Genomic DNA, 57,671 nt, shown 5'->3' with positions numbered 1-57,671 from the left:
CGTGATCATGGCGGGTCACGCCTCGCTCGCGATCCCCGGCCAGGCGATGTTCTTCGTCGGCCTGATCCTGGTCGCGGTCGGCTCCGGTCTCCTCAAGGCCAACATCTCCACGATGGTCGGCCACCTGTACGACGGCCCCGAGGACCCGCGCCGCGACGGCGGCTTCACGCTGTTCTACGTCGGCATCAACCTCGGCGCCTTCGTGGCCCCGTTCGTGGTCGGCACGATCGGCAAGGAGCACAACTGGCACCTGGGCTTCGCGCTCGCCGCGGTCGGCATGGGCCTGGGTCTGACCCAGTTCCTCGTCGGCACGCGCAACCTGAGCGAGAAGAGCAGCGTCGTTCCGAACCCGCTGAGCGCGCAGGAGCGCAAGGGCATCCTCGTCAAGGTCGTCCTCGCCACCCTGGCCGTGGCGGTCTTCTACGGCGCCGTCGTGGCCCTCGGCGCGTACACGCTGAACTGGGCGCTGGTCCCGCTGACGCTGGCCGGTCTGCTCATCCCGGTCGCCGTCCTGACGCGCATCAAGCGCGACAAGGAGCTGTCGGCCACCGAGCAGACGAAGATGAGCGCCTACATCTGGTTCTTCATCGCTGCCGCCGTCTTCTGGATGATCTACGACCAGGGCGGCTCCACGCTGTCGCTGTTCGCGGACGACAAGACCGCCGACTCCGTGTTCGGCCTCGGCTTCTCGGCCACCTGGTACCAGTCGCTGAACCCGCTGTTCGTGATGGCGCTCGCGCCGGTCTTCGCGTGGCTGTGGCTCTGGCTGGCCCGCAAGAACCAGGAGCCCAACACCATCGTGAAGTTCGCGATGGGCCTGGTCCTGGTCGGTGCGTCGTTCTTCGTCTTCATCGTCCCGATGAACATGGCGGGCGACGGCACCAAGGTCAGCCCGATGTGGCTGGTGTCGATCTACATGATCCAGACGATCGGCGAGCTGTGCCTGTCCCCGGTCGGCCTCTCGGTCACCACGAAGATGGCGCCGCAGAAGTACGCCTCGCAGATGATGGGCATCTGGTTCCTCGCGGTCACCGCGGGTGACTGTGTCACGGGCCTGCTGTCCCTGGGCGGTGTCAGCCTGAACGGCGTCGGGGTCATCGGCCTCGAAGCGGCCGCGGCCGTCGTCGCGGGTCTGGCGGTCTACATGTACCGCAGCAAGGTCAAGGTGATGATGGGCAGCGTCCACTGACGCAACCCCCGCACCGCAAGGGCCGCCGCACCGGGAGGTGCGGCGGCCCCTTCGCTTTCCGGGGCGGGTCTCAGCGCGTGCCGCGCAACCGCCGCCACGGGGTGAACGTGAAGACCGCGCCGCCGAGCAGCAGCACCGTGCCCGCGACCAGGCCGAGGGCGCGCAGGGCGCCGTTGTCGCTCGCACCGGTCTGGGCGAGGCCGCCCGAGGACGAGGTGCCCGCCGAGCCGGACGTGCCCGCGGAACCGGACGTGCCCGCCGTGCCGGTGCCGCCCGCGGCGCCGCCCGGCTGGGCCGCGGTGTCCAGTTCCAGGGAGACCGGGGCCGCACCCGAGACCTTGCACGGGATGTGGATCGGGGAGCCGCCCAGGGTGACGTCGATGGACAGGTCGCCCGGACTGAGCGTGGACTTGCCGGAGGCGCCCGGCTTGTAGGTGCCCGTCATGTCGGTCAGGCTGACCGGCGCCCCCGACTTGATCGGGTCGGGGTTGGCCGGGCCCGTGACGGTCACCGAGCCCTTGTCCGCACCGCCGACGACGACCTGCATGGACGGCTTGAGCGCGCCCGCCGGGAGGTCGGCCGGGCTGTTCATGACGCCCTTGGCCATGGTGACGGTGAGGGCGTAACTCCCGCCGCTCTTCTTGGCGTTGATGGTCGCCTTGCCCTGGATGTTCGCCGGACCGGGCGGGGTGCAGGCGAAGGTGACGGCGACCTCCTTGCCGGGGAAGTCGCTCTGGCCGCCGCTGCCGCCGGTGGTGGCGCCGGAGCTGCCGCCGGAGGTGGTGGCCCCCGTCGTACCGCCCGAGGCCGTCGTGCCGCCGGAGGTGGTCGCGCCGGTGGTGCCGCCGGACGTGGTCGCCCCCGTCGTGCCGGACGTCGTCGCGCCGGTGGTGCCGGAGGTCGTGGCGCCCGTCGTGCCGCCCGACGTGGTACCGCCCGACGTCGTGCCTCCGCTCGTCGTTCCGCCGGAGGCACCCCCCGCGTCCGTCACCTTGATCGTCGCGCCGGCCCCGACCGCCTCCTTCGGCGAGCACTTGGTGTCGGTCGACATGATCTGGTTGACGTTGATGTTGTACGCGCCGGGCGTCAGGGTGACGTCGCCCGCTTTGGTGAGCTTCAGCTTGGCCGTCATGTCCGAGAGGACCATCGGGCTGTTCTTGGGGATCGGCGGGTTCGTGCGCGGCCCCTTCATCGCGAGGTCGGCGCTCTGCGCGCCCGCCGCCTTGAGGGTGCCCGTGGGCTGGACGACGTCCTTGTTGAGGTCGAGGACGTTCGGGTTGTTCGACGCGGCCTGGGTGAACTTCCAGACGACGTCCACCTCGTCGCCGACCTTGGCCGTGGCGGGCGCGGTGATCTGCACCTTCGTCGTGCCCTCGACCGGCGGCAGACCGGAGATGGACGGCGGTATGCACTCGGTGGCGTACGAGACTTCGGCTGCCTGTGCGGGACCTGCGGCCAGCATGATCCCCGCGCCGCCGAGCATCAGCGCGAGACCGGCCGCGCTCATCCTCCGTTGCGTGGTCACGTAGTTCCCTTCGTCGTGAACGTCATGGACGGTTGGGGTGGTTCTCGGACGGTGCGGAGTCGGGGGTGAACCACGGCAGCGCGGCCGTGGTCGGGTGCGCGGCGCCGGGCTCGTGCCGGGCCGGTTCGGCGGGCGCCGCCGCCGTGGGGTCCGGAGCGCGCCCGGTCCTCGGCAGCCGGGCGGTCACGTCGGACAGCCGCACGCCGCGGTGGCGGGGCGCTCGGGGCCGGCCCGGGATCCGCGGGCGCACCCGGTCGACGACGGCCATGCCGATGCGGAAGAGCGCGGCGGGCACCACCAGGCAGAGCAGGATCCAGAAGAGGGTGACGCCCCAGGGGCGGTCCACCCCCCACGGCTCGGTGGCGAGCAGCTTCTTGGCGTACTGGAGCGAGACCTGGTAGTCGCCGTGGGCGCCGGCCGACAGCTCGAAATCGAGCTTGACCTCGGCCTTCTGGCCGGGCGCGATGGTGCCCTTCCACTGCCGGTCCTCCCACTGCGGCGCGAACACGCCGTGGGCGGTGCCGAGTTGGAAGACGGGATCCTTGACGGGCGACGTGCCGAGGTTGCCGACGGTGAAGACCAGGGTGCGGGCGGGCGGCGCGCCGAACCAGGTCAGCAGGGAGCTGCTGCCGTCCAGACGCGGCTCGGTGAGCACCGCGAGCCGCCCCTCTCCGGAGACCGGCAGCGGCGCCACCGGGTGACCGGTGATCCTCAACTCGGTGTCCACGACGGCCTGTTCACCCTGCACGGTGGCCACATGGACCACGCAGGGGCAGGGTTTCGGCGGTGCGGCGGCCGGCAGCACCTTGCTGAAGGCTCCGCCGCCGTCCGTGGTGACGGCCTGGCCGTCGGCGTTGGCGCAGGAGTTGGTGCCGCCGGTGACGCCGAGCTCGGGCGTGGACTGCCCGCACACCAGGAGCATGAGCAGCGCCCCCGGCCGCCAGCCCTTGCCGGTGACCGTGAGATCGGCCCCCTTGGCGGCCTCCGCCCGGGACAGCGTGACGCCGGGCGCGGGCTTCTCGGGCGCCGCCCAGGAAGGCCCGGCGGCGGGCACGGCCAGCACGGCCAGCACCGCGGACAGCAGCAGGGCGAGGGCGGCGCCCCTGGGGCGTGGCTTCACTGAACGGCTCCTGTCTGCGCCAACTCGGGCTCTGGTACGGCCGGTTCGTCCGCTGCGGCAGCACGGCCGCGCCGGCGCCGCGCGGTCCACCCGGGCCCGGACCCCCGGCCGCGCCGGCGCCGGACGATGTGCAGGGCGCCCGCCGCCGCGCCGAGCAGCACCGGAGCGGCTGTGGCGACCGCGCCCCGGGAGACGAAGACGGCGTCGGCCCGGGCCGTCGCGCGGGCGCCGCCGCCGGCGGTCACATCGAGGCGGACGGCGACCCGGTCGAGGGCGGGCGGGTGCGCCCAGGGCTCGCTCAGCTCGACGCGCTGTCCGGGCAGCAGCTCGACGGGCAGCGCCTTGGCGGGCCGGTCCAGGGCGCGCCCGAACACCCCGTCGGCGTGCAGCGCCAGGCGCGGGGCCAGGGTGGTGCTGCCGCGGTTGACCAGGGCGTAGCGGATCAGACCGCGCGCGGTGTCGACGCGTACGGCCTCGACGGTCAGGGCGCTCAACGCGGGCCCGGAGACCCGGAGTTGGACGCGGGTCGCCTGCGTGCGGCCGGCCGCGGTGGCGACGAGGGCGGCCGGATGGTCGCCCGGCCCGGCGCCGGGAGGCACGGTGACGGCGAACGGCACGTCGGCGCGGGTGTGCGGCGGGATCCGCACCTCGGACGCGGCCAGGGCGATCCAGGGGTCGGGGCTGTCGTCCGCCGCGATGTTCCCGTCGGCGGCGTTGCGGGCGGCGGCGGCGCGCAGGGTCAGGGTGAGGGGGGCGTCGGAGGGGTTGCTCAGCGCCAGGGTGTCCTGGAGGACCGCGCCGGGTGCGCCCTCCAGATAGAAACAGGGCCGCGCGCCGGCGCTCCCGGAGCCGGATGCGGGCGCGGCGGTCCACTCCCCGCCCCGGGCCGGTGCGGCCTGCGCGGCGGGCGCCGGGAGCGCGCACAGCAGCAGGACCAGGGCCGGCAGGGCCAGGCGGATCGGACGCATCGGCGGCTCCTCGGGTGCGGGGCGGTGCCCCGCGGCGGGCGGTACGGGCGGGAGGGGTCAGGCCCGCCGACCGCGGCGGGTCAGCCAGAGCACTCCGGCCGCGCCGACCAGGACGACGGTGGCGCCGAGCGTGCCGAGGGCGACCGCGGAGTCGAGGGGCCCGGTCTTGGGCAGCGCCGCCGGGGCGCCGCCGCTCGTACTGCCCCCGCTCGTACTGCCGCCGCTCGTGGTGCCCCCGCCGCCCGCCGCGGTGACGTCCAGTTCGAGGGAGGGCCGGGGGCTGTTGCTCGCGGTGCAGGTGGTCACGGTGCCCAGCGCCTTGATGGTGAGGACGCCCGCGGTGAGCGTGACCTTGCCGCTGCCCTTCGGTACGTAGGTGCCCGACAAGTCACTGATCTTGATGGGGGAGTTGGCGGGGATCTCCGCGGTGTTGGCGGGGCCCTTGACCGCGATGGTGCCCTTGTCGGCGCCGCCGAGGTCGATCAGCGCGCTGGGGTTCATCGCGCCCGCGCCGAGCGCGACCGGGCTGGAGGAGACGCCCTTCTGGAAGGTCATCGTCACCTGGTACGAACTGCCGGTCTTGACCGCCTTGATGTCGATGGGCGAGACGGCGCTCTTCGCCCCGATCGGCGTCTTGCAGTCGTAGTTGACGTCCACGACGGACGCCTGGGCCGCGGGCGCGGTGATCAGCACCACCGAGCCCGCCACCGCCGTCGCCAGCGCGAGGGCTGTCCTCTTCCGGTACGACACCTCAAGTTCCCCTTATGGCCGGTCGGTCCGAGGCCCGCCGCATTACTGACGGCGCATCAGATTGGGCGCTCAAGGTACGCCGGGGACCTTGCGGAGGGAAGACAAGGGACGGGGCCGGATCAGGGTCCGGACATGCCGACGGACCGGCGGAGGAAACCGCCGGTCACCGTAAGGGGTGGTGCCGTCGCGTCGCGGGCCGGGGCCCGCCGATCACCGAACCGGAGTTACGCGGGTGCCGCGAGTTCCGCCCACACCGTCTTGCCGGGCGCCCCGGGCGTGCGCACCACGCCCCAGTCCAGACAGAGCCGCTGCACGATGAACATGCCGTGACCCCCGGGCCGTCCCGCGCGGTGCGGGGTGCGCGGCGCGGGCTGGCCCGAGCCCAGGTCGCTGACCTCGAGACGCAGCACCTTCGCGGTGCGCGAGACGCGCAGCCCTTCGGGGCCCTCGGCGTGCAGGCAGGCGTTGGTGACCAGCTCGGAGACGACGAGCAGCACGTCTTCGCAGGCGGCCCGGCCCTCCGCGGTGGCCGCCGGGAGCCAGCCCCAGTCGTAGAGGGCCTGCCGGGCGAAATCGCGGGCCATCGGGACGATGCCGCTCGCCCCGGTGAGCGCGAGAACGCGCGCGGACACGACGGCGTCCGCGCCGTCGTTTTCGGACGGCACGTCGCCCGGCCCGGCGCCTTGGGACTCGGGCCCGCGGTCGCCCGGAGCCTGCTCCCGGGTGGTGCTCATCAGCGCTTCACCTCACCGATTCGCCAATGTCTTCAGTCTGCTCTCCTGCCCGAACGAATCGGTGTCAGTCACACAGAGCCGTATCCAGCGAATCATGCACAGTGAAGACCGCCTCCGCCCCCGTGATCTCGAATACCCGCGCCACCACCGGCTGCATGGCCACCAGGTGCACCCCGCCGCCCAGCTCCTCCGCCTTGAGGCGGGCGCCGAGCAGCACGTTCAGTCCGGTGGAGTCGCAGAACTCCAGCTGTGAGCAGTCGACGACGAGCCGGGTGCGTCCCTGACCGAGGGCCTCTTCCAGGGGTTCCCTGAGCAGATCCGCCGTGTGGTGATCAAGCTCACCCGCCGGAGTCAGAACCTCGCTGGAGCCCACGGTGCGGACTCCGACCCGGAGCCGGCCCCGATTCGTGCTGCCGACCGTGCCGCGGTCCATGCCGTCCCTCTTCGCCGATTCGTCGTAACTTCCCAAGAACACTACGCCTTCCCTACGTCTTCTGGAAGCCGAACATCACGCCAAAGCGGACATGTACGGACAAAGAAGCCTTGCGAGAGCCTACTTAAAGCGGGTAGGGGTAGGAGAGACAGCTATTCAACACGACCGGCCACGGAGGCGCCGCACACCGCGGACAACACGTATGGGCATCGGCAGCCATATGCCGAGAACGATGGAGGAGACCCATGTCACCCCGGCTCGACGAATCGTATGCGGATACGTCGATCACGCAGGAACCGCAGGACATCCGCCCCCCACACGCACGATCGCAGGAAACCGAGGGACTTGAGGGACTTCCCGAGATCCCGCCCTTCGCCGAGGTCGGCCCGGTCGACGCACGCGCTCTGTCCAAGACGCTCTTCGCCCGTCTCGACGCGCTCGAAGAGGGCACGCACGAGCACGCCTACGTGCGCAACACCCTGGTCGAACTGAACCTCGCCCTGGTCAAGTTCGCCGCATCGCGCTTCCGCTCCCGCAGCGAGCCGATGGAGGACATCATCCAGGTCGGCACGATCGGCCTGATCAAGGCCATCGACCGCTTCGAGTACGACCGCGGGGTGGAGTTCCCCACCTTCGCGATGCCGACCATCGTCGGCGAGATCAAGCGCTTCTTCCGCGACACCTCCTGGTCGGTGCGGGTGCCGCGCAGACTCCAGGAACTCCGCCTGGACCTCGCCAAGGCGGGCGACGAACTCGCCCAGCAGCTGGACCGCTCGGCCACGGTGGGCGAGCTCGCCGAACGCCTCGGCATCACCAAGGAAGAAGTCGTCGAAGGGATGGCGGCGAGCAACGCGTACACCGCCAGCTCGCTCGACGCCCAGCCCGAGGAGGACGACTCCGAGGGCGCGCTCGGCGACCGCATCGGCTACGAGGACCACGACCTCGAAGGCGTCGAGTACATCGAGTCGCTGAAGCCCCTGATCGCCGGACTCCCCGCGCGCGACCGGAAGATCCTCTCGCTGCGCTTCGTCGCCAACATGACGCAGTCCGAGATCGGCGAGGAGCTCGGCATCTCCCAGATGCACGTCTCCCGGCTGCTCTCGCGCACCCTGCGCAAGCTCCGCAAGGGGCTGACGCTCGACGAGTGAACACCGCCGTCCGCCGGGGCCCGTACCGTCAAGGTGCGGGCCCCGGCGCGTTGTTGACGAAGCGGTGCGCACTGGGTCACATTGACTGCTGGGGATGCGGGGGGTCTGGGGGGACTTCATGGCGTACGGACGGCTCGAAGCGGCGATGCGCGAACGGCTGGGGCGTGAGTGCCTCTATGTGCCGTCCTGCCGCCTCGGTCTGTACGTCGCGCTCCGGCACTGGTGCCCGCCGGGCGGCCGGGTGCTGATGTCGCCGGTCAACGACGACGTGATCTTCTTCGTGGTGCTGGCGGCCGGGCTGAGGCCCGTCCAGGCGCCGCTCGACCCCCGCGACGGCTCGATCGACCCGGCCGCCGTCCCCGCGGCGCTCTGGCCCACGCTGTCCGCCGTGCTCACCACCAATCTGTACGGCAACCCCGACCCGGCGCCCGAACTGGCCTCCCGCTGCGCCCTGTTGGGCATCCCGCTCATCGAGGACGCGGCCCACGCGATCGGCAGCGAGGTGGGCGGGCGCAAGGTCGGCACCTTCGGGCAGGCCTCCGTCTTCAGCCTCTCCAAGCACACCGCCGCCAAGGCCGGCGGCTTCCTCACCGTCGCCGACCCGGGTCTGCGCGAGGCGCTCGCCAAGGCCCGCGACGCGCTCCTCGCCCCCCGCGCCCCGGGCGCCGAACTCGCCTACTGGGCACGGCCGTACGCCGAGGCGGCGGTCCGCGGACTGCGCCTGGCCCCCGCCGCCTGGGCGGTGCTCAGGATGCTCGGACAGCAGGAGCGCGAGGACATCCGCATGGCGCTGCGCCCCGAGGAGCTGGGCCACGCCGTCTCCGTCGCGCCGAACCTGGCGGCCTTCCACTCCTGGGCCCGGGTCGACATGCACGACTACCGGGCGACGCCCGGCCGGGGCCGACTCGCCCGGATCGGCCGAAGACTCGGCAGGCTCGACGGCGTCCTGGACGCGCACCGCGCGGGCACCGAGCGGCTGCTCGCCACCGAGTGGGCCCGCCCCGGGGCCGGCCCGGCGCAGCCCCTGTTCCGGGTACCGCTGCTGGTCGAGGACCGCGACGCCGCCCGCGCGGCGCTCGCCCGCGCGCGCATCACGGTGGGCTACCTGTACGACCCGCCGCTCGACGACTACGCGGGCGCGGCCTTCACCGACCCCTCCCCCGCGCCGGCGCCGGGCCGCTGGTTCGCCCGGCACGCCCTGCCCGTCGACCCGCTGAAGGCGGCCCGCACCGTCGAGGTGCTGCGCGCGGCGGGCGTACGGCCCGCGAGGGGCGGCCCCGCCGGTGGCTGACACGGCCGGATCCGAGATCGAGGACCGCACCGCGGTGCCGCCCGACCGGGCCGCCGACAACGCGCCGGGGCCCCCCGCCGACGGCGCCGACTCCATGTTCCGCAACGCCTACGCGCTGATGCTCTCCACGGCCGTCTCGGCCGCCCTCGGCCTCGGCTTCTGGCTGGTCGCGGCCCGCTACTACAGCGAGGAGGCCGTCGGCCAGGGCTCGGCGGCCATCGCCGCGATGAAGCTGCTCGCCTCCCTCACCGCCACCACCATGATCGGCGCGGTGGTGCGCTACGTGCCGCGGGCCGGGCGCTCCACCGGGCTCCTGGTGCGCCGCGCCTATACGGCCAGCACCGTGGTCGTGACGCTCGCCTGTGTCGTGTTCCTGTTCACGCTGCCGCTGTGGGGGCCCTCGTACGCCCCCCTCTCCGGGCTCACCGCCGGGGCGCTCTTCACGGTGTCCTCGGTGGCCTGGGCCGTCCTCACGCTCCAGGACGGCGTCCTGACCGGTCTGCGCAAGGCGATCTGGGTGCCGGTCGGCAACGCCGTGTTCTCGCTCGGCAAGCTGCTCCTGCTCGCCGTGTTCTCGGCGCTCGCGCTCGGCGTCTTCGTGTCGTGGGCCGCGGCGACCGCGCTGTCCGTCCTGCCGCTCGGCTGGCTGGTCTTCCGGCGTCTGATCCCCGCACAGGCCGCCGCCGACCGCGACCGGCCGGTCCCCGAACTGCGCGAGATCGGCCGCTTCCTGGCCGGCGACTCGGTCGGCGCGCTGTTCTCCCTCGCCATGATCAACCTGCTGCCCGTGATGGTCGCCGTCCGCTTCCCGGCCGCCCAGAACGGCTTCTTCTTCATCGCGTACACGGTCGGCGGGACCATGGAGTTCATGGCCATCAACATGGCCTCCTCGCTCACCGCGCACTCCTCGCACAGCCCCGACAGGCTCGCCGACGGGGTGCGCGGCGCGCTGCGCCGGATGGCGCTGCTGCTCATCCCGGTCGTCCTGTTCCTCGTCGTGTTCGCCCGCCGGATCCTCGGCCCGTTCGGCGACGACTACGCCCGGCACGGCACGCTGGTCCTGCAACTGCTGGCCGTGGCCGCGATCCCCCGGGTCGCCGTCGAGCTGTACATCGGGGTCCTGCGCGTGCAGGGCCGCACCGGGATGCTGGCGCTCCTCCAGGGCGCGATGTGCGCCCTGGTCCTCGGCAGCGCCGCGGTGCTGCTCGGCGGGTTCGGCATCTCCGGGGCGGGCTGGGCCCAGCTGTGCGCGATGAGCGTGATGGCGCTGTGCTGTGTGCCGGGACTGCGCGCCGCGCTCGCAGGACGCGCCGCACCGCACCCGCCACGCTCACCCAAGTCCGAGGAGTTCGGCACCAGTTGGGCCCGCCGGGCCCAGGCGGCCAGGACCGAGGAGGCCCAGGAGTACGGGACGCGCTGGGCCACGCAGACCGCGTATCTGCGCGGCGGCATGGACACCGCGACGCCCGCGCTCGGCATCCCCGTGTACGTCCCCGGTGCCCGCCCCGAACAGGGCTCGGCGACCACCCTGCACCTGCGTCTGCCGCCCGACCCTGCGGCCCGCGAGAGCGACGAGTCACGGCTCGCGACCGCCCTGTGGCTGCTGCTCGGCCTCGCCTCGGGGCTGTTCTGGGTGCCCCTGTCCCGCGCCGCGGACGTCGCCGACCCCCGGCTCAACGGCGCCGGGCTGCTGTCCGCGCTGCCGCCCGTCAGCCTGACCGCCGGGGTGCTGCTCATCGTGGTGTACAGCGCGGCCGTCTCCCTCTACCGGCCGCGTCCCGCGCTGCTCGCGGCGGGCCTGGGGGTGACGTTCGCCGGGCTGCACACCGCGCCGGTCATCCTCGGCGTACCGCCCGATCCGCTCTCCGGTCCCTGGCACGCCGAGCTGGCCCGCTTCCTCGCCGAAACGGCGGGGCTCGCCGGCCAGAGCGGCGTCGAACGCTGGCTCCCGCTGCCCCTGCACCTGCTGTGCCTGGGCCTGGCCGCGGTCGCCCTGCGGGCGCTCGGGGCGCACTGGCGGATCACGGCGGTGCTGGTGTGGGTCCTCACGGTCGTGGGCTGGGCTGCGCAGGGGGCGTTCGCGGGGGTGGGGCTTGTGGTGTTCGCGGGGTGGTGCGCGGTGGCGGCGGCGTCCGTGGTCCACCGCTGCTTCGCCCCGGGCCCGCCGGGCTAGGGCGCGCCCCTCACTTCACCCGCTTCCCCCGCTCGGCGGCGCCCCGGGTCGCGGCGGGCAGGGGGAGGCCCGGGAAGGCGCAGGCGACGGTCGAGAACGCGGCCAGTGAGAGGAGGAAGGCGGTCGCCGAGAAGCCGTGCACGAGGAAGAGGCACGTGGACACGAGCGCCCCGAACGACAGGCTGAGCGGGGCGGCCAGGGCGAGGGCCTCAAGCCGGGCGCCGGGACGCAGCGCGGTGGGCTGCGGGTACAGCAGGGCGAAGCCGGGGCCCAGCGTCACGAACAGCAGTACGGGGATCCAGCGGGGTGGGCCTGCCGCGGGCAGAGCCGTCGCCGCCAGCGCGATCCACCCCGACAGGGCGACCCCGCCCCTGATCCAGCCCTGCGACTGAGCGACCCCGCCCCTGATCCAGCCCTGCGCCCGTGCCATGCGCCCACCTCCCGTAAGTACCCCGGCCGAACCGCCGAGTCCCGCCTGTGCCCGGGGTACGCGCAGTTCCCCGCGCCCCTGGTGTGCTGGTGTGCTGGTGTGCTGGTGTGCCCGGGGTACGCGCAGTTCCCCGCGCCCCAAAACCGTCGGCCGTCTGCGGACCGCGGTCGCTTCTCGCGCAGTTCCCCGCGCCCCTGGCAGCACCGGTGTGCCCGGGGTACGCGCAGTTCCCCGCGCCCCTGGGGTGCTGGTGTGCCCGGAGTACGCGCAGTTCCCCGCGCCCCAAAACCGTCGGCCGTGTGCAGACCGTGCTCGCTCCTCGCGCAGTTCCCCGCGCCCCCAAACCGTCGGCCGTGTGCAGACCGCGGTCGCTCCTCGCGCAGTTCCCCGCGCCCCTGGCGGCACCGGTGCTGGCCCGCACCGGCAACCTCAGCCCGTCCGGCGATTGAGGACGAGCGCCGTTCAGGCGCGATCGGGGTCTGGGGCGGAGCCCCAGGGGGCCGGGCCTCTCGGTGCCCGTCACGGGCGGGTGGGTGGGCGAGCGCCTCCGGGGTCTGGGGCGGAGCCCCAGGAGCCTGAGCCCGGGGCGGAGGCCCGGCGGGGTCAGTGGGGGCGGGGGGCCACGTATTGCAGCACCGTGCCGTAGGCATTTTCGTCCACCACCCTGAACCTCGGCGAAGCCACAAGCTTGGACCGCAGCTCCGCAAACCCCCCGGCCGGCAACAACCCCTCCCCCGCCGTGTACACATCCTGCGTCCGCGTGAGGATGAAGTACACCGGCCTCCCGTCCTGCGGCAGCTGCGGCACCAGATACCCCACCGGATCCCGCAGCATGATCGCGTTCTGCGGCTCCTCCTGCTCGGCCACGTACCAGTGCTCCAGCTGGTCGTAGCGGTGCAGCGCCTGCGGGAAGGACCCGGTGACCGCGAGGATCATCGAACCCTTGGGCGCGTTGTCGAGGACCCGGGTCACCATCGCCGTCTCGGCCGGCGGCGTGTAGTACATCCGCTCCTTGCCGTAGTACGCCGGAACGAACCCGGCGACCAGCAGCACCAGCACCACCGGCAGCGCCACGGCGCCGATCCGCCGCCGCACCCCCGGCCGCACCCGCACCCGTATCCGCGCCCGCACCCGTGCCCATGTCCGCACCCCGGACCAGAACCGCGACCACGACCGGCCGCCCCGACCCTCCGCCGGCCCACCCTCGGCACCCGGTTGCCCCGCCGCCGGCCCGGCCGCTTCCGCCCCGGCCGGCGCCGGAACCACCGCCGCCGGAACCACCACCGCCGGCACCAGCGCCGCCGCCGCGAAGAACGCCGCCCCCGGCAGCCCGAACAGATAGACCCGGAAGAGCATTTCGCCGCCGTAGTCGTTGACCGCGAACAGCGGCACCGGGGCCACCGACACCAGGAGCAGCGGCAGCGCGCTGCGGGTCAGCCGGCGCCGCAGGACCACCGCGACGGCCGCGAGCCCGGCCACCGCGAGCACCATCACCACGTCCGCGCGCCCCTGCAACACCGGTCCGGTGCCGGTGAGTTCACCCGCGTACCCGGCCCGGGAGTTGTTGAGGAGGTTGCCCACGGACTCCTTGAGCGAGGAGAGCGTCTCCACGAAGAGCGGACGGCCCATCGTGACGTCCCAGATCAGCATGATCACGGCCGTCACGACGAGCAGACCGGGATTGCGGTAGCGCCGGGTCAGATTGAGCGCGACCAGGGCGACGCACAGCATCACCGGGGTCAGCTGGTGGGTGAAGTTGATGGCGGCGATCAGCGGGGCGAGGATCACGACGCAGACCGCGCGCTGGCGCCCCGTGGTGGGCGGCGGCACCGCGGCCGCCGCCGGGTCGAGGTGGGCCCGCGAGCGCAGTTCGCCCGCGGCCCCGGGGCGTACGAAGTGGCGGAAGACCACGGCGAGCACGGCCAGGTCGAGGATCAGGGCGAGGCCCTGGGGCGAGAAGTAGTCCTGGCCGACCCAGTTGGCCACCTCGAAGATCCACACCCCGGTCCACACCAGGCGCCAGTCCTCGGCGAAGGTGCGGTAGACGAGGACGAGGACCGGGATGAGCACGACCCCGTAGAACAGCGGGGCCCAGTTGAGGTAGGACGCCGCGGTGTCGACGCCGAACGCCCGCACCAGGCCCGCGTTGAGCGTGAAGAATCCGGGCCACTGGTCGTACGCCGCCATGTTGCCGGACAGTGGCACCCCGGGCCGCAGCTCCTGGTTGGCGAGGAGGTGGTTGACGACCGCGTCGTGCTTGGAGGCCCAGGGGTAGCGCACCGCGTCGTAGAGGATCGAGGTGGGTGCCTTGAGCGCGAAGAGCAGGGCCACGCTGTAGAGGCCGGGCCACCACGGCGCGGTGCCGGCCCGCCGCAGACTGACGACGAAGCCGGCGGTGAGCACGGCGAGCGAGAGGAAGAAGGCGGCGGGCAGCCGGTCGAGCAGGCCCCAGTCGTCCATGTGCCGGAAGTCGATGCGCGGCAGCGCGTACACCCATAGGGCGGTGGCGACGAGCAACGGGAGCCAGGTGAACAGGACTTGAAGACGTATCAGGTCCGAGGCGGACCGGCGCCGCGCGCCCTTCGCCGGGCCGTCCGCCGTCCGTTCGCCCTCCGCGTCCTCGGGGGGCCGCTGCGCGCTCCCCCGGGCCGGCGCGGGCACACGTTGCTGCACAGTGCGACTCCCCCCACGGATGTGGTCGCGGCCGTCAACGCCGCTGGTCCCTGGCTGTCCCCTTCAGCGCAGTATAGGAACACTCCCCGCTCCCGTGGGGTGGCCTCGCGAACGGGCCGGGCCTGCGGGCCGGCGCCGTGAACGCCCCCGGCCGAGGTCACCCCGCGAAGACCGGCCCCTTCACAACGGCCCTGGTCCGGCGGTAGAGCCGCCAGCCCACCGTCAGGGGCGAGTCGCGGTACGGGGCCGCCCGCGCCCCCTCGCCGCGCATCCACGCGGCGACATCGGCCGGGGTGTGGCCGCGGCGCACGATGAGCCGGGCGATGCGGTACGCCTCGTCGCGCTCGGAGCTGAGCGCGTGCCGCACCGCGACCGCCGTCGCGTACCCGGCCGCCCGGGCGGCCCTGCGCACGGCGGGGCTGTTGTAGCCGTGCGGATAGGCGAGGTGGTCGACGCAGTGGCCCAGCGCGTCCTCCAACACGGCTTTGGACGCGGTGAGTTCGTGCCGCAGAGCCGTCCGTCCCAGGGTGTCGAGCTGGGCGTGCGAGACGGTGTGCGCGCCGACCTCCAGGCCGTACGCCTCCAGGGACGCGGCCTGGTCGAGCGTCATCATCGGCGCGGGCGGCAGCAGGCTGCGGCGGCCGGGGGTGATCGCGCCGGTGGTGAGGTAGGCGGTCGCGGGCATGCCCCGCGCGGCGAGCGCCTCGGCGGTGCGGCCCGGCAGGTCGGCGAAGCCGTCGTCGAAGGTCAGCACGACGGGCCGGGGCGGCAGCGGGGCCCGCCCGGCGAGGTGGGCGGCGAGCGCGCCGATGGTGACGGGCGTGCGCCCGCTGTCGCGGATCACGTCGAGGTGGTCCTCCAACTGCCGTGGTGTGACGGTGAATTCGGCGATCCAGTTGGGCGGGTCCGCCATCACCGCGTGGTAGAGGAGCACCGGGATGCGGGAACCCGCGCCGCTCACCGCCCCCGCGCCGCTCACCGATTCCCCCTCCTTACCGCTCACCGCTCCCCCTCCCACGGCGGGCGCAGACCGCGCACCCGGCGCCTGGCCCGCAGATAGCCGAGCGGCCCGTACAGCATGCCCCGGCGCTCCAGCCGGGACAGCGAGCGCGGCCACGCGTATCCGCGCGCGCCGTGCTCGCCCGGCACCGCCTCCTCCCCGGCGCCGCGGTGGGCGCTGATGGCCAGGGCGTGGACGAGGCCGCGCGGCACCCGGGCGAGCATCGCGGGCAGCAGTGCCGGGCGGCGGGCGACGAGCGCGGTGAGGTACGCGGTGAGCCCGGCGCCGTATCCGTACGCCTGGTGCTCCAGGTCCTGCCAGGTCTCGCGGTGGTGGTGCCAGACCAGGGCGTCGGGGGTGTAGCCGAGGCGGTGGCCCGCGACGACGATCCGCGCGAAGGCGTACAGGTCGTCGCCGCCCCGGGCCGCGGTGCCGGTGCCGGTCGCCGGGTCGAAGCCGCCGATCGCGCGCAGGGCGCCGGCCCGGAACGCCATGTTGGCGCCGGAGCCGAACCGGCCGGCGGTGAACGGGAACAGCGGCTCGTCGGCGGGAGGCCTGCGCGGGTCGAAGCGGCGCGGCGCGAAGCCCTTGCTGAACCCGCCGTGGCTCTCCAGCAGGATCTGGGCGGACGTGGTGAGACGGGCGGGCAGGATCAGGCCCGTGACGCAGCCGAGCCGGGGGTCGGCCGCGAAGGGCGCGGTCAGCGAGGACAGCCAGCTCCGGTCGGCGATCACGTCGTCGTCGGTGAACGCGAGAACCTCGGCCCCCGCCACGGCGACGCCCCGGTTGTGCGCGGCGGCCAGACCCGGCACCGGCTCGACGGCGTAGCGCACGCCGCGCGGGGCGTAGTGGCGCTCCACGAGGAGACGGGTCCGCTCGGTCGCCGGGTTGTTGTCGACGACCACGATCTCGTGATCGGGATGGTCCTGGGCGAGCAACGAGTCGAGCGCGCGGGCGAGTTGAGCGGGTCGCTCCCGGGTACCGACGATCACCGAGGCCCGCGGGGGCGCGGCGACGGGCGCCGTCGGCGCTCCGGGCGCGGTCGGCACGGCCGGCGCGGCCCCGGCGAGCCGCGCGCGGGCCGCCGCCGCGAGGACCTCGGCCGCGTCCTCGCCCGCACCGACCCGCGCGAGCACCGTCCCGACCGGCCGCCCCCGCAGCCTGACCAGGACGTACACCTCACCGGGGCCGATCGGGGGGCCGCCGGGGGCCGGAGTCAGGGACAGGACGCTGCCGTCGGGCGAGTCGAGATCGAGCACCCCCACACCGATACCCGCACCGATATTCGCATCGAGACCCGCGCCGAGACCCGCACCGAGACCGACACCGGGCCCGACGCCCGGCCCGATGCCCAACCCGATGCCCGGCCCCGCCTCCCGCGGACCGCCGCCCGGCCCCGCCTCCCGCGCACCACTCTGCCCGCCCTGCCCGCCCTCTCCGCCCTGCCTGCTCAGCCCGCTGTCGCGCGGGCCCGCGGAACTCCCGCCCTCCGGCCGACGGGCGGAACCTCCGCCCTCCGGCCGCCGCGCCGCGGGTGACGATCTGTCCGACATCACTGTTCCCCCCGTGCTCCGGGTCGTTCCTCGTGGCCTCGGTGGCCGCGCCCCGTGGGGCTACTGTCCGGTGCCGCGCAGCCGGGCGGCCCGCTTGAGGCCGCGCTGCGCGAACTCGGCGAGACGTGGCCGCTCGCGTACGAAGCCGTGCGCCCGGCGCGCGGGCTCCCGGCCGATCCAGTGCAGCACCGCGCCCGTGCCCGGCCGGGTGGACGCCCCCTCGTACACCGGTATCTCCCCCGTCTTCAGCGCGTCCTTGTACTCGGCGGCCCCCCGGCCGAGGTCGAGCATCCCGATGCCCTCGGCCGCCGCGGCCTCGGCCATCCGCAGATGGAGCACCAGGCCCGGCGAGTACTTGGCGAACTCCGGGTCGTACGCCGGGAACCAGCAGGCCAGCACCGTGCGCGAGCGCAGCCCGAAGTGCGCGGCGACCGGCCGGCCGCCCGCGTACAGCACCGAGAGCACCCCCGAGCAGCCGGGTGCGCGGGTGTGGGCCAGCTGCCGCACCAGCGTCTGGATCCACTCCTGGGCGAAGCGGTCACGCCGCCCGGTGCGGCGGTACTGCGCGGACTTCCACTCCATGAGCCGGACCAGCGCCGCGGGATCCCGCTCGTCGAAGACGAACCTGACCTCCCCGGCCTGCCGCCCGAGCCTGCGCTCCTTGGCGGTGGTGGTCCGGAAGAACTTCGGCGACTGCTGCCGCAGGACCGACTCGTACGCCGCGTATCCGGCGCCCACGTCGATGACGAAGGAGGCGTAGCGGGCCGCCGCGTCCGGCGCGAAGAGCGACTGCCCCTCCTCCAGGTTGTCGAACGCCCAGGACGACACACCGCAGGCCCGCAACAACTCGCCCTGCTTCAACGCCAGTTGGGGAGCGGCTATGACGCCCTGACAGTCCGAGACACCGAATCCGATGGCCCGGCCCTGCCCCAACGCGCCCTTCTCATAAGGGAAGAAGGCCACGGGCTCATCGCCGTCACGGACCACGGCCACCCGCGCCGATGCCCTGACCCGCCCGACGGCCAGGGTGAACTCCGGCTCCATGAAAGGATTCTCCGGCGCCTGAGACTTGGCCCGCAGCTCGCGCCAGACCTCAAGATCCCCGGCGCTCAGATCACCCGGCCGCACCACCCGTATCCGCCCCCGGTCACGCTCGACGGCGCCCCGCGCGCGCTGACTGCTCACCTCTCGACCCCCCGGTCCTCCCCCGAGCCACGCTGAACCTGGACGGTACCGGCGGATTTCACCCGACGGTAGGGAGCCTCCGGTGCTTTGTGGCCGTGCGGGGAAACCCGGTACGCCGCCGTCACTGCGCGCGGGCGCCCCGGTCGCGCGCACCGGGTTCGGGTCATGAGCTAATGCACGGTATGAGCTACTTCATGACCGACCTGTCGGGCACCTCGGTCGAGGCGCCCGACGAGGCGACGATGCGCACGATCCTCGACGGCCTCGCCGACGCCGACGACGAGCACCCCGATGTCTCCCTGACCCACGAGAACGGCTGGTCGCTCAGCGCCTTCCCCAGCGGCGAACTGCTCTGGCTCCTGTGGGAGAACCTGGACGACCCGGACGCGCCCCCGCGCCAGCTCGCCGGGGTGACCCGCGAGGAGGTGCTGCGGCTCTTCGGGCTGCTCGCGCAGGGCGAGACCGCGGAGATCGACCGGCTCGCCGGTTCCTGATCCCGCGTCCGCCGGGGCCCGGCGGACGTCGCCGCGCCCCCAGGGACGGACCTCCGGGGCCGGACCTCCGGGCCGGGCCCATGGGGACCGGCTCAGACCACCTTGCGGCCCGCCCGCCAGACCTCGCTGACCAGCGGGACACCGGGACGGTAGGCGAGGTGGACGTACGAGGGCGCGTCCAGGAACGCCAGGTCGGCGCGGGAGCCCGGGGCCAGACGGCCGATGTCGGTGCGCCGCAGGGCCGCGGCGCCGCCCGCGGTCGCCGCCCAGATCGCCTCGTCGGGGGTCATCCCCATGTCGCGCACGGCGAGTGCGATGCAGAACGGCATCGAGGACGTGAACGAGGAACCCGGGTTGCAGTCGGTGGACAGCGCCACGGTCGCCCCGGCGTCCAACAGCCGCCTGGCGTCCGGCCATGGGGCGCGCGTGGAGAACTCGGCGCCGGGCAGCAGGGTCGCCACCGTGTCGCCGCTCGCGAGGGCGTCGACGTCCGCGTCGGTGAGGTGGGTGCAGTGGTCGGCGGAGGCGGCCCCCAGCTCCACGGCGAGCCGCACACCCGGCCCGTACGTCAGCTGGTTGGCGTGGACGCGCGCGAGCAGCCCCTTGGCCTGGCCGGCGGTGAGGATCGCCCGCGCCTGGTCCCCGTCGAAGGCGCCCTTCTCGCAGAACACGTCCACCCACCGGGCGTACGGGGCGCAGGCGTCCAGCATCGCGCCGGTGACCAGATCGACGTAGCCGGCCGGGTCGTCGGCGTACTCGGGGGCCACGATGTGGGCGCCGAGGTAGGTGACCTCGTCGGTGTACTGGGCCGCGATGCGCAGCGCGCGGGCCTCGTCCTCGACCGTGAGGCCGTACCCGGACTTGGTCTCCAGCGTCGTGGTGCCCTGCCGCAGCGCCTCGGCGAGGTAGCGGGCGACGTTCGCCCCCAGCTCCTCGTCGCTCGCGGCGCGGGTGGCGGCGACGGTGGTGCGGATGCCGCCGGCGGCGTACGCCTGGCCGCTCATACGGGCGTTGAACTCCTGGGTCCTGTCGCCCGCGAAGACGAGGTGGGAGTGGGAGTCGACGAAGCCGGGGATGACGGCGCGGCCCTGCGCGTCGACGGCGTCGTCGGCGGGCGGGGCGTCGGCCGTGCGGCCCGTCCAGACGATGGTGTCGCCCTCGATGAGGAGGGCGGCGTCCTGGATGAGGCCGAGGGGGCCGGAATCGTGTTGGGGGTCGTTGGTGAGGAGGGTGGTGATGTTCCGTACGAGGGTGGTGCGCATGGTGTCCTTTCTATCCCCACCCCACCCCTTCCCGAGACCCTCCGGGGGGTGGGTGCGGCTCGTATGTACCTGATCACGCAGTTCCCCGCGCCCCTAGCTGCACCGGTGCCGGCCAGCATGTGCATCCTCAGCCCGTCCGGCGTTTGAGGACGAGCGCCCTTCAGGCGCGAAGGGGGGTTCGGGGGCGCAGCCCCTGAGCAGGGGTGCAGGGGGGCGGAGCCCCCGCTGGGGTTCGAGGGGCGGAGCCCCTCAGGGGGTCTGGGGCGCAGCCCCAGGGGCCCAGCCCGTACAACCCGCTGCACGGGCGGGTGGGTGGGCAAACCCCTCGGGGTCTGGGGCGGAGCCCCAGGGGCCGAACCCTTCCAGCCCGCTGCACGGGCGGGTGGGTGGGCGAACCCCCCAGGGGCTGGGGCGGAGCCCCAGGGGCCGAACCTTCCAACCCCCTGCACGGGTGGGCAAACCCCCCGGGTCAACGGGTCAGGTGGGTGATGGCCTTGGCCAGGGCCGACGGGACGTCGGGGAGGAGGGCGTGGGCGCCGGCCCGCACAATGGGCCGACCCCCCACCACGACGTCCGTGACATCCGCCCCCGACGCCGCAAACACAGCAACCTCCCCCGCAAGCCGCCCCACAGCCCCCACCGTACGTACGGAACTCAGCGAGATCGTGGCGAGATCGGCAAGCGCCCCCACCTCGATCCGCCCCGCCTCCCCCCAACCCAGCGCCGCATGCCCGTCGACGGTGGCCGCCCGCAGCAGCGCCGCCGCCGTCCAGTGCCCGCGCGTCCGGCTGCGCAGGCGCTCGTCGAGCTCCATGGCCCGCGCCTCTTCAAGGATGTCGATCACGGCGTGGCTGTCACTGCCGAGCGAGAGCGGGGACCCGGCCCGCTGGAGGGCGAGCGCGGGCCCGATCCCGTCGGCGAGGTCGCGTTCGGTGGTGGGGCACATGCAGGTGCCCGTACCACTGGAGCCGAGGAGCGCGATGTCCCCGTCGGTGAGGTGGGTGTTGTGGACGCCGGTGGTCCGCGCCCCGAGCACCCCGTGCTCGGAGAGCAGCTGGGTGGGCGTCATGCCGTACGCCTTGAGGCAGCCCTCGTTCTCCGCGATCTGCTCGGAGAGGTGGACGTGGAGCGGGGCCCGCCGCTCCTGGGCCCACTGGGCGACGGTGCCCAACTCCCGCGCGGGGACGGCCCGTACGGAGTGGACGGCCGCGCCGATCCGCGCGTGCCCCTGCTCCTTGAGCGCAGAGCAGCGCTGGGCCCAGGTGTCGGCGGCGCCGTCGGAGAAGCGCAGCTGGTGGCGGTCGGGCGCGGCCCCGAACCCGGAGGAGAGGTAGGCGGTGTCGAGCAGCGTGATGCGGATTCCGGCGTCGGCCGCCGCGGCGATCAGCGCCTCGCCCATCGCGTTGGGGTCGTCGTACGGAGTGCCGCCGGGCGCGTGGTGCAGATAGTGGAACTCGCCGACGGCGGTGATCCCGGCCAGCGCCATCTCCGCGTACACCGCGCGGGCCAGCGCGTAGTAGGAGTCCGGGGTGAGCCGGGAGGCGACCTGGTACATGACCTCGCGCCAGGTCCAGAACGTCCCCGAGCCCACCTGGACGGTGGAGCGCAGCGCCCGGTGGAAGGCGTGCGAATGGGTGTTGGCGAGGCCGGGCAGAGTGAACCCGCGCAGCACGACCGCGCCGGGCGGCGGGGTGCCGACGCCCTTGCGGACGGCGGTGATCCGCCCGTCGGCGACCTCCACGAGCACGTCCGGTTCGACCTCGGGGTCGAGCCAGGCGTGTTCCAGCCAGTACGTCACCTGCACGCCAGGCCCTCCAGTACATCGGCGAGTGCGAGCACACCGGCGACGCAGTCGTCCTCGCCGGCGGACTCGGCCGGCGAGTGCGAGACGCCGGTGGGGTTGCGTACGAAGAGCATGGCGGTCGGGATCGAGCCGGAGAGGATTCCGGCGTCGTGTCCCGCGCCGGTTCCCAGGACCGGGGTGTCCCCGCCAAGGATCTTGGCGAGCTCGTCGCGCAGGGCGTGCTCGAACTCCACGACGGGCGTGAAGGACTCGCGCACGACGTTCAGGTCCACGCCGTCGCGCTCGGCCCGCTCCCGTGCGGCCCGCTCGATCGCGGCGACGACCGTGTCCAGGGTGGACTGGTCGGCGGCGCGCGAGTCCAGCCAGCCGCGCACCATCGACGGGATGGCGTTGACGCCGTTGGGCTCGCAGGAGATCTTGCCGAACGTGGCGACGGCGCCCGCGAGTTGGGCCTCGCGGCGGGCGGCGAGGACCGTCTCGGCGTACGTCAGCATCGGATCGCGGCGGTCGACCAGACGGGTGGTGCCCGCGTGGTTGGCCTCCCCGGCGAAGTCGAATCGCCAGCGGCCGTGCGGCCAGATGGCCGAGGCGATGCCGACGGCGTCCCCGCTGAGGTCGAGGGCCCGGCCCTGTTCGACGTGCAGCTCCACGAACGCGCCGATGCGGGCGAGGCGTTCGGGGTCGGGGCCGATGGCGTCCGGGTCGTACCCGGCGCGCTCCATGGCCCGGGGGAGGCTGATCCCGTCCTGGTCGCGCAGGCGGTGCGCGGCCTCGACGGTCAGCTGTCCCGCGGTCAGCCGGGAGCCCACGCAGGCGAGGCCGAACCGTGCGCCCTCCTCGTCACCAAAGTTGGTGATGGCGAGAGGACGGGTCAACTCGGCTCCGCGGCGCCGGAGTTCGTCGAGCGCGGCGAAGGACGAGACGACGCCCAGGGGGCCGTCGAAGGCGCCGCCGTCCGGGACGGAGTCCAGGTGCGAACCGGTGACGACGGCGTCGCCGGCCTCCGGGTCACCGGCCCAGGCCCACTGGTTGCCGTTGCGGTCGATCTCGTAGGTGAGCCCGCGGGACTCGGCCTGGGTCTTGAACCAGGCGCGGCAGTCGGTGTCGGCGGGGGTCCAGGCGTAGCGGCGGTAGCCGTGGGTGGTGGTGTCGCGGCCCAGGGGCCGCAGGTCGCGCCACATCTCCAGGAAGGAGGACCCTCCACTGCGCGGGGGCTCGATGCCGGGGTCGCCCTTGGGGTGCTCAGCAGGGCCGACCTCAGCAGCGCGCTCGGCGGAGGCCACCCCACCAACCCCGCTTTCGCCCGCGGACCGTGCCGGGTCGCTCGCGCAGTTCCCCGCGCCCCCAGCAGGACCGACCTCAGCAGCGCGCTCGGCGGAGGCCACCCCACCAACCCCGCTTTCGCCCGCGGACCGTACCGGGTCGCCCGCGCAGTTCCCCGCGCCCCTGGCAGGGTCGGCCTTGGCAGCGCCGGCCTCGGCAGGGCCGACCCCAGCAGAGCCGGACTCGGGGGCGGGTTCGGCAGGGCCCACCTCAGCCCGTCCGGCGATTGAGGACGAGCGCCGTTCAGGCGCGAACGGGGTCCGGGGCGGAGCCCCGGTGGGGGGTTCCGGGGTCCGGGGCGGAGCCCCGGTGAGGGGGTCGGGGTGCGGGGTCATTCGGGGGTGCCCTCTCGCATGGGGACGCGTACGCCCTTCTCGTCCGCCACCCGCTCCGCGATGTCGTACCCGGCGTCGACATGCCGGATGACCCCCATCCCGGGGTCGTTCGTCAGGACGCGCCGGATCTTCTCGCCCGCCAGCTTCGTACCGTCCGCCACCGACACCTGCCCCGCGTGGATGGAGCGGCCCATGCCGACCCCGCCGCCGTGGTGGATCGACACCCAGGACGCGCCGGAGGCCACGTTGACCATGGCGTTCAGGAGCGGCCAGTCGGCGATGGCGTCGGAGCCGTCGAGCATCGCCTCGGTCTCGCGGTACGGCGAGGCCACCGAGCCGCAGTCGAGGTGGTCGCGGCCGATCGCGAGCGGCGCGGCGAGGGTGCCGTTGCCGACCATGTCGTTGAACATGTCGCCGGCCTTGTCGCGCTCGCCCTGGCCGAGCCAGCAGATGCGCGCGGGCAGGCCCTGGAAGTGGACGCGCTCGCCGGCCATCTTGATCCAGCGGTGCAGCGACTCGTTCTCCGGGAACAGGTCGAGGATCGCCTTGTCGGTCTTGTGGATGTCGGACGCCTCGCCCGACAGGGCCGCCCAGCGGAAGGGGCCCCTGCCCTCGCAGAACAGCGGCCGGATGTAGGCCGGGACGAAGCCGGGGAAGGCGAACGCCCGCTCGTAGCCCGCCAGTTGGGCCTCGCCGCGGATGGAGTTGCCGTAGTCGAAGACCTCGGCGCCGGCGTCCAGGAAGCCGACCATCGCCTCGACGTGCCGGGCCATGGACTCACGGGCACGGCTGGTGAAGCCCGCCGGGTCCTTCGCCGCGTACGCCGCCATGTCGTCGAAGTCGACGCCGACCGGGAGGTAGGACAGCGGGTCGTGGGCCGAGGTCTGGTCGGTCACGATGTCGATCGGGGCGCCTTCGGCGAGCATCCGCGGCAGGAGCTCCGCCGCGTTGCCGAGCAGTCCGATCGACAGGGGGCGGCGGGCGTCACGGGCCTCGACGGCCAGCTGGAGCGCGTGCTCCAGCGAGTCGGCCTTCACATCGAGGTAGCGGTGCTCGATGCGGCGCTCGATGGCGCGCGGGTCGACGTCGATACAGATCGCCACGCCGTCGTTCATGGTGACCGCGAGCGGCTGGGCGCCGCCCATGCCGCCGAGGCCGGCGGTGAGCGTGATCGTGCCGGCCAGCGTCCCGCCGAACTTCTTCGCGGCGACGGCGGCGAACGTCTCGTAGGTGCCCTGGAGGATGCCCTGGGTGCCGATGTAGATCCAGGACCCGGCGGTCATCTGGCCGTACATGGTCAGACCCAGCTGCTCCAGACGGCGGAACTCCTCCCAGTTCGCCCAGTCGCCCACCAGGTTGGAGTTGGCGATCAGGACGCGCGGGGCCCACTCGTGGGTCTGCATGACGCCGACCGGGCGGCCCGACTGGACCAGCATCGTCTCGTCCTGCTTGAGGGTGCGCAGCGTCCGCACCATCGCGTCGAAGGAGCGCCAGTCGCGGGCGGCCTTGCCGGTGCCGCCGTAGACCACGAGCTTGTCGGGGTGCTCGGCGACCTCGGGGTCGAGGTTGTTCTGGAGCATGCGCAGGGCGGCTTCCTGCTGCCATCCCAGGGCGCTCAGTTCCGTACCGCGCGGTGCCCGTACGGGGCGGGGTCCTGACATGGCGATGCCTCCTCGTGACCTGATCCGGATATTCACATCCTGGGTCACTGAATAGAACTAGTCAATACATCCGTGGCACTGCGCTCGGGGCCGCCCGGTGATTGGCTTGATCGCATGACCTCCCAGGCAACGTCCCCCACGGCCGGGACGACGGCGGCCCTGCGCCGCGCACAGGCCGTGCGGGCCGCGGTGGAGCAGGGCCTGGCCGGGCCCGACGCCCCCATCGTCGCCCTGCTCGACATCACCGGCATCCGCGCGGGCGCCGCCGCCCTGCGGGAGGCGTTCGCGGCCGTCACCGACGGGCCGGTGCTGCACGCCTTCGCCGTGAAGGCCTGTCCGCTGGTGCCGGTGCTGCGGCTGCTGGGCGCCGAGGGCCTGGGCGCCGAGGTCGCGAGCCCCGGCGAGCTGGCGCTGGCCAGGGCCGCCGGGATCGACGCCGTCCACACGGTGCTCGACTCACCGGCCAAGACCACGGCCGAGCTGAGCGAGGCGCTCGCCCTCGGCATCGCCGTCAACGCGGACAACCCGCAGGAGCTGGCCCGCCTGGACGGGCTGATCGCCGCCCGGGAGGCCGACGGGCCCGACGGCGTCGCCCTCGCCTCACCGGTGGGCCTGCGCATCAACCCCCAGCTGGGCGCCGGCTCCATCGACGCGCTGTCCACGGCCACCGCCACCTCCAAGTTCGGGGTGGCCCTGCTCGACGACGGCGCCCGCGAGTGGGTCGTGCGTTCGTACGCCGAGCGACCCTGGCTGACCCGGCTGCACACCCACTCCGGATCGCAGGGCGTGGCGCTCGCCCTGATGGCCCAGGGCGTCCGGGTCGCCTACGAGCTGGCCGAGGAGATCAACGCGACGGTGGGCCGGCGGCAGGTCGACACCATCGACATCGGCGGCGGCCTCCCGGTCAATTTCGGCTCCGACGAGGAGACGCCGACGTACGCCGCCTACGCCCGTCTCCTGAAGGAGGAGGTGCCGGGTCTGTTCGACGGGCGCTACGGCCTGGTGACGGAATTCGGCCGCTCGCTGCTGGCCAAGCACGGCACCGTCCTCGCCCGGGTCGAGTACGCGAAGAGCTCGGGCGGCCGGCCCATCGCGGTCACCCACGCCGGGGTGCAGATCGCGGCCCGTACCGTGTACGCACCCGCGTCCTGGCCGCTGCGGATCGAGGCGTACGACCCCAAGGGCCGCCCCAAGCAGGGGCCGGCCGTCGCGCAGGACATCGCGGGCCCGGCCTGCTTCGCGGGCGATCTGCTCGCCGAGAACCGCCCCCTGCCGCTGCTCGAACAGGGCGACTACACGGCGGTTCTGGACACCGGCGCGTACTATTTCGCCCACCACTATTCCTACAACTCCCTTGCCAGGCCCGGGATTCACGGCTTCACAGCCACCGCGGAGGGTGTCCGGTTCGCGACCGTGCGCAGCCCGCAGTCCGTCGAGGACCTGGTCGCGGAGGCCGGCGGCGAGCACGCCGACGCCCTGGTGTGAGCCACCGTCGACACTCGGCCGGATACGTCGAACTCGTGGGCCCGCACCGGGAGTTCGGATCTGCCCGAAGGGCGGCACCCTAGCCAAGCCGGGCATGCGCCGCTGGAAAATGCCAGAACTCCCACCAGCGGATGCGACGGTGCGTAACGTCTCCGTCGCTGCCGTGCCACTCGACCCGGCGGCCCCAGGACATCCATGCGCCGCGCCGGGAGGGGGTTCCGCGTGCCCGGAATCGACGAGTGCCTGCTTGAGGCGATGCTGCTGCCCGGAGCGCTCGGGGCGGGTGTGGCCGACTGGACGAGCGGGCTGGCCCTCGGAGCCATCGGCCAGTCGCCCGGCGGCGACCACGAGGCCACCGCGGCCGAGACCGCGGAACTGGCCCGCACGGCCGCCGAGCACCCGGGCTTCGGCGTGCCGGCCGGCACCGGCGCCGAGGACCGGCCGGTCGCGGAGCCGCCCGTCGAGGACCTGATCATCACCACCCGGACCGCCTACCACGTGCTCTGCTTCGTCGACACGGCCTTCGACAGCAGCGTCTTCCTGCACCTGTGGCTGGACCGCGAGGAGGGCAACCTCGCGCTGGCCCGGCTGCGGCTGCGCGATCTGGCCGAGCGGCTGGTGCTGTGATGAGCACCGCGCTGGAGAGACCCGTCCAGGGGGCGCGCACCGCCGTCTCCCCCATGCTCATACGCCTGGTGGCCGAACGGGCCACCGGAGCCCTGCTGCGCGACCGGGGCACGCTCTACCTCCGCGACGGCCAGGTGGTGCACGCCGAGAGCCCCGCGGCGCCCGGCATCGACGTGCTGCTCACCACCGCCGGCCGACTGCGGCCCGAGGGCTGGGCCGAGGCCGTCGACCGGGCGGGCCCGCTCGGCCGGGTCGCCCGCTTCCTGGTGGAGAGCGGCCAGGTGGGCGACGGCGAACTGGAGCTCTGCCACCTCGGCGCCCTGCACGACGCGGCGTTCTTCGCGCTGGCCCCCACCAGCGGGCCCACCCGCTTCCGCTACGGCGTGGCGCACTGGATGGGGACGGTGCGGCCCGTCCCGGCGGCGGCCGTGGAGCGCGAGGTGGCCCGCCGGCGCGAACTGCTCGACCGGATCTGGCCGACGCCCGACCTGGACGCCGCCCCCCTCATGCGCGGCAGGCCCTCCCCGGACGCGCCGCTCACCCCGCGCCAGCGGGCGGTGCTCGCCCGGGTCGACGGCCGGCGCACCCCGCAGGACATCGCGCGCGAGCTGGGCCGCCCCGCCTTCCACACCCTGATCGACGTGCGCAGGCTGGCGGCGGCCGGTGCCGTCGAGACCCCCCGAACTCCCGCGCCGACGCCGGACCTCGGCGCGTCGTGGGCCGCCCGGATGGCGGCGGAGACCACCACCGCCCCCGATGTCGCGCTGCTCCGGCGGCTGCGCGACGCACTGGAGGCCACGCTGTGATCCGCGCCCTGCGGCAGCGCGCCGAGAGGAGACAGCTCATGGCGGCGGAGGCGGAAGTCGCTGAAGTCCTGGAAGAACTACGGCGGTTGAGGGCACGGCTGCCTCAACTGACCGGCGCGCTCGCGGCGAGCTCGGACGGCTTCGTGCTCGCCCAGGACGGTGCGGCCGACGCGGTGGAGGGTGTCGCCGCGCTCACCGCCGCGGCCCTGGGCGTGGCCCAGCGGCTGACCGAGACCACCGGCCAGGGCGGCTTCCGCGAGCTGCTCGTGCGCGGCGACCGGGGTTATGTCGCCACCTACGCGGCGGGCTCCACCGCCGTGCTCACCCTCCTCGCGGAACCCCGCGTCAACGTCGGCCGGCTGCACCTCGAAGCGCGCCGCTCCAGCACGCGCGTCGGCGAGCTGATCGACGGCGCCCTCGACCGGCAGGAGACCCCATGAACGGCACCGGCACACCGAGCCGGAACAGCCCCCGAAGGAAAGGGAGTACGACCCCGATGAGCAACACCGAAACCACGCTCAAGGAAGCGATGACCTCGATCGAGGGCAGCCTGGGCGCCGCCCTCGTCGACTACAGCAGCGGCATGGCCCTCGGCACCCTCGGCGGGGGCAAGGACCTCGACCTGGCGGTGGCCGCGGCGGGCAACACCGATGTGGTGCGCGCCAAGGTGCGGACGATGGAGATGCTCGGCCTCAAGGACGAGATCGAGGACATCCTGATCACGCTCGGCGGCCAGTACCACCTGATCCGGCTCCTCAAGGGCCGGGGCAACAACGGGCTGTTCCTGTACCTGGCGCTGGACAAGAAGCGGGCCAACCTCGCGATGGCCCGCCACCAGCTGAAGAAGATCGAGGACGGACTGGAGATCTGAACACACCGGCATCCCCGGAGCCGGTCCCGGCCGGGCCGTCCAACTCCGGCCCGCCCCAGGGCAGTTCAGCGGCGCCGCCCCCCACCGGGCGCGGCGCCGCCGGCCCCGGCCACCCGTGAGCCCGGTACGGCCCCGCGCGGTCCCGTACCGGGCTAGTCCACGAACAGGCCCCGCGCCGCGGCCTTCGCGTCGAACTCCTCCAGGCGGGCCTGCGCGTCCGGCAGGTCGTCGCACATGGCTTCCAGCAGGACGCGGCCGAGCAGCATCGGCGCGCACGCGGTGTCGAAGGCGAGCCCGGTGCCGACGGCCGCCGGGATGAGCAGGTCGCTGTACTTGGCGACCGGCGCGAACGCCGAGTCGGCGACCGTGACCACGGTGAGCCCGGCCGACTGCGCGTACGCCAGCGCCTCCACGACCTCACGGGGATGGCGCGGCAGCGCGAAGCAGAGCAGCGCGGAGGCGCCCGCCCGGAGCGCCGCGTCGATCCGGTCGGCCAGCATGGTGCCGCCCTCGTCGAGCAGGCGCACATCGGGGTGGACCTTGGCCGCGAAGTAGGCGAAGCCGCGCGCCTGAGAGGAGGCGGCGCGCAGACCGAGCACGGGCAGCGGCCGGGAGGCGGCGAGCAGCCGGCCCGCGTCCTCGACCGGGCCGGGATCGGCGAGCAGGCCCGCCAGGTGCTGGAGGTTCTCGATCTCGGCCCGCACCGCCTGCTGGTACTCGTTGTACGAGGTCTCGGCGCTGTCGTCGGCCGGGGCGGGGGCCACCTCGCGCAGATGGCGGCGCAGCGCCGGATAGCCGTCGAAGCCGAGGGCGACCGCGAACCGGGTCACCGAGGGCTGGCTGACGCCGGCCAGCTCGGCGAGCTCCACGCTGGAGAGGAACGGCACGTCGGCGGTGCGGCGCACCATGCAGTGGGCGATGCGCCGCTGGGTCGGCGTCAGTCTGCGCCCCTCGAAGAGCTGCTGCAGCCGTGCGGCAGGGCCCTCGGTCATGCCGTCCCCCTTCATGCGTACAGATCCTGGAACCGGTCGAGCAGTGCGGCCGCCCGGTCGACGTCCGCGGTCAGCGGCCGGTCACCGGCGTCCTCGTCGAGCACCGAGCAGGCGAGCGCGAACGCCCGGCCGACCGGAAGCTCCGGGTCGGGGGTGAGCCCGCGCTGGCGCAACGCCCGTACCGCGGCGACGAGTTCACACCCCACCACCAGGCGCAGCGGCCCGCCGGCCCGCAGGCTCTGGCGGGCCGCGAGCGAGGCGAAGCTGGCCTGCTCCTCGACGCCCCGAGAGAGTACAGCGTGGCCGAGCGAGGCAGGGGCGGCGAAGGCCCGCAGATCACCGAGCGCGGCCCCGGCCGCGTACTCCAGGATCATCACGCCCGACGAAGCCGGTTCGCCGTCGGCGAGGAACGGCTTGAGCCGGGTGTAGGCGGGCTCGTTGAGGGCGGAGAGGCGCGAGGTGGAGAGCCGGGCCACCTGGGTCACCGCGAGCCTGAAGTGGTCGAGCGCCAAAGCGAGTTGGGCCAGGTAGAAGCCGCCGTGGTGGTAGGCGGCGAGGTCGTCGGGCGAGATCAGGGGGTTCTCGGCGGCGGCGTTGATCTCGACGGCGAGCACCCCCTCCAGGGCCGCGGCCGCGTCGTGCGCGGGCCCGTGGATCTGCGGCAGACAGCGGAATCCGTACGGGTCCTGGATGCGCCCGAGCGGCGGGGTGGGCCGCTCGGGGGCGCCGAGCAGCGCGCGCATCCGGGCCGCGGTGGCGTAGGAGCCGGGGTGCGGCCGGGCCGCGTGCACGGGCTCCGCGTACGCCTCGTAGGAGCCGTCCACGGCCAGCAGCGAGAGGGCGCCCACGAGTTCGGTGGCCGCGACCAGGCGGCGCAGTTCGTCGAGGGCGAGCACGGCCTGGCCGAGGGTGAGGGCGTTGGAGCTGATCAGGGCGAGCGCGTCGTTGTTGTCGAGGGGCTGGGCGGCGGGCTCGGGGCCGCCCTGCCAGGGGTGCTCACCGGCCAGCGCCAGGCCGACCTGGGCGAGGGCGGCGATGTCGCCGGTGCCGACCGAGCCGAACTCGTTGACCACCGGGTGCGCCCCGGCCTCCAGGGCCTCGCACAAGGCGCTCACGACGGTGGGCCGCAGCCCGGCGCCGCCGGCGAGCAGCTGATTGGCCCGGACCGCGAGCATCGCGCGGACCTCGCGGGCGGGCAGCGGGGCGCCGATCGCGCCCGCGTGGCTGCGCAGCAGCCGCAGGCCGTGTCCGGCGGCCGCCTCGGTGGGCACGGCCTCGGTGCGGTTGGCCCCGACCCCGGTCGAGCGCCCGTACACCCGCCCGGACGCGGCGAGTTCGCGCGCGGTGTGCCAGGCGCGCTCGACGCGCCGCAGGGCCGGGGCGTCCGGCACGGGGCGCGCCGCGCCGTCGGCGATCCTGACGACGTCGGCGACCGGCAGGTGCGCGCCGTCGAGCACGACGGCCCGGTCCGCCGAACCCCGCGAGGCGTCCACGACGTGGGAGGACAGCATGCGCGAACACCACCATTTCAGGACGTGGCGGCAACGGCCCGGGTGCGGGCCGTCGACAAGTTATTCAGACACCGAGAACTCTGCATGACGATATACAGCCGGGCAAGCCCGCACGCCTCCTCGTCCCCCCGGGAGCCGATGGCCGCGCGGAGCGGATACGGGGGTTAGCCCCCGTGTGGATCCGGACGGCGCTGCGTACGTTGAAAACCATGGACGCCCGTGACACCGAGCCCAGGCCCAGCCTCACCAAGGACGCCGAGCTCAAGAAGGAACTCGACGCCACTCTGCACGCCCGCAGGGAGCTCGGCCCCGAGTACGAGTCCGCCCTCGTCGACTCCTTCCTGGAGAAGGTCGAGCAGCGGGTCGACACCTCGGTGGACCGGCGGGTGCGGCGGCAGCTGGCGGAACAGCAGATGGTGGTGACCCGCGGCGGACGCCCGGCGCCGAGCGGCTCGGAGAGCAACTTCGGCGAGCGCTTCGGCTTCGCCATGGTCTCGCTGATCCTCGCGGTGCCGCTGTCCGCGATCGGCGGGGTCAACGCGGGCTTCAAGGGCCTGCTGGTGACCTGGTTCGGCATCGTCGCCGTCAACGCCGTGCACGCCGCGCACCGCTGGCCGCGCCTGCGCCACCGCTCACACGACGACGACTGACGGGCGGGCGCCCCCGGGCACACGAGGCCCCGGCGCCCCATGCCGTTGCGCACAGGGCGGGCCGGGCCGCGGGAGAGCGGATGAACGGAGAGCGGCGGAGCTGACCGCGGGGGCCGCCGAACCCCCGGTCGCCCGGGGTCGGGACGACGGCGGCCCCCGAGCGGGGCGCGGGACCGGGACACACCCCGCCGCGCCCTGGGCGCCGGCGGGAAGTCCGGGAGCCGCTCCGGAGGTTCCTCGACGCCACTGGCCCGCCGGACGGATCCCCCTGCCCGGGGTCCTTCCGCCGACGACCACCACTGTGCACGAGGCGTGTTAAGGCAGTGCTGCGCGCGCGTGTCGCGCGCGTTCCGGTTGGGCGACGGCTCCGGTGGCCCGCCGACTCCCGCCTCCCGCACGGGAGTTGGGCCCGGCGGGCACCGGGGCGCGGTCGTTACGCCAGCTGCTGCGGGGTGCGGGCCAGGAAGGCCAGCAGGTCCTGGCGGCTGACCACGCCGGTCGGCTTGCCCTCGACGAGCACGATCGCCGCGTCCGCCTTGCCGAGCACCGACATCAGGTCGCCGACCGGCTCGCCCGAGCCGACCTGCGGCAGCGGGGCGCTCATGTGCTTCTCCAGCGGGTCGTCGAGCAGGGCGCGCTGGGCGAACAGCGCGTCGAGCAGCTCGCGCTCCACGACCGAGCCGATGACCTCGGCGGCCATCACGTCGGGGTGCCCGGCGCCCGGCTTCACGATGGGCATCTGCGAGACGCCGTACTCGCGCAGCACCTCGATGGCCTGGCCGACCGTCTCCTCGGGGTGCATGTGCACCAGGGACGGCAGGTGGCCGGCCTCCTTGAAGCCGAGCACGTCCGAGACGCGCGCCGAGGGGCCGGCCTCCTCCAGGAAGCCGTAGTCCGCCATCCACTCGTCGTTGAAGATCTTCGAGAGGTAGCCGCGGCCGGAGTCCGGAAGCAGCACCACGACGACGTCGTCCGGGCCGAGGCCCTCGGCGACCTCGAGCGCGGCCACCACGGCCATGCCGCACGAGCCGCCCACCAGGAGACCCTCCTCCTTGGCCAGGCGGCGGGTCATCTGGAAGGAGTCCTTGTCGGACACGGCGACGATCTCGTCGGTCACCGTCTGGTCGTAGGCGGTCGGCCAGAAGTCCTCGCCGACGCCCTCGACCAGGTACGGCCGGCCGGAGCCGCCGCTGTAGACGGAGCCCTCCGGGTCCGCGCCGACGATCCGCACCTTCCCGTCACTGGCCTCCTTGAGGTAGCGCCCGGTGCCGCTGATGGTGCCGCCGGTGCCGACGCCCGCGACGAAGTGGGTGATCTTCCCCTCGGTCTGCTCCCACAGCTCGGGACCGGTGGTCTCGTAGTGCGAACGGGGGTTGTTCGGGTTGCTGTACTGGTCCGGCTTCCAGGCGCCGGGCGTCTCGCGCACCAGGCGGTCGGAGACGTTGTAGTACGAGTCCGGGTGCTCCGGGTCCACGGCGGTCGGGCAGACCACGACCTCGGCACCGTACGCGCGCAGCACGTTGATCTTGTCCGTGGAGACCTTGTCAGGGCAGACGAAGATGCACTTGTAGCCCTTCTGCTGGGCCACGATGGCCAGGCCCACACCCGTGTTGCCGCTGGTCGGCTCGACGATGGTGCCACCGGGCTTGAGCGCGCCGGACTGCTCGGCCGCCTCGATCATGCGGACGGCGATCCGGTCCTTCACCGAGCCGCCCGGGTTGAAGTACTCGACCTTGGCCAGGACTGTCGCCTGAATGCCCTGGGTCACACTGTTGAGCCTCACCAGCGGGGTGTTGCCTACGAGGCTGATCATCGAGTCGTGGAATCGCACCGTTGTCTCCGGGTCTCCGATTAGGTACCCGCCAGCGTATGCGGACCACGACGGGGTGTTCACCTTTGCACTGGATTGAGCGGCACCCGCTACCGGGCAGTTAGCTGTTGTACGACTGCAAGCTCCATGGAGGTGGCGGTGGCGGGGACCGGATCGAGGGCGAGGGTGGCACGGCGGATCGCGACGGGCGCGGCGTTCGGCGGCGGCGGCATCGGGCTGATCGCGGGGGCGGCGGTCGGCGTCGTCCTGGCCGAGCTCGCCCTCGCGAGACGCTCGGTGGCCGGCGCGGGCGGCTCCCCGCAGGTGCCGAACGCCGACGGGCTGTACGGCACCGCGTACGCGGACGGCACACCGCCCCTGAGGCTCGGCATGCTGGGTGATTCCACGGCGGCCGGGCAGGGGGTGCGCAGGGCGGGCCAGACGCCCGCTGCCCTGCTCGCCTCGGGGCTCGCGGCGGTCGCCGAGCGCATGGTGACGCTGCGGAACGTGGCCCTGCCGGGGGCCCGCTCGGACGATCTGGAGCGCCAGGTGTCGCTGCTGCTGGCCGACCCGGCCCGGCTCCCCGACGTGTGCGTGATCATGATCGGCGCGAACGACGTCACCACCCGGATGGCGCCCACCGCCTCGGTGCGCCATCTGTCCGCGGCCGTGCGCCGACTGCGCACCGCCGGGGCCGAGGTGGTGGTGGGCACCTGCCCGGACCTGGGCACCATCGAGCCGGTCTACCAGCCGCTGCGCTGGCTGGCCCGGCGGGTCTCGCGCCAGCTGGCCGCGGCCCAGACGATCGTGGTGGTGGAGCAGGGCGGGCGCACGGTCTCGCTGGGCCATCTGCTCGGCCCGGAGTTCGAGGCGAATCCGCGTGAGCTGTTCGGTCCGGACAACTACCACCCCTCCGCCGAGGGGTACGCGACCGCGGCGATGGCGGTGCTGCCCACGCTGTGCGCCGCGCTCGGTCTGTGGCCCGAGTCCGACCACCCCGACGCCTCGCGCAACGAGGACATCCTGCCGGTCGCCAAGGCGGCCTCGGCCGCGGCGGCCCAGGCCGGCACCGAGGTCACCGCGGCCCGTGCGCCCTGGGCGCTGCTGAAGTACCGCCGCCGCAGGCGCCTGCCGGCGGCGGTGGAGGAGCCGGCCCCCAACGGCTCGCACACCGGGCGCTGACGGCTCGGGCGGGCCGGGCGCGGGCCCGGCCCGGTCCGCCTGAGCGGGCGCTTAGAAAAGAGTCCGGCATCACACGCCACCCCGGATGACCAATCCACTACGTACGGGTAACTTCCCAGGGAGTCCTGCCGTCCCACCCCATGGAGCCGTGATGCCCGAAGCCGTGATCGTCTCGACCGCCCGCTCCCCCATCGGCCGCGCCTTCAAGGGGTCGCTCAAGGACCTCCGCCCCGACGACCTCACGGCCACGATCATCCAGGCCGCGCTCGCCCAGGTCCCCGAGCTCGACCCGCGCGACATCGACGACCTGATGCTCGGCTGCGGTCTTCCCGGTGGCGAGCAGGGCCACAACCTCGGCCGCATCGTGGCCGTGCAGATGGGCATGGACCACCTGCCGGGCTGCACCATCACCCGGTACTGCTCCTCGTCGCTCCAGACCTCCCGCATGGCCCTGCACGCCATCAAGGCGGGCGAGGGCGACGTGTTCATCTCGGCCGGCGTCGAGATGGTCTCCCGCTCGGTCAAGGGCAGCAGCGACGGCCTGCCGGACACCCACAACCCGCTCTTCGCCGACGCCGAGGCGCGCACCGCCGCCGTCGCCCAGTCCGAGGGCGCGAACTGGCACGACCCGCGCGAGGACGGCCTGATTCCGGACGCGTACATCGCGATGGGGCAGACCGCCGAGAACCTGGCCCGCCTCAAGGGCATCTCGCGCCAGGAGATGGACGAGTTCGGCGTCCGCTCGCAGAACCTCGCCGAGGAAGCCATCAAGAACGGCTTCTGGGAGCGCGAGATCACCCCGGTCACGACCCCGGACGGCACCGTGGTCAGCAAGGACGACGGCCCCCGCGCGGGCGTCACCGTCGAGGGCGTGGCGGGCCTCAAGCCGGTCTTCCGTCCCGACGGGCTCGTCACGGCCGGCAACTGCTGCCCGCTCAACGACGGCGCCGCCGCCCTGGTGATCATGAGCGACACCAAGGCGCGCGAGCTCGGCCTGACCCCGCTGGCCCGCATCGTCTCGACCGGCGTCACCGGCCTGTCGCCCGAGATCATGGGCCTCGGCCCGGTCGAGGCGTCCCGCCAGGCCCTGAAGCGCGCCGGGCTCACGGTCGACGACATCGACCTGTTCGAGATCAACGAGGCCTTCGCCGCCCAGGTGATCCCGTCCTACCAGGACCTGGGCATCCCGCTGGACAAGCTGAACGTGAACGGCGGCGCCATCGCGGTCGGCCACCCCTTCGGCATGACCGGCGCCCGCATCACCGGCACCCTGATCAACAGCCTGCGCTTCCACGACAAGCAGTTCGGTCTGGAGACCATGTGCGTGGGCGGCGGTCAGGGCATGGCGATGGTCATCGAGCGCCTCAGCTGAAAACCGGCGCACCGCGCCAACAGGACGGCGACAGCGCTGCGTTGACCTCTGGTCGACGCAGCGTTGACGCGTTTTGAGGCACCGGTTGACGACGGAGCGCGACGACGGGCCCCCTGACCAGGGCCCCCCGTCCCACAGGGCGCTCACAGGCAATCGTTCCGCGTCCTAACCGTGACCGAATCTCCCCCATGATGTGACGTATCTCCCTCGAAAACCGCATCTTTGCAGGTCAGAGTGGATGGAGCCCTCAAACCCAGGCACAAAGACCTGTCCATTTCGTGACGTAATGCACTGACAGCAGGAGCGGGCTCACGACAAGCTGATGTAGGAAGTCGGGGAATCGTTTGAATCCGGGAGTACGTCAGTGAGCGCCATGCCTCTTGCCCTGCTGCTGACCACGGCCGCTGCCACGGCCGTGGGCGCCGCTGCCCTGCACGCCGCCCACGGGCTGCGCAAGCAGGTCGTGGCTCTGCGCGAAGACCTGGCAGCCGCCCGTGCCGAACACCGCACCGACCCCGGCGTGAGCCTGCCCCAGCAGGCCCGCTCCGCCGGGACGCCGGCCGCCGAGATACGGGCCGCCGTCGCCGAGGCCCTGGCCGAGGAGCGTGAGCGCGAGCTGGCCGAGGCGCGCGCCTTCTGGGCCGCCCAGGAGGCCAGGGACGCCGCGGACGCGCCCTCCCCGATGCTGGGCGGGCTCGCCGGCCTCGGCGAGGACGCCGGGTTCTTCCTGCCCCGCCAGGCGGACTTCGCGGGCCTGGAGGCCGACGCGCTGGAGATGGCCGAGGCCCTGGAGAGCGCGGAGGAGTTCCCCGAGGACTCCCCCGAACTCGCCGCGGCCCGCCGCCGCCACCCCTCGCACCCGGACTTCGTGCCGGTCCAGACCCCGGTCGTGGCCGACCACGAGGCCACCGTCTCGCGCCTGGAGGAGCTCGCCGAGTCCCGCACCGCGCTCGCCGACGTGCGCCCGGGACCGCTCGGCACGCTCGACGTGTACGTCTTCGCCGACGGCACCACGCTCTGCATGACCCCGGGCCACCGCGAGACCGCCGAGCGCCTCTCGGACGCGCTGCGCGACGGCGAGGCGCCGGTGCTGCTGGGCGGCTCGGGAGTGTCCGGTGCGTACGCGCTGACCTTCGCCTGCGGCGAGGAGAGCGTCTACATCCTCGCGGACCGGGTCATCGCCTCCCTCTGAGGAACCCGGCCCGGCCCCCCGGCCGAGCCCGGCCAGGCCGCGTTCAACCCGCCGAAGCCGACCCGGCCCGGCCCCCGGTCTAACCGAAGGCCCGCCGCGCCGCGGCTTCCACCAGCTCCAGGGCCTTCGCCGGCTCCACGGCCCCGTCCGGCTCCCCGCCGGGCGGGGTCTTCGCCGTCCGGAGGGCCTGCGCCAGATCCCGTGCGGCGACCACGAGTTGGTCCGCGACCGCGAAGACGCCGGCGTCCGGCATCAGCAGGGGTTCGCGCGCCGGGTCCTCGACGCGCTGCGCGCGGATCGCCAACTCCCGTGCGAGCGCGAGCCCTTCGGCCGCCGCGCCACGGCGCAGCCGGCTCTCGGGCGCGGCGCGCAGCCGGTCGGCGAAACGGTCCACGGCCAGGATCAGCGGGTTCACATCGAGCACGCCGCGACCCTACGCGCCCGTCCCGCACTGTTGCCAATACGCGAACCCTCAGGCACCGTGCAGGGAAGGACCACACGCGCAATGCCTCCGGAGGCGCCGATGTCCCAAGTCTTCTCCGAAGAGACCCACCGCAACCTGCTCTCCCGCATCCCCCATTGCACCGGTCGTGAAGTGTCCGACTGGCTCCGCACCGTCGAGGAAGGCCCCTCCCTCTTCCGATTCGAGGAGAAGGTCAGCTGGCTCCGGAGCGAGCACGATCTCACCTACGGGCACGCCAAGGCGATCATCCACGAGTACGACCTGAGGCGGGCCGCGCGCCGGCTGCTCTAGCTCCAGGAGGAACCGTTCGGCCTCCCGCGGCCCCCGCGGGAAGCACACACCGCCCCTGCGCCCCGTCGGCCCCGGCCGACGGGGCGCAGCGCTGCCCGCCACCGCCCGGGGCCCGCGGCACGGCCCGGAGCGTACGCGCGCCATCCGGAGAGCCGCGCCACCGCCCGGGGTCCGCGCCCCGGCCCCGCCTTCAGTAGGTGAACTCCCCTTCCCCGTAAGGGCTTTCACTGCTTTACCTCTTGACGCTCCCGACGACGGGGAGCACAGTGACCGCGCAGCCCGTCGTTGAGAGCGCTCTCAGAGCGCTCTCTTTCCGAGAGAGGCACCCCCCATGCGCCCCACGCCCCACAGACGCGGCCCCGCCCGCCGGGCCCTGCTCGCCGTACTGTCCACCTTCGGCCTCGCGGTGGCGTCCGCCGCCGTCGTCGCCCTGCCCGCCAGCGCCTCCCCGCCCCCGCCCCCGGCCGGCTGGTCCACCGTGTTCAGCGACGACTTCAACGGCCCCGCCGGCTCCGGCGTCAACACCGCGAACTGGCAGTACACGACCGGCACCAGCTACCCGGGCGGCCCGGCCCACTTCGGCACCGGCGAGGTCGAGACGATGACCTCCGCCACCAGCAACGTCGCCCTGGACGGCGCCGGGAACCTGCGCATCACCCCGCAGCGCGACGCGGCCGGCAACTGGACGTCGGGGCGCGTCGAGACCCGGCGCTCCGACTTCCAGCCCCCGGCCGGCGGCAAGCTCCGCATCGAGGCCCGCCTCCAGATGCCCGACGTCACGGGCGCCGCCGCCAAGGGCTACTGGCCCGCGTTCTGGGCCCTCGGCGCACCCTTCCGCGGCAACTGGTGGAACTGGCCGGGCATCGGCGAGCTCGACATCATGGAGAACGTCCAGGGCCTCAACAACAACTGGTCCACCATGCACTGCGGCACCAGCCCCGGCGGCCCCTGCAACGAGACCACCGGCATCGGCGGCCAGAAGGCCTGCGCCGGCTCCACCTGCCAGGGCGGCTTCCACACCTACGCCGTCGAGTGGGACCGCTCCGGCGCCACCGAGCAGATGCGCTTCTCGCTCGACGGCGTCACCTTCCACACCGTCAGCCAGAACCAGGTGGACGCGACGACCTGGACCAACGCCACCAACCACGGCTACTTCGTCATCCTGAACGTGGCCATGGGCGGCGGCTTCCCCGACGCCTTCGGCGGCGGCCCCGACGCGGGCACCCAGCCGGGCCACCCCCTGGTCGTCGACTACGTCACCGTCCAGACCTCGGGCTCCGGCACCACCACCCCGCCGACCACGCCCCCCGCGGGCGGCCGTGACGCGTACGGCACGCTCCAGGCCGAGTCGTACGACCAGCAGTCCGGCGTGGTGAAGGAGGCCACCACCGACAGCGGCGGCGGCCAGGACATCGGCTCGCTCGCCAACGGCGACTGGGCGCTCTACAAGGGCGTGGACTTCGGTGCGACGGCGGCCCGGCAGTTCTCCGCACGGGTGGCGAGCGGCGCGGCCGGCGGGGTCAGCGGTCTGGTGGAGGTGCGCCTGGACAGCCCGGGCAGCGCGCCCGTCGGCAGCTTCGCCGTGGCCAACACGGGCGGCTGGCAGAGCTGGCGCACCGTCCCCGCCAACATCACCGGCGTCACCGGCACGCACGACGTGTACCTGACCTTCACCAGCGGCCAGGGCGCCGACTTCGTCAACGTCAACTGGTTCGGCTTCGGCCACTGAGGGAGGGCGGACAGGCATGAAGACCGTACGGCTCCTCCTCGCCGCAGCCCTGCTGCTGCTCGGCGCGGGCGCCACCACGGCGACCGCCGCCGACGCACCGCCCGCCCACGCCCCGGCGGCCGCACCCGCCGCGGCCGGCTTCCCGATCCTCTTCCAGAACAACACCCACGGCGCCTACACCGACGACCGCGTCTACGTCACCGTGCTCGGGCAGATCACTCCGGGGCAGTGGTCCTACCTCAGGCCCGACGGCAGCACCGCCCACATCAACCACCTGGACGCGACCGCGCCGGGCCACCTCACCAAGCACGGCGTGAACTACCCGAACATGTCGTTCACGCTGGCCCAGGTCGGCGGCCGGGTGCCCTCGCCCTCCTCGATCCGCGGGGGCCGCATCTACCTCTCGCTCGGCTCCCCGCTCTTCATCCCCGTGTCGCCCGACGACCAGGGCTGGGGCGGCCCGGACCCGAACAACCCGTCCGACCCCAACAACGACGTCTACTACGACTGGTACGAGTACACCTTCGTCAACGGCCAGGCAGCGTACGGCGGGAACACCACCCAGGTCGACCAGTTCGGCTTCCCGATGACCGCCCGGCTGCGCCAGACCTCCAGCGGTTACGACACGACACGGGGCATCAGCCGCTCACGCGCCGACGTCATGGCGGCGTACGCGGCGGGCGTCGGGGCGGCCTTCCGGCCGCTGCAGAACGGCTACCGGATCGTGGCCCCGCGCTCGGCCGCCGCCTTCCCTTCCGACTACCTGACCTCCACCGTGAACGCCACGTGGAGTTACTACGCCTCGCACCCCTTCACCCTGAACCTGCCGGGCGAGACGTTCTCCGGACGCGTCTCGGGCGACACCCTGACCTTCACCCGCAACGGGGCCGGCCCCTTCACCCTGCACCGGCCCACCTCGCGCGAGGTCATGGCCTGTTCGGGGGCGCTCGCCTCGGGCGGCGACGTGGAGAAGCGGCTGGGCGCGGAGTTCTGCGCCGCGTTCAACCGGGGCGTGGCCCAGGACACCTCGCTGTGGCACACCCCGTCCGCGTACTACCGGGGCGCCGGCCCCAAGAACGACTACGCGGCCTTCTTCCACACGGTGGGTCTGGCGGGGCGCGCCTACGGCTTCCCGTACGACGACATCGACGACCAGTCGTCGGTGCAGATCCTGGGCAACGCGAACCCGCCGACGGATCTGACCCTGTCGATCGGCTGGTGAGAGTGGCCGGTGAGCGCGGCCGGTGAGCGCGGCCGGTGAAGCGCGCGGCACAACGGCGAGGGGCCCCGCCCGGCAGCATGTGCCGGGCGGGGCCCCTCGTGACGTACGCGGTCAACGGTGTCAGTCGTTGCCCGACAGGATGGAGATCAGCCGCAGCGCCTCCAGGTAGATCCACACCAGGGTCATGGTGAGGCCGAAGGCCGCCAGCCAGGACTCCTCGCGCGGCGCCCCGTAGGTGATCCCGTCCTCGACCTGCTTGAAGTCGAGGGCCAGGAAGCAGGCGCCGAGGAGGATGCCGATGATCCCGAAGAGGATGCCGAGGCCACCGCTGCGGAAGCCGAGACCGTCACCGCCGCCGATCGCCGAGAAGAGCAGGTTCACCAGCATCAGCAGCATGAAGCCGATGGCCGCGGCCATCACGAAGCCGGTGAAGCGGCGGTTGACCCGGATCAGCCGGGTCTTGTAGGCGATCAGCACGCCGGCGAACACCGCCATCGTGCCGAGCACCGCCTGCGGCACCGCGCCCGCCGACACGTGCGTGGTGACGGCGGAGCTGATGACACCGAGGAAGACGCCCTCGAAGGCGGCGTACCCGATGATCAGTGCCGGCACCGGTGTGCGCTTGAAGGACTGGACCATGGCCAGGACGAACGCGATCAGCGCGGCGCCGATCGCGATGCCGTACGACTTGCCGATGTTCGCCGCGTCGACCGGCAGCGCCAGCCAGGCGACGACCGCACCGGCGACGACGGTGCCGAGCGTGATCGCGGTGCGCGAGACCACGTCGTCGATCGTCATCACACCGGAACGGGCCGGCGCCTGCGGGGCGCCCTGCTGCGTGTCCTGCTGTGCGTAGGGATTCGTCGCGTAGGGGTTCGTCGGCGCCTGCGCGTAAGGGTTGCCCCCGGCCTGCGGCGACTGCGCGGTGTTGAAACCGGCGTAGCCGTTGTCGCGGCTGAAGCCCCGTCGCGAGAAGACCGGGTTGCTGCTCCTCATTTCACTCCTCCATGGCCACCGTGCGCGGCCTTGCCGTCAAGGGTAATGGGCGTGCAAAGGAAGCACGTAATGCCTAGGGAGGATCTTCACGCGGGGAAGAGGGGGGTGCAAGGGTCCGACACCCCGACGCGCGGGGGCCGGACTGCAGCTTGAGTGCCCGGAGCCGGACTCGAACCGGCACGGCCCGAAGGCCAGCGAGGTTTAAGCTCGCCGTGTCTGCGTTCCACCATCCGGGCAAGGGCGCGCGGCTCCGCGTTTCGCGGGACGAGCCTAGCCCGGCGCATCCCCCGAACAGCGGAACAACCATCCGATGTTGTCTTATTTTATTGACGCCTGAGGGTGCGTCAGCACAGCTCGCAGCGGTGTTGGCACATGCCGCAGGCGGTTGGCACGGCGTCCGGGGCGCCTCGGAATTCCGGTAGGGAATGACGGAAAGTCGACGCACCGTTTCCTGGCCGCACCCCGACGCTGGCACAGTCGGCCGGAGTCCTCGCGGAGCGGCGGTCGAGCCCGGCTGGAGCGGGCCCGGTCTCAGGGGCGCCGTCATACCTCAGGAGGACACCGGGGGCCGCGCCGTCCGACTCAAGAGGGCCGGAGAACGGGCACAGGGACTGACGATGCGGCGCCGGACGGCGGGAAGGATGGAGGAGTCCCCGAAAGCCGTTCGACAGGAGCACCTCCGTGACCACCATCCCCACCGCACACCGCGCGACCGCGGTGGCCGCCCGCGCCACCGAGCTGTCGAAGGTCTACGGCACGGGCGAGACCCAGGTCGTCGCCCTGGACCAGGTCACGGTCGACTTCCGGCAGGGCGAGTTCACCGCGATCATGGGCCCCTCGGGCTCCGGCAAGTCCACGCTGATGCACTGCGTCGCGGGTCTCGACTCCTTCAGCGCCGGCTCGGTCCGCATCGGTGACACCGAGCTCGGGTCGCTCAAGGACAAGCAGCTCACGCAGCTGCGGCGGGACAAGATCGGTTTCATCTTCCAGGCGTTCAACCTGCTGCCCACGCTGACCGCCCTGGAGAACATCACGCTCCCCATGGACATCGCGGGCCGCAAGCCCGACAAGCAGTGGCTCGACCAGGTCATCGCCATGGTGGGTCTGTCCGACCGGCTGGGGCACCGGCCCACCCAGCTCTCCGGCGGCCAGCAGCAGCGCGTCGCGGTGGCCCGCGCGCTCGCCTCCCAGCCGGAGATCATCTTCGGTGACGAGCCGACCGGAAACCTCGACTCGCGCTCCGGCGCGGAGGTCCTCGGCTTCCTGCGCAACTCGGTGCGCGAGCTCGGGCAGACCGTCGTCATGGTGACGCACGACCCGGTCGCCGCTTCCTACGCCGACCGCGTCATATTCCTGGCCGACGGGCGGATCGTGGACGAGATGGTGCGGCCCACCGCGGACGGGGTGCTGGACCGGATGAAGGCGTTCGATGCGAAGGGCCGCACCAGCTGACCCCGAGCCGCCATGGGCTGCGCCCCCGGACCCCTTTCGGGGGCTGCGCCCCCGGACCCCCCCTTCGCGCCTGAACGGCGCTCGTCCTCAAACTCCCCCAAGGCCTAAAGGGCCAGGGGGGACCCCCATGACAGGCTGAAATGCCCGATGCGGGCCAGCACCGAGCAGTTAAGGGGCGCGGGGAACTGCGCGAGAAGCGACCGCGGTCCGCACACGGCCGAGGGGTTGGGGGCGCGGGGAACTACGCAACCCCCGGCCACCTTCAGCCCCGCCAGGGGCGCGGGGAACTGCGCGAACAGCCCGCCCGGACGCGCCCCGCACTCGCACCCACCGCCTTCAGAACACCTCCCAGGACTGAGAAACCCATGTTCAAGACCGCCCTGCGCAACGTACTCGCGCACAAGGCCCGGCTGTTGATGACGGTGCTCGCCGTCATGCTCGGCGTCGCCTTCGTGTCCGGCACGCTCGTCTTCACCGACACCCTCGGCAGCGCCTTCCGCAACCAGTCGGCCAAGAGCTACGACAAGGTGGCCGTCGCGGTGTCCACCTACGGCAGCCGTGACGACAGCGAGCGGGACCCCGGTGTCAGCGGGCAGACGCTCCGGAAGATGGAGAAGCTCGACGGGGTCGCCTCCGCCACCGGCCGGGTCGACGGCTTCGCCGGGGTGGCCGGCACCGACGGCAAGCTGATCGGCCAGGGCTGGGCCAACAAGGGCGGCAACTTCGCCCCGGGCAAGGACGGCAAGGACCCCGCGTACACCTTCGCCCAGGGCCACGGCCCCGTGAAGGACGACGAGATCGCGCTCGACAAGGACACCGCCGACAAGGGCGAGTACCACGTCGGCGACAGCGTGCGCGTCGCCACCAACGGGCCGGTCAGGACCTACCGGCTCGCGGGCGTCTTCACCACCGAGGACGGCCAGGTCAACGCGGGCGGCTCCCTCGTCCTGTTCGACACCGCCGTCGCCCAGAAGCTGTACCTGAAGCCCGGCTGGTTCCAGAACGTGAGCGTGGCCGCCGCCCCCGGCGCCGACGCGCAGAAGATCCTCGACGAGGTCAAGCCCCTGCTCCCCGAGAACGCCGAGGCCAAGACCGGCAAGGCGCTCGCCGCCCAGGAGGCCAAGGACATCGAGGAGGGCCTGAGCGGGCTCAACCAGATGCTGCTGGTCTTCGCCGGCATCGCGCTGTTCGTCGGCATCTTCCTGATCTCCAACACCTTCACCATGCTGGTCGCCCAGCGCACCCGTGAGCTCGCCCTGATGCGTGCCGTCGGCGCCTCGCGCGGCCAGGTCCGCCGCTCGGTGCTCGCCGAGGCGCTGGTGGTCGGCGCCGTCGCCTCCGCCATCGGGTTCGCGCTCGGCGTGGGTCTGGCGAGCGGGCTTCAGTCCGCCATCGGCATGTTCGGGGCCAAGGTCCCCGCGGGCCCGCTGGTCATCTCGGCCACGCCGGTGATCGCCGCGCTCGCCGTGGGCATCCTCGTCACCGTCATCGCCGCGCTGCTGCCCGCCTGGCGCGCCGCGAAGATCCCGCCGGTCGCCGCGATGAACAGCGTGCACGGCGTGGCCACCACCAAGTCCCTGGTCGTGCGCAACTCCATCGGCGGGGTCATCACCCTCGGCGGGGCCGCCGCCATCGTGGCCGGCGCCGCCGCGGGCAAGGACGGCAAGTACACCATCGGCCTCGGCGCCTTCCTGGCGCTGATCGGCATCATCATCCTGATCCCGCTCCTGTCCCGCCCCGTCATCGCGCTCGTGCGCCCCGCCCTGAGCAAGGTGTTCGGCGTCTCCGGCAAGCTCGCCAGCCAGAACGCGGTGCGTAACCCCCGCCGCACCGGCGCCACCGCCTCCGCCCTCGCCATCGGTCTGACCCTGGTCACCGGCCTCTCGGTGCTCGGCGTCACGCTCGGCACGGCCATCGACAAGATGACCACCGACAACATCAAGGCCGACTACATGGTCCAGATGGCGGCCGACGGTTCCGGGCTCGACAAGGACGTCCTGACCGCGCTCCGCAAGGCGCCCGGTGTCTCGGCGGTCTCCCCCACGCAGTCCTCCTTCCTCAAGCTCGGCGGCTTCGACGAGTCGGTGGCCGCGGTGACGCCGGGCGACATCGAGAAGGTCATCAACGTCGAGACGGTGTCGGGCTCCCTCGCCACCCTCGCGCAGGGGCAGATAGCCGTCGACGACGAGACCGCCGCCAAGCACGGCTGGAAGCCCGGCGCCCGGCTCCCGGTCGAGTTCAGCGACAAGAAGAAGGGTCAGCTGACGATCGGCGCGGTCTTCAAGAAGAACGAGTTCCTGAACACCGTTCTCGCGCCGACCAGCCTGACCGACCAGCACGACACCCAGCCCTACATGCCGCAGGTCTTCGTCAAGACGGACGGCGGCGCCACCAGCGCCAACGAGAAGGCCCTGGTCAGCGCGCTCGGTGACAACCCGGCGATCAGCATCATGGACCAGCAGGACATCCGCAACACCTTCGGCGGCATGATCAACACGCTGCTGAACATCATGTACGGGCTGCTCGCGATGGCCCTGATCATCGCCGTCCTCGGCGTCGTGAACACCCTCGCGATGTCGGTGTTCGAGCGCCAGCAGGAGATCGGCATGCTGCGGGCGATCGGTCTGGACCGCGGGCGGGTCAAGACCATGATCCGTCTGGAGGCCGTCGTCATCTCGCTCTTCGGCGCGGTGATCGGCGTGGGTCTCGGCTCCTTCCTCGCCTGGGCCATCGGGCAGACGATCAAGAAGTCCATCCCGAACTACGCCCTGGTCATCCCGTGGGACCGGATCGGCATCTTCCTGCTGCTCGCCGCCCTGGTCGGTGTGCTCGCCGCCATGTGGCCGGCCCGCAGCGCCGCGCGGCTCAACATGCTGACCGCCATCAAGACGGAATAGCACCGACCCGCTGAACGCATATGGCAGTTGAAGGGCCCGGGAGGCTTCCTCCCGGGCCCTTCACCGTCCGGCGGTCCGGGCCCGGGGTCAGTTCCAGGTGCGCGCCCGCAGCGGCATCCCCGAGGCGCCGCCCGGCGGGGTCTTGACCGCCAGGATCTGGTTGACGCCGATCCGGTTGCGTTCGAAGGAGAGCGCCGAGGCCGCCATGTAGAGCCGCCAGATGCGGGCCCGTCCGGGGGTGGTGCGGCGCAGCGCGCGGGGCCAGTCGGACTCCAGGTTGGCCACCCACTGACGGAGCGTCAGGGCGTAGTGTTCCCGGATGGGTTCGACGTCGCGGGCCTCGAACCCGGCCTCCTCCAGGATGGCCAGGGTGCGGCCCACCGGGGCGAGTTCGCCGTCGGGAAAGACGTACCGGTCGATGAACTCGTCGACGTGGTACGCCGATTCGTCCCGTTCGGGGCGCCGGGCGATCTGGTGGTTGAGCAGCCGGCCGCCCTCCGTGAGCAGGGCGTACAGGATGTCCGCGTACTCCGCGTACCGCACCGAGCCGACGTGCTCGGCCATCCCGATGGAGGAAATGGCGTCGTAGGGACCGTCCTTGACGTCCCGGTAGTCCTGGACGCGGATCTCGATACGGTCGGTCAGCCCCTCCTCGGCGATGCGCTTGCGGGCGTACGCGGCCTGCTCGCGCGAGAGCGTGATGCCGACGACGCGGGCGCCGTACTCCCGGGCCGCGTGGATGGCCATCGAGCCCCAGCCGCAGCCGACGTCGAGCAGCCGGTCGCCCTCCTTGAGGCCCAACTTGCGGCAGACCAGGTCGAGTTTGGCGCGCTGGGCCTCCTCAAGAGTGGAGTCCCGGCTCTCCCAGTAGGCGCACGAGTAGACCATCGAGGGGCCGAGCACCAGCTCGTAGAAGTCGTTGCCGACGTCGTAGTGGTGGCTGATCGCGTCCTTGTCGCGGCGCTTGGTGTGGCGCCGGCCGGCGGGGCGCCGCATCTCCTCGGCGGGCGGGGCCGGCGGGGGCAGGGCGCCGCCCAGCCGGACGAGGGCCTTGGCGGCGGCGCGCATTCTGGGGTCGCGCACCGGATGGACGGAGTCCGTGGAGTCGCCGCGCTCCCAGATCAGCCCGGCGAGCAGGTCGAGGGCGCCGTACAGATCACCTTCGATGTCGAGCTCGCCGGCCACCCAGGCGCGGGCCAGGCCCAGTTCGCCCGGCTTCCACAGCAGGCGGCGCAGGGCGCGCCGGTGGCGTACGACGAGGACCGGTGCGCCGGGCGGGCCCGCCTCGCTGCCGTCCCAGGCCCGGATCCGTACGGGCAGGGCCTCCCCCAGCAAGTCCTCGGCAAGAGCGGTCAGCCGTAGCGCCGCGTCGGCCATCGTGCACACCTCCGTGCCTCGCAGAAATGTCCCAGCACCCTGCACAACAGTGCCCGTGCGCCCGGCAATCCCGCTAGCGCGCAGGGGAGTGACAGGGTGGCTGCATACACCATCTTTTTGGCCGGAAGCCGGTCTCCGCGTCTCCCGCGCCGGTCCGCACGCGGCTCGCGCCGGGCCCGCGTCAGGACGGGCCCGGTGCCGCGGACGCCCCGCGCCGGGCCCCGGGCACGCCGAAGGGGCCGCCCGCACCACGGATGGCGGACGGCCCCTTCGGGGTACTGCTGGGTCCTGCTGGTACTGCCGCGGGAGCTAGGAGGCCTTGGCCTTCTGCTCCGTCTTCTCCTCGACCTTGGCCGCGGGAACCGGAGCCGGCTTGGCCGCCTCGTAGAACTCCTCGCGCGGGGTCTCCATGGCGCCCAGGGAGACGACCTCGCGCTTGAGGAACATCGCGAGCGTCCAGTCGGCGATCACGCGGATCTTGCGGTTCCAGGTCGGGACGGCCAGACCGTGGTAGCCACGGTGCATGTACCAGGCGAGCCGGCCCTTGAGCTTGATCTTCATCTTGCCCATGACGATCATCGCGACGCCCTTGTGGAGGCCGAGACCGGCCACCGCACCCTTGTTGGCGTGCGCGTACTCCTTCTGCGGGAAGCCCCGCATGCCGGAGACCACGTTGTCGCCGAGGACCTTGGCCTGGCGCAGCGCGTGCTGGGCGTTCGGCGGGCACCAGGCGTTCTCGACACCGGCCTTGCGCGAGGCGAGGTCGGGGACCTGGGCGTTGTCGCCGGCGGCCCAGATGTAGTCGGTGCCGGTGACCTGGAGCGTCGGCTGGGCGTCCACGTGGCCGCGCGGGCCGAGCGGGAGGCCGAAGCGGGAGAGCGCCGGGTTGGGCTTGACGCCCGCGGTCCACACGATGGTGTTGGAGTCGACCTCGAGGCCGTTCTTCAGCACGACGTGGCCGTCGACGCAGGAGTCCATGGAGGTCGAGAGGTAGATCTCGACACCGCGGCCCTCGAGGTGCTCCTTGCCCCAGCGGCCGAGTTCCGGGCCGACCTCGGGGAGGATCTTGTCGGCGGCGTCGACCAGGATGAAGCGCATGTCCTCGCGCTTGACGTTGGTGTAGTACTTGGCCGCGTCGCGGGCCATGTCCTCCACCTCGCCTATGGTCTCGGCGCCGGCGAAGCCGCCACCCACGAAGACGAAGGTCAGCGCCTTGCGGCGGACGTCCTCGTCCGTGGTGGAGTCGGCCTTGTCGAGCTGCTCCAGAACGTGGTTGCGCAGGCCGATGGCCTCTTCCACGCCCTTCATGCCGATGCCCTGCTCGGCGAGGCCGGGGATCGGGAAGGTGCGGGAGACCGCACCCATCGCGATGACCAGGTAGTCGAAGGGCAGCTCGTAGGCCTCGCCGACGAGCGGCGCGACCGTGGCGACCTTGCGGTCCTGATCGATGCTGGTGACCCGGCCGGTGAGCACCTCGGCTCCGCGCACGACGCGTCGCAGCGGGACGACGACGTGACGCGGCGAGATGCTGCCTGCGGCGGCTTCGGGGAGGAAGGGCTGGTACGTCATGTACGAGCGCGGGTCGACGACCGTGACGGTCGCTTCCGCGTAACGCATCTTCTTGAGAATGCGTCGCGCTGCGTACAGGCCTACGTACCCGCCACCTACTACGAGGATCCTGGGACGCTCCGTGGTGCTCATGCCATCGAGTATCCACCCGCTCGTGGACCCCTGCTCGTGCGCCCCTTCACAAGGATCGCAAGGGCCTCTGCTACACTGCGCGGCCCACGTGACCGAGGTCATGGTGGCGCGGGGGAACCACGGGCCGGGCGAGATCGTTGCTCACCCCCTCTGAACTGGCCCGTACGGCCTGGGGCCGACTGGACCACCCCCGCAGGATTCGCAGGCGTCGCCCGGCCGTCACCGTCTGGATCCCCTGCGGATGGGGCCCCCGCGCCTCAGAAAGCGGTCCTGGGAGCACTTTCTTCGGCCCGGGGGCCCCGAATCCTTGTGAAGAACTTCACGAACCTTTTCGCGCGACCGGTCCACGAGCGCCTCCGGGGACCGCGATCAGGCGATCGACCAGGCGATTCCGTCCAGAATGTCGTGCTCGCTGACCACGACCTCCCGCGCCCCGGTGCGCTCCATGACGGCCAGCAGGACCAGCGCGCCGGCCGCGATCACATCGACGCGGCCGGGGTGCAGCACGGGGATGGCGGTGCGCTCCTCGTGCGTGGAGGCGAGCAGGCGCTCGGTGACCGCGGCGACGTCGTCGTGAGAGATGCGTGAATGGTGGATGGCGGCGGAGTCGTAGCCGTCCAGGCCGAGCGCGATCGCGGCGACGGTGGTCACCGAGCCCGCGAGGCCCACCAGGGTGCGCGGCTCGCGCAGCGGCACGCTCTGCTCGGCGAGGTCGAGGGCGGCCTCGATGTCGGCCCGGATCGCGGCGATCTGCTCGGGCGTCGCCGGGTCGCCGGGGTGGTGGCGCTCGGTCATCCGCACACAGCCGATGTCGACGGAGCGGGCGGCCTCGACGCCGGTGGAGCCGACGACGAACTCGGTGGAGCCGCCGCCGATGTCGACCACCAGGTAGTCGCCGCCGCCGTTCAGTTCCTTGGTGGCGCCGGTGAAGGAGAACGCGGCCTCCTGGTCACCGGAGATCACCTCGGGCTCGACGCCCAGGATGTCGACGACCCCGCGCACGAAGTCGTCCCGGTTCTCGGCGTCGCGCGAGGCGGAGGTGGCCACGAACCGGATGCGCTCGGCACCCAACTCCTTGATCACGGCGGCGTATTCGCGGCAGGCGGCGAACGTGCGCTCCAGCGCCTCGGGGGCGAGCCGGCCGGTGCGGTCCACGCCCTGGCCGAGCCGCACGATGGTCATGCGCCGGTCGAGGTCGGTGATCTCGCCGGTCACCGGGTCGGCGTCGGCGACGAGCAGGCGGATGGAGTTGGTGCCGCAGTCGACGGCGGCGACCCGGGTCACTTCTCGCCCTCCTCGCCGCACGGCGTCACGCACGGGCCCTTGGCCCACCACTCGGGCAGCATCGCGATGGCCTCGTCGCCCAGCGGGTTCACGCCGGGCCCGGCGGCCAGCGAGTGGCCCACCAGGACGTGCAGGCACTTGACCCGGTCCGGCATGCCGCCCGCGCTGGGGAAGCCCTCCAGGACCTCGATGGCGTCGCGGCGCGCGATGTAGTCCTCGTGGGCCGCGCGGTAGGCGGCGGCGAGCTCGGGGTCGCTCGCCAGACGCTCCGTCATCTCCTTCATGACGCCGTTGGCCTCAAGGGTGCCGATGGCCGACGCGGCCCGCGGGCACGTCAGGTAGTACGTCGTCGGGAACGGCGTGCCGTCCTCCAGACGCGGGGCCGTCTCGACGACGTCGGGGTTGCCGCAGGGGCAGCGGTGCGCGATGGCGCGCAGACCGCGCGGCGGGCGGCCCAGCTGCTGCTTGAAGGCGGCGATGTCCGCGTCGGTGGGCTCGGTGCGTACGGTCTGGGGCGGGGGCGTTTCCATGCCTGGGTCAGTCTCTATCGCTAGCGGTGGTCAGTTGGCGGAACGGTCGGCCTTGTCGACGCCGTCCCAGAGGTTGGAGTGCCAGGCGCGGCCGGTGGCGCCCTTGTCCTCGCGGTGCTTGTCGGCGGCGCCCGGGTCGACGACGGTGAAGCCGGTCTCGCCCGGGAACTGCATGTGCAGGTGCTCGCGGGCCAGCTTCTCGATGTACGCGTCGTCCTGGAGCCGCGCCTTCTCGTCCCGCAGCCGCTCGACGGCCTCGCGGGCGTCGGCGGCCTTGCGCTGCTGGTCGGAGATGTCGCCGCGCTGCGACACGTACTGCCGCATGGGGTAGGCGAGCGCGACGATCAGCGAGCACATGACGAGCGCGAGCAGCGCGGCCCGGCCGGTGAGCCGCGAGCGGCGGGCCTGGCGCTTGCGCTGCGAGCGGTAGACACGGGCCGCGGTCTGCTCGCCGAGCACCTTGAGCCGGGCCGCGGTGGAGAACCGGTCGCGGTCCTTGACCTCGGCGTCGTTGCCCATCGTCTCCCGCCTCCCCTTCACACACGTACGTCCCCGGACACGGTACGGGACCGCGGCCGGGGACGTACGGACGACTGGCTAGGGCGTCAGCCGTTGATGCTGCTCAGCCGGACAGGCTGCTCAGCCGGACAGGCTGCTCAGCCGGTCGGGCTGCTCAGCCCTTGAAGCGGGGGAACGCGCTGCGGCCCGCGTACACCGCGGCGTCGTCGAGGATCTCCTCGATGCGCAGCAGCTGGTTGTACTTGGCGACGCGGTCCGAGCGGGCCGGGGCGCCGGTCTTGATCTGGCCGCAGTTCACCGCGACGGCGAGGTCGGCGATGGTGACGTCCTCGGTCTCGCCGGAGCGGTGGGACATCATGCACTTGAAGCCGTTGCGCTGGGCCATCTCGACGGCGTCCAGCGTCTCGGTCAGCGAGCCGATCTGGTTGACCTTGACGAGCAGGGCGTTGGCCGAGCCCTCCTCGATGCCACGGGCCAGGCGCTCGGGGTTGGTCACGAACAGGTCGTCACCGACGATCTGGACCTTGGAGCCCAGACGCGAGGTGATGGTGTTCCAGCCGGCCCAGTCGTCCTCGAACAGCGGGTCCTCGATGGAGACCAGCGGGTACGCGGAGACGAGCTCCTCGTAGTACTCGGTCATCTCGGCGGCCGAGCGGGACTTGCCCTCGAACTCGTACTTGCCGTCCTTGTAGAACTCGGACGCGGCGACGTCGAGCGCGAGCGCGATGTCCTTGCCCGGGACGTAGCCGGCTTCCTTGACGGCCTCGACGATGAGGTCGAGGGCGGCGCGGTTGGACTCCAGGTTCGGCGCGAAGCCGCCCTCGTCGCCGAGGCCGGTGGACAGGCCCTTGCGCTTCAGGACGCCCTTGAGCGTGTGGTAGACCTCGGCACCCCAGCGAAGGGCCTCGGAGAAGGACTCCGCGCCGATCGGCGCGATCATGAACTCCTGGATGTCGACGTTGGAGTCGGCGTGCGACCCACCGTTGAGGATGTTCATCATCGGGACGGGCAGCAGGTGCGCGTTCGGGCCGCCCAGGTAGCGGAACAGCGGCAGGTCGCTGGCCTCGGAGGCGGCGTGCGCGACGGCGAGCGAGACACCGAGGATGGCGTTGGCGCCGAGCGAGCCCTTGTTGTCCGTGGCGTCCAGGTCGAACATGGCCTGGTCGATCAGGCGCTGCTCGGTGGCGTCGTAGCCGACGAGCTCCGGGCCGATCTGCTCGATGACGGCGAGGACGGCCTTCTCGACACCCTTGCCGCCGTAGCGGTTGGGGTCTCCGTCGCGGAGCTCGATGGCCTCGAAGGCACCGGTGGAGGCGCCGGACGGAACTGCAGCACGGCCGGTGCTGCCGTCGTCGAGGCCGACCTCGACCTCGACCGTGGGGTTGCCTCGGGAGTCCAGGATTTCCCGGGCTACGACGACGTCGATGGACGGCACGAGCATCTCCTTCTGGGATGTGACGCTAGATGTGACGCAAGCAGTGCAGGGACATGCGGGGTCGCTTCGCCTTGCGACAAGAGCCTAACCGGCTCCGGGGCTCCGGCCAGCCGAGTGCCCGCCTCCTGGGACGAAAAAGGGCCCAATGGCCTGGATTCCCGGGCAAACGACCACAAGACTACTGTCCGGTAACAGCGAAAACCCCGGCCCGGCGCGCACGGGGGACATGCGCGCCGGGCCGGGGCGGCCCGAGGGCTACCGGTCTCAGCCGAGGTGCAGCTTCTGGCCCGGGAAGATCAGGTTCGCGTCCTTGACGATGTTCTTGTTCAGGTCGAACAGGTGCTGCCAGCCGCCCTTGGTGTGGTTGGCGGTCGCGATGGTGCCGAGGGTGTCGCCGGACTTGACGGTGTATTCGCCGTCGCCCTGCTTGACCGGCTCGCTGCGCTGCTCGCTGCGGCTGGCCTTGGGGGCGGACTCGGCGCGCTGCGTCTTCTGCTGCGGCTTGGCCTGCTTGGGCTTCGAGGACTTCGAAGAAGAGGACGAGCCGGAGGTGTCGACGTCGGCCTTGGCGCCGCCGGACGTCAGGTTGCCGGCGCCGGCGCAGGACCAGGCACCCGGGCCCTGGATCGCGAGCAGCTTCTCGGCGGCGGCGATCTGCTGGCCCTTGGTGGCGAGGTCGGCGCGCGCGGCGTACTGGGTGCCGCCGGCGGCGGCCCAGGAGGACTGCGAGAACTGCAGGCCGCCGTAGTAGCCGTTGCCGGTGTTGATGGACCAGTTGCCGCCGGACTCGCACTGGGCGACGGCGTCCCAGGTCGACACGGAGGCGGCGGAGGCATTGCCGGCCGCCATCAGCGGGGCGGCGACGACGGCACCGGTGACACCGGCCAGCGTGGCGACACGGACGGCCTTGGACGGGCGGCGGTGCTTGCCCTTGCTGGAAAGCAGCATGGAGTTTCTCCTCACCGACGCCTGCGAGGTGAGCTGTCGGGTTCGGGCGTGAGCTGCCCGGCCGGACGTGGTGCGTCCGTCTTCACCCCAAGCCGTTGCGGCAGTCCTGTGAACTGCCGGGCCCGGCACTTACCTTGGGTCCCCCGCTCCTGCCTACGGCGCATAAGCGTCGACTGTTCCCATCGGCCGACGGCAGGATTCGGCGTGCTCGGTCGACGGGGCTCGCGGTGACGAGCGAGTCCGACGAAAACACACGCCCCGCCAATGTTCAAAGACGCACATCGGGGAGAAATCCCCCCTACTTGCCGCCACAGAAGGGGCGTTTACGCAGGTGAGGGGCGGGGCGGACGGACCGGGCAGACGGGACACGCCAGTTGGGGCGAAGAGACCCATGTCTCACTTGCACACAACGGACATAGCCCCGCGAACTAACCCTGCTTCGGCGTCGAGTTCGGGGTCGCCGCAGCGCCCGTCACCTTCGTCAGGTCCAGGCTCTGGCCAGGCAGGATGAGGTTCGGGTCGGTGCCGATCAGCTTCTCGTTGGCGTGGTAGAGCGCGGGCCAGCCGCCCTCGACCTTGTTCGCCTCGGCGATGACCGAGAGGTTGTCGCCGGGGCGGACGGTGTAGTCGCCGTCGGCCGCCGGGGTGTTGCCGCTCTCACGTGAGGCGTCGTCACCTCTCGAGGCGTGGCGTCCGGAATCGCGGCTATCGGCCGAGTTGCCCGAATTGTTCGAACCGCTGGGATCGCCCGGCCCGTTCGAGCCGGCCGGGCCCGTCGGCGCCGTCGAGCCGCCCGCGGTACCCGAAGCACCCGGAGCGGTCGACCCCGTGGCACCGGGCGTCGTGCCCTTGCCCTCCTCCGGCGCGGGCGTTCCGCGGTGCTTGCCGCCGGCCGGGGTGGAAGCGGACGGCGCGGGGGACTTGGCCGGGTCGCCCGGCAGGGCGGCGCCGGGGGGCGGGGTGGCCGGGGTCGGGGTGCCCGGGGCGGGGGTGGCGTCGGGGGTCTTGGCCGGCGGGGCGGTGGGGGCGGTCGTGCCGGTGTCGGGCACGCCCGGGTCCACGTCCGCCGAACCGCCGCCCGTGGTGAGCCCGGCGGCGGTGCCGCAGTTCGCGAAGGCCTGGGGCCCCTTGGCCGCAAGCACCTTCTCGGCCACGGCTATCTGCTGGGCGCGGCTCGCGAGGTCGGCGCGCTGGGCGTACTCGTTGCCGCCGTACGCCTCCCAGGTCGCCTGCGAGAACTGGAGCCCGCCGTACAGGCCGTTGCCGAAGTCGGCGCTCCACATGCCACCGGACTCGCAGGAGGCCACCTGGTTCCAGGTGTTCGCGTCCGCGGCGTTCGCGCCGGTCGCGGCGAGCAGCGGAAGAGCGAGGGCCGAGCCGGTCACTCCCGCCGCTACGACGAGGGCGGGTGCCTGACGGGGTCGACGATGCCGTCCATTCCCGGAGCGCATGAATGAGGCCTTCCGTGTGACTGCTGAGCCGAATGAACGGTGAACGTAGCCGTACTCGAACGTCAGTCACAAGTCGATGCACCCGCGATCACATAAAAGTCACAGTCTTGACGGGCCGTCAGATCGGTGACCGCGGGCGATCTTCATCCCGGCGGCGTGAACTCGACCGGCAGGGTGCGCAGTCCGCGCATGATGAGCCCGCCGCGCCAGCGCAAATCGTCAGGTTCCACCGCCAGCCGCAGGTCAGGAAGGCGGCGCAGCAGCGTCGCGAGGGCGGTCTGTCCTTCGAGCCGGGCGAGCGGCGCACCGAGGCAGTAGTGGATCCCGTGGCCGTATCCGAGGTGCTGGTTGTCGCGGCGGCCGAGGTCGAGGGTGTCCGGCTCGGCGAAGCGCTCCGGATCGCGGTCGGCGGCGGCGAGCACCACCAGCACGGGGTCGCCGGCCGCGATGTGCTGCCCGCCGAGCGTGAGCGCCTCGGTGGCGAACCGCCACGTCGCCAGCTCCACCGGCCCGTCGTAGCGCAGCAGTTCCTCGACCCCGGTCTCCAGGAGCCCGCTCTCCCCCGCGTCGAGCGAGGCCTGGAGCCGCGCGCGCTCCGCCGGGTTGCACAGCAGCGCGTAGACCCCGTTCCCGATCAGGTTGACGGTGGTCTCGAACCCGGCGAACAACAGGATGAAGGCCATCGCGGCGGCCTCGTTCTCCGTCAGGTGCTCACCGTGGTCGCTGGCCTCGATGAGCCGTGAGATGAGGTCGTCGCCGGGGTTCTCGCGCTTGCGGTGGATGAGTTCGGCGAGGTACTCGCGGATCTTCTTGACCGAGCGCGCCACACCGCCGCGCGGGCTGCCCTTCTGGCCCGGCTTGGTGTGCCGCACCATCATGCCCGCCCAGTCGCGGAAGTCGTCCTGGTCCTCGCGCGGGACGCCGAGCAGATCGCAGATGGCGTAGATGGGGAGCGGGAAGGCGAAATCGTGGATGAGGTCGGCCTCGCCCGCCGCCGCGAACGCGTCGATGAGCTGGTCGGTCAACTCCTGTACGCGGGGCGCGAATTGAGCGACCGTACGGGGCGTGAACGCCTTCGACACCAGGCGGCGGAGCCGGGTGTGGTCCGGCGGGTCGATGTTGAGCAGATGCGTCATCAGCTCGGCCTTGCGCTCGCCGGGGATGCCCGTCCTGCCCTTGGCGTGGGCGGGCTCGTCGTGGTGCGCCGGGTTCTTGGAGAGCCGCTGGTCGGCAAGGGCCTGCCGGGCGTCCCCGTACCGCGTCACGAGCCAGGCCTCGACCCCGCTGGGGAGCCGGGTCCGGTGCACGGGGGCGTGCTCGCGGAGCCAGGCGTAGGCGGGGTAGGGGTTGGTGGCGAACTCCCAGGTGAAGAGTTCGGGGGCGGGTGGAATGGGGCAACTGTCCGGCACGCCCCGACCGTATCCCGGGGCGCCTCGCCCGTGGGCGCCGGGACATGGGGCGTTCGCTGCGCGTGGCTGGGGTGGGGGTGCTGGGCGCCGGTTTGCGCAGTTCCCCGCGCCCCCAACCCTGGGTCGTCTGCGGACCGTGGTCGCTTCTCGCGCAGTTCCCCGCGCCCCTAGCCGGTGCGGGCGCACCCGGGGCCCGCGCAGTTCCCCGCGCCCCCAACCCCCGGTCGTCTGCGGACCGTGGTCGCTTCTCGCGCAGTTCCCCGCGCCCCTAGCCGGTGCGGGCGCACCCGGGGCCCGCGCAGTTCCCCGCGCCCCCAACCCTCGGTCGTCTGCGGACCGTGGTCGCTTCTCGCGCAGTTCCCCGCGCCCCTAGCCGGTGCGGGCGCACCCGGGGCCCGCGCAGTTCCCCGCGCCCCCA

48 protein-coding genes, 1 tRNA gene and 1 riboswitch (1 of these 50 running past the window's edge) are annotated in these 57,671 nt (G+C 72.7%); of the genes, 19 read left to right on the top strand and 30 right to left on the bottom strand.

The genetic code is table 11. The features are described from left to right. A protein-coding gene (locus ACGF3I_RS31135; protein WP_393137895.1) for a peptide MFS transporter crosses the window boundary here: on the top strand, positions 1-1,189 show its 3' portion. It extends 332 nt beyond the left edge of the window; the window shows 1,189 of its 1,521 coding nt (coding positions 333-1,521); its start codon lies off the left edge, out of view; its stop codon occupies positions 1,187-1,189. A 70-nt stretch (positions 1,190-1,259) separates the two neighbouring features. Here ACGF3I_RS31135 and ACGF3I_RS31130 read toward each other — a convergent pair whose 3' ends face one another. The 6 genes from ACGF3I_RS31130 to ACGF3I_RS31105 form a co-directional block, all read right to left on the bottom strand. Beyond that, a complete protein-coding gene (locus tag ACGF3I_RS31130) occupies positions 1,260-2,696 on the bottom strand; it encodes a hypothetical protein (protein ID WP_393137918.1) in 1,437 nt (478 codons plus the stop codon). A 40-nt stretch (positions 2,697-2,736) separates the two neighbouring features. Then, positions 2,737-3,834 carry a hypothetical protein gene (locus ACGF3I_RS31125; protein WP_393137894.1) on the bottom strand — a complete coding sequence of 366 codons (1,098 nt, stop codon included), beginning with the start codon at positions 3,832-3,834 and terminating at the stop codon, positions 2,737-2,739. Beyond that, positions 3,831-4,802, bottom strand: a complete 972-nt coding sequence (locus ACGF3I_RS31120) for a hypothetical protein (RefSeq protein ID WP_393137892.1) — start codon at positions 4,800-4,802, stop codon at positions 3,831-3,833. Before ACGF3I_RS31120 ends, ACGF3I_RS31125 begins: the two co-directional genes overlap by 4 nt. A gap of 57 nt (positions 4,803-4,859) precedes the next feature. Beyond that, positions 4,860-5,552 carry a peptidase gene (locus ACGF3I_RS31115; protein WP_393137890.1) on the bottom strand — a complete coding sequence of 231 codons (693 nt, stop codon included), beginning with the start codon at positions 5,550-5,552 and terminating at the stop codon, positions 4,860-4,862. 224 nt (positions 5,553-5,776) lie between these two features. Continuing rightward, positions 5,777-6,286, bottom strand: a complete 510-nt coding sequence (locus ACGF3I_RS31110; RefSeq protein WP_393137888.1) for an ATP-binding protein — start codon at positions 6,284-6,286, stop codon at positions 5,777-5,779. A 64-nt stretch (positions 6,287-6,350) separates the two neighbouring features. Continuing rightward, positions 6,351-6,719, bottom strand: a complete 369-nt coding sequence (locus ACGF3I_RS31105) for an STAS domain-containing protein (protein WP_393137916.1) — start codon at positions 6,717-6,719, stop codon at positions 6,351-6,353. 245 nt (positions 6,720-6,964) lie between these two features. Between ACGF3I_RS31105 and ACGF3I_RS31100 the strand changes: the two genes are divergently transcribed. The 3 genes from ACGF3I_RS31100 (at position 6,965) to ACGF3I_RS31090 (ending at position 11,331) form a co-directional block, all read left to right on the top strand. Then, complete coding sequence (locus ACGF3I_RS31100; protein ID WP_393137886.1) at positions 6,965-7,867, top strand: RNA polymerase sigma factor SigF; 903 nt, start codon at positions 6,965-6,967, stop codon at positions 7,865-7,867. 94 nt (positions 7,868-7,961) lie between these two features. After that, positions 7,962-9,158 (top strand): DegT/DnrJ/EryC1/StrS family aminotransferase, encoded by a 1,197-nt coding sequence (locus tag ACGF3I_RS31095; RefSeq protein ID WP_393137884.1) that lies wholly within the window; start codon positions 7,962-7,964, stop codon positions 9,156-9,158. Continuing rightward, positions 9,151-11,331 carry a lipopolysaccharide biosynthesis protein gene (locus ACGF3I_RS31090; protein WP_393137882.1) on the top strand — a complete coding sequence of 727 codons (2,181 nt, stop codon included), beginning with the start codon at positions 9,151-9,153 and terminating at the stop codon, positions 11,329-11,331. Before ACGF3I_RS31095 ends, ACGF3I_RS31090 begins: the two co-directional genes overlap by 8 nt. 10 nt (positions 11,332-11,341) lie before the next feature. Here the strand turns inward: ACGF3I_RS31090 and ACGF3I_RS31085 are convergent, their stop codons facing one another. From ACGF3I_RS31085 to ACGF3I_RS31065, 5 genes are all read right to left on the bottom strand, one after another. Then, complete coding sequence (locus ACGF3I_RS31085; RefSeq protein WP_393137880.1) at positions 11,342-11,761, bottom strand: hypothetical protein; 420 nt, start codon at positions 11,759-11,761, stop codon at positions 11,342-11,344. A gap of 603 nt (positions 11,762-12,364) precedes the next feature. Then, positions 12,365-14,434, bottom strand: a complete 2,070-nt coding sequence (locus ACGF3I_RS31080) for a hypothetical protein (RefSeq protein WP_393137878.1) — start codon at positions 14,432-14,434, stop codon at positions 12,365-12,367. A gap of 157 nt (positions 14,435-14,591) precedes the next feature. After that, on the bottom strand, positions 14,592-15,368 hold the full coding sequence (locus ACGF3I_RS31075) for a polysaccharide deacetylase family protein (RefSeq protein WP_393137914.1): 777 nt from the start codon (positions 15,366-15,368) through the stop codon (positions 14,592-14,594). A 65-nt stretch (positions 15,369-15,433) separates the two neighbouring features. After that, positions 15,434-16,705, bottom strand: coding sequence for a glycosyltransferase (locus ACGF3I_RS31070; RefSeq protein WP_393137912.1), 1,272 nt, complete (start codon positions 16,703-16,705; stop codon positions 15,434-15,436). A 342-nt stretch (positions 16,706-17,047) separates the two neighbouring features. Further along, positions 17,048-18,124: a GNAT family N-acetyltransferase gene (locus ACGF3I_RS31065; protein ID WP_393137910.1), complete on the bottom strand. Its 1,077-nt coding sequence runs from the start codon at positions 18,122-18,124 to the stop codon at positions 17,048-17,050. 230 nt (positions 18,125-18,354) lie between these two features. Here ACGF3I_RS31065 and ACGF3I_RS31060 point away from each other — a divergent pair, with 230 nt between their 5' ends. Further along, complete coding sequence (locus ACGF3I_RS31060; RefSeq protein ID WP_393137876.1) at positions 18,355-18,666, top strand: hypothetical protein; 312 nt, start codon at positions 18,355-18,357, stop codon at positions 18,664-18,666. A 92-nt stretch (positions 18,667-18,758) separates the two neighbouring features. On the opposite strand, the gene hutI is transcribed toward ACGF3I_RS31060, so the two are convergent. The 4 genes from hutI to hutU form a co-directional block, all read right to left on the bottom strand. After that, positions 18,759-19,928 carry an imidazolonepropionase gene (gene hutI / locus ACGF3I_RS31055; RefSeq protein WP_393137873.1) on the bottom strand — a complete coding sequence of 390 codons (1,170 nt, stop codon included), beginning with the start codon at positions 19,926-19,928 and terminating at the stop codon, positions 18,759-18,761. A gap of 469 nt (positions 19,929-20,397) precedes the next feature. Further along, on the bottom strand, positions 20,398-21,732 hold the full coding sequence (locus tag ACGF3I_RS31050) for a formimidoylglutamate deiminase (protein ID WP_393137870.1): 1,335 nt from the start codon (positions 21,730-21,732) through the stop codon (positions 20,398-20,400). Then, positions 21,723-22,913 (bottom strand): allantoate amidohydrolase, encoded by a 1,191-nt coding sequence (locus ACGF3I_RS31045; RefSeq protein WP_393137908.1) that lies wholly within the window; start codon positions 22,911-22,913, stop codon positions 21,723-21,725. Before ACGF3I_RS31045 ends, ACGF3I_RS31050 begins: the two co-directional genes overlap by 10 nt. A gap of 473 nt (positions 22,914-23,386) precedes the next feature. After that, complete coding sequence (hutU, locus tag ACGF3I_RS31040) at positions 23,387-25,051, bottom strand: urocanate hydratase (protein ID WP_393137868.1); 1,665 nt, start codon at positions 25,049-25,051, stop codon at positions 23,387-23,389. Positions 25,052-25,165: 114 nt separating this feature from the next. Between hutU and ACGF3I_RS31035 the strand changes: the two genes are divergently transcribed. The 5 genes from ACGF3I_RS31035 (at position 25,166) to ACGF3I_RS31015 (ending at position 28,840) form a co-directional block, all read left to right on the top strand. Continuing rightward, positions 25,166-26,536 carry a diaminopimelate decarboxylase gene (locus tag ACGF3I_RS31035; protein WP_393137866.1) on the top strand — a complete coding sequence of 457 codons (1,371 nt, stop codon included), beginning with the start codon at positions 25,166-25,168 and terminating at the stop codon, positions 26,534-26,536. A gap of 222 nt (positions 26,537-26,758) precedes the next feature. Beyond that, entirely contained in the window at positions 26,759-27,163 is a 405-nt protein-coding gene (locus ACGF3I_RS31030; RefSeq protein WP_393137864.1) for a hypothetical protein, read from the top strand. Beyond that, on the top strand, positions 27,163-27,969 hold the full coding sequence (locus ACGF3I_RS31025) for a transcriptional regulator (RefSeq protein ID WP_393137863.1): 807 nt from the start codon (positions 27,163-27,165) through the stop codon (positions 27,967-27,969). The genes ACGF3I_RS31030 and ACGF3I_RS31025 overlap by 1 nt, the downstream gene beginning before the upstream one ends. 38 nt (positions 27,970-28,007) lie before the next feature. Next, on the top strand, positions 28,008-28,409 hold the full coding sequence (locus ACGF3I_RS31020) for a roadblock/LC7 domain-containing protein (RefSeq protein ID WP_393137861.1): 402 nt from the start codon (positions 28,008-28,010) through the stop codon (positions 28,407-28,409). Between the two features lie 56 nt (positions 28,410-28,465). After that, complete coding sequence (locus ACGF3I_RS31015) at positions 28,466-28,840, top strand: hypothetical protein (RefSeq protein ID WP_393137859.1); 375 nt, start codon at positions 28,466-28,468, stop codon at positions 28,838-28,840. 152 nt (positions 28,841-28,992) lie between these two features. On the opposite strand, the gene ACGF3I_RS31010 is transcribed toward ACGF3I_RS31015, so the two are convergent. Continuing rightward, a complete protein-coding gene (locus ACGF3I_RS31010) occupies positions 28,993-29,832 on the bottom strand; it encodes a MurR/RpiR family transcriptional regulator (RefSeq protein WP_393137858.1) in 840 nt (279 codons plus the stop codon). 11 nt (positions 29,833-29,843) lie between these two features. Further along, on the bottom strand, positions 29,844-31,343 hold the full coding sequence (locus tag ACGF3I_RS31005; RefSeq protein ID WP_393137856.1) for an aromatic amino acid ammonia-lyase: 1,500 nt from the start codon (positions 31,341-31,343) through the stop codon (positions 29,844-29,846). A 209-nt stretch (positions 31,344-31,552) separates the two neighbouring features. Here ACGF3I_RS31005 and ACGF3I_RS31000 point away from each other — a divergent pair, with 209 nt between their 5' ends. Next, positions 31,553-31,993, top strand: a complete 441-nt coding sequence (locus ACGF3I_RS31000; RefSeq protein ID WP_393137854.1) for a hypothetical protein — start codon at positions 31,553-31,555, stop codon at positions 31,991-31,993. 433 nt (positions 31,994-32,426) lie between these two features. Here the strand turns inward: ACGF3I_RS31000 and ACGF3I_RS30995 are convergent, their stop codons facing one another. After that, entirely contained in the window at positions 32,427-33,824 is a 1,398-nt protein-coding gene (locus tag ACGF3I_RS30995) for a cystathionine beta-synthase (protein ID WP_393137852.1), read from the bottom strand. 165 nt (positions 33,825-33,989) lie between these two features. On the opposite strand from ACGF3I_RS30995, the gene ACGF3I_RS30990 reads away from it, so the two are divergent. The 3 genes from ACGF3I_RS30990 (at position 33,990) to ACGF3I_RS30980 (ending at position 37,549) form a co-directional block, all read left to right on the top strand. Next, the gene (locus ACGF3I_RS30990; protein ID WP_393137850.1) at positions 33,990-34,985 is read left to right on the top strand and encodes an SGNH/GDSL hydrolase family protein; all 996 of its coding nucleotides are present in this window, start codon (positions 33,990-33,992) and stop codon (positions 34,983-34,985) included. A gap of 151 nt (positions 34,986-35,136) precedes the next feature. After that, a complete protein-coding gene (locus ACGF3I_RS30985) occupies positions 35,137-36,357 on the top strand; it encodes an acetyl-CoA C-acetyltransferase (RefSeq protein ID WP_393137848.1) in 1,221 nt (406 codons plus the stop codon). Positions 36,358-36,745: 388 nt separating this feature from the next. After that, entirely contained in the window at positions 36,746-37,549 is an 804-nt protein-coding gene (locus ACGF3I_RS30980) for a hypothetical protein (RefSeq protein WP_393137906.1), read from the top strand. A 79-nt stretch (positions 37,550-37,628) separates the two neighbouring features. Here the strand turns inward: ACGF3I_RS30980 and ACGF3I_RS30975 are convergent, their stop codons facing one another. Then, positions 37,629-37,973, bottom strand: a complete 345-nt coding sequence (locus tag ACGF3I_RS30975; RefSeq protein ID WP_393137846.1) for a hypothetical protein — start codon at positions 37,971-37,973, stop codon at positions 37,629-37,631. Between the two features lie 99 nt (positions 37,974-38,072). On the opposite strand from ACGF3I_RS30975, the gene ACGF3I_RS30970 reads away from it, so the two are divergent. The 3 genes from ACGF3I_RS30970 (at position 38,073) to ACGF3I_RS30960 (ending at position 41,254) form a co-directional block, all read left to right on the top strand. Beyond that, complete coding sequence (locus ACGF3I_RS30970) at positions 38,073-38,303, top strand: DUF4287 domain-containing protein (protein WP_350230778.1); 231 nt, start codon at positions 38,073-38,075, stop codon at positions 38,301-38,303. Positions 38,304-38,634: 331 nt separating this feature from the next. Then, positions 38,635-40,032, top strand: coding sequence for a glycoside hydrolase family 16 protein (locus ACGF3I_RS30965; RefSeq protein ID WP_393137843.1), 1,398 nt, complete (start codon positions 38,635-38,637; stop codon positions 40,030-40,032). 16 nt (positions 40,033-40,048) lie between these two features. Continuing rightward, entirely contained in the window at positions 40,049-41,254 is a 1,206-nt protein-coding gene (locus ACGF3I_RS30960) for a glycoside hydrolase family 64 protein (RefSeq protein ID WP_393137841.1), read from the top strand. A gap of 120 nt (positions 41,255-41,374) precedes the next feature. On the opposite strand, the gene ACGF3I_RS30955 is transcribed toward ACGF3I_RS30960, so the two are convergent. After that, on the bottom strand, positions 41,375-42,250 hold the full coding sequence (locus ACGF3I_RS30955) for a Bax inhibitor-1/YccA family protein (RefSeq protein WP_393137839.1): 876 nt from the start codon (positions 42,248-42,250) through the stop codon (positions 41,375-41,377). A 154-nt stretch (positions 42,251-42,404) separates the two neighbouring features. Next, positions 42,405-42,486: transfer RNA gene (locus ACGF3I_RS30950), tRNA-Leu, on the bottom strand. A gap of 445 nt (positions 42,487-42,931) precedes the next feature. On the opposite strand from ACGF3I_RS30950, the gene ACGF3I_RS30945 reads away from it, so the two are divergent. Next, positions 42,932-43,702 carry an ABC transporter ATP-binding protein gene (locus ACGF3I_RS30945; protein WP_393137837.1) on the top strand — a complete coding sequence of 257 codons (771 nt, stop codon included), beginning with the start codon at positions 42,932-42,934 and terminating at the stop codon, positions 43,700-43,702. Between the two features lie 365 nt (positions 43,703-44,067). Continuing rightward, complete coding sequence (locus ACGF3I_RS30940) at positions 44,068-46,599, top strand: ABC transporter permease (RefSeq protein WP_393137835.1); 2,532 nt, start codon at positions 44,068-44,070, stop codon at positions 46,597-46,599. Between the two features lie 87 nt (positions 46,600-46,686). Here ACGF3I_RS30940 and ACGF3I_RS30935 read toward each other — a convergent pair whose 3' ends face one another. From ACGF3I_RS30935 to ACGF3I_RS30895, 9 genes are all read right to left on the bottom strand, one after another. Continuing rightward, entirely contained in the window at positions 46,687-47,976 is a 1,290-nt protein-coding gene (locus ACGF3I_RS30935; protein WP_393137832.1) for a class I SAM-dependent methyltransferase, read from the bottom strand. 309 nt (positions 47,977-48,285) lie between these two features. Then, positions 48,286-49,677, bottom strand: coding sequence for an NAD(P)/FAD-dependent oxidoreductase (locus ACGF3I_RS30930; protein ID WP_393137830.1), 1,392 nt, complete (start codon positions 49,675-49,677; stop codon positions 48,286-48,288). A gap of 369 nt (positions 49,678-50,046) precedes the next feature. Continuing rightward, positions 50,047-50,961: an exopolyphosphatase gene (locus tag ACGF3I_RS30925; RefSeq protein ID WP_393137828.1), complete on the bottom strand. Its 915-nt coding sequence runs from the start codon at positions 50,959-50,961 to the stop codon at positions 50,047-50,049. Then, positions 50,958-51,491, bottom strand: a complete 534-nt coding sequence (locus tag ACGF3I_RS30920) for a DUF501 domain-containing protein (RefSeq protein WP_393137826.1) — start codon at positions 51,489-51,491, stop codon at positions 50,958-50,960. The genes ACGF3I_RS30925 and ACGF3I_RS30920 overlap by 4 nt, the downstream gene beginning before the upstream one ends. A 30-nt stretch (positions 51,492-51,521) precedes the next feature. Further along, positions 51,522-52,010 carry a septum formation initiator family protein gene (locus ACGF3I_RS30915; protein WP_393137824.1) on the bottom strand — a complete coding sequence of 163 codons (489 nt, stop codon included), beginning with the start codon at positions 52,008-52,010 and terminating at the stop codon, positions 51,522-51,524. Between the two features lie 154 nt (positions 52,011-52,164). Next, entirely contained in the window at positions 52,165-53,451 is a 1,287-nt protein-coding gene (gene eno, locus ACGF3I_RS30910) for a phosphopyruvate hydratase (protein ID WP_393137821.1), read from the bottom strand. 258 nt (positions 53,452-53,709) lie between these two features. Continuing rightward, the gene (locus tag ACGF3I_RS30905; protein ID WP_393137818.1) at positions 53,710-54,393 is read right to left on the bottom strand and encodes a transglycosylase family protein; all 684 of its coding nucleotides are present in this window, start codon (positions 54,391-54,393) and stop codon (positions 53,710-53,712) included. A 3-nt stretch (positions 54,394-54,396) separates the two neighbouring features. Then, a riboswitch (cyclic di-AMP (ydaO/yuaA leader) is annotated at positions 54,397-54,564 on the bottom strand. 257 nt (positions 54,565-54,821) lie between these two features. After that, positions 54,822-55,778 (bottom strand): transglycosylase family protein, encoded by a 957-nt coding sequence (locus tag ACGF3I_RS30900; protein WP_393137816.1) that lies wholly within the window; start codon positions 55,776-55,778, stop codon positions 54,822-54,824. A 209-nt stretch (positions 55,779-55,987) separates the two neighbouring features. Next, positions 55,988-57,253 carry a cytochrome P450 gene (locus tag ACGF3I_RS30895; protein ID WP_393137814.1) on the bottom strand — a complete coding sequence of 422 codons (1,266 nt, stop codon included), beginning with the start codon at positions 57,251-57,253 and terminating at the stop codon, positions 55,988-55,990. Between the last annotated feature and the right edge of the window lie 418 nt (positions 57,254-57,671).

The organism is Streptomyces sp. NPDC048111 (assembly GCF_043202815.1).
Taxonomy (GTDB): Bacteria; Actinomycetota; Actinomycetes; order Streptomycetales; family Streptomycetaceae; genus Streptomyces.
Note: the sequence above shows the minus strand (reverse complement) of the source record. Positions and strands in the feature narration are given on the sequence as shown.

Bases quoted from the DNA above. Each gene is read 5' to 3' on its own strand.
- ACGF3I_RS30935 (WP_393137832.1), bottom strand. From the start codon at position 47,976: ATGGCCGACGCGGCGCTACGGCTGACCGCTCTTGCCGAGGACTTGCTG.
- ACGF3I_RS30915 (WP_393137824.1), bottom strand. From the start codon at position 52,010: ATGGGCAACGACGCCGAGGTCAAGGACCGCGACCGGTTCTCCACCGCG.
- ACGF3I_RS31020 (WP_393137861.1), top strand. From the start codon at position 28,008: ATGGCGGCGGAGGCGGAAGTCGCTGAAGTCCTGGAAGAACTACGGCGG.
- ACGF3I_RS30960 (WP_393137841.1), top strand. From the start codon at position 40,049: ATGAAGACCGTACGGCTCCTCCTCGCCGCAGCCCTGCTGCTGCTCGGC.
- ACGF3I_RS31120 (WP_393137892.1), bottom strand. From the start codon at position 4,802: ATGCGTCCGATCCGCCTGGCCCTGCCGGCCCTGGTCCTGCTGCTGTGC.
- ACGF3I_RS30985 (WP_393137848.1), top strand. From the start codon at position 35,137: ATGCCCGAAGCCGTGATCGTCTCGACCGCCCGCTCCCCCATCGGCCGC.
- ACGF3I_RS31025 (WP_393137863.1), top strand. From the start codon at position 27,163: ATGAGCACCGCGCTGGAGAGACCCGTCCAGGGGGCGCGCACCGCCGTC.
- ACGF3I_RS30955 (WP_393137839.1), bottom strand. From the start codon at position 42,250: ATGAGGAGCAGCAACCCGGTCTTCTCGCGACGGGGCTTCAGCCGCGAC.
- ACGF3I_RS30930 (WP_393137830.1), bottom strand. From the start codon at position 49,677: ATGAGCACCACGGAGCGTCCCAGGATCCTCGTAGTAGGTGGCGGGTAC.
- ACGF3I_RS31100 (WP_393137886.1), top strand. From the start codon at position 6,965: ATGTCACCCCGGCTCGACGAATCGTATGCGGATACGTCGATCACGCAG.
- ACGF3I_RS30905 (WP_393137818.1), bottom strand. From the start codon at position 54,393: ATGCTGCTTTCCAGCAAGGGCAAGCACCGCCGCCCGTCCAAGGCCGTC.
- ACGF3I_RS30920 (WP_393137826.1), bottom strand. From the start codon at position 51,491: ATGGAAACGCCCCCGCCCCAGACCGTACGCACCGAGCCCACCGACGCG.
- ACGF3I_RS31010 (WP_393137858.1), bottom strand. From the start codon at position 29,832: ATGACCGAGGGCCCTGCCGCACGGCTGCAGCAGCTCTTCGAGGGGCGC.
- ACGF3I_RS30970 (WP_350230778.1), top strand. From the start codon at position 38,073: ATGTCCCAAGTCTTCTCCGAAGAGACCCACCGCAACCTGCTCTCCCGC.
- ACGF3I_RS31015 (WP_393137859.1), top strand. From the start codon at position 28,466: ATGAGCAACACCGAAACCACGCTCAAGGAAGCGATGACCTCGATCGAG.
- hutU (WP_393137868.1), bottom strand. From the start codon at position 25,051: ATGTCAGGACCCCGCCCCGTACGGGCACCGCGCGGTACGGAACTGAGC.
- ACGF3I_RS31130 (WP_393137918.1), bottom strand. From the start codon at position 2,696: ATGAGCGCGGCCGGTCTCGCGCTGATGCTCGGCGGCGCGGGGATCATG.
- ACGF3I_RS31035 (WP_393137866.1), top strand. From the start codon at position 25,166: ATGACCTCCCAGGCAACGTCCCCCACGGCCGGGACGACGGCGGCCCTG.
- ACGF3I_RS31060 (WP_393137876.1), top strand. From the start codon at position 18,355: ATGAGCTACTTCATGACCGACCTGTCGGGCACCTCGGTCGAGGCGCCC.
- ACGF3I_RS30965 (WP_393137843.1), top strand. From the start codon at position 38,635: ATGCGCCCCACGCCCCACAGACGCGGCCCCGCCCGCCGGGCCCTGCTC.
- ACGF3I_RS31045 (WP_393137908.1), bottom strand. From the start codon at position 22,913: ATGTGGCGCGACCTGCGGCCCCTGGGCCGCGACACCACCACCCACGGC.
- ACGF3I_RS30940 (WP_393137835.1), top strand. From the start codon at position 44,068: ATGTTCAAGACCGCCCTGCGCAACGTACTCGCGCACAAGGCCCGGCTG.
- hutI (WP_393137873.1), bottom strand. From the start codon at position 19,928: ATGCGCACCACCCTCGTACGGAACATCACCACCCTCCTCACCAACGAC.
- ACGF3I_RS31095 (WP_393137884.1), top strand. From the start codon at position 7,962: ATGCGGGGGGTCTGGGGGGACTTCATGGCGTACGGACGGCTCGAAGCG.
- ACGF3I_RS31105 (WP_393137916.1), bottom strand. From the start codon at position 6,719: ATGGACCGCGGCACGGTCGGCAGCACGAATCGGGGCCGGCTCCGGGTC.
- ACGF3I_RS31005 (WP_393137856.1), bottom strand. From the start codon at position 31,343: ATGCTGTCCTCCCACGTCGTGGACGCCTCGCGGGGTTCGGCGGACCGG.
- eno (WP_393137821.1), bottom strand. From the start codon at position 53,451: ATGCTCGTGCCGTCCATCGACGTCGTCGTAGCCCGGGAAATCCTGGAC.
- ACGF3I_RS31085 (WP_393137880.1), bottom strand. From the start codon at position 11,761: ATGGCACGGGCGCAGGGCTGGATCAGGGGCGGGGTCGCTCAGTCGCAG.
- ACGF3I_RS31110 (WP_393137888.1), bottom strand. From the start codon at position 6,286: ATGAGCACCACCCGGGAGCAGGCTCCGGGCGACCGCGGGCCCGAGTCC.
- ACGF3I_RS31000 (WP_393137854.1), top strand. From the start codon at position 31,553: ATGGACGCCCGTGACACCGAGCCCAGGCCCAGCCTCACCAAGGACGCC.